Source organism: Aeromicrobium sp. (genome assembly GCF_037719875.1).
GTDB lineage: Bacteria > Actinomycetota > Actinomycetes > Propionibacteriales > Nocardioidaceae > Aeromicrobium.
The window spans coordinates 167,960-221,295 of sequence record NZ_JBBJMJ010000002.1 but is presented as its reverse complement, the minus strand read 5'-3'; the positions used below and the strand labels follow the sequence as shown (position 1 = coordinate 221,295).

Genomic DNA, 53,336 nt, shown 5'->3' with positions numbered 1-53,336 from the left:
CAGCTGCCCGACGGCACCGTCATCACCTCGGTCGGCCAGGTCGATGCCGAGGCCGAGTTCACGGTCCGGGTGTCCGACGGCCTCATCGGCGTACGCACCCTGACCACCGAGACCATCCGATCCGCAAGCAAAGAAGGCGACCATGGCTGAGGCACCCACCGACCAGGCGGCGCAGACTCCCGACCTCCCCTACGAGCAGGCCCGCGACGAGCTTATCTCCGTCGTGCAGCGGCTCGAGGTCGGAGGCACGACCCTTGAGGAGTCACTCGCGCTGTGGGAGCGCGGCGAGGTGCTCGCCGGCATCTGCCAGCAGTGGCTGGACGGGGCCCGCAGCCGGCTGGCAGCCGCGGCCGGTCAGGACGCGGAGAGCGACGACACGTAGTCCTCGATCACGGCACGCGGCGCGGTGCCGTTGACCAGCGTCGTGAGCCCATCCTCCCGCCGGACCAAGGTGAGCCGGTTGTTCGGCCCCTTGCGGACGGTCCAGGTCTCGCCCGCTATGTCCGCGGTGCCGCCGGCCTTGCTGTCGTCGGCGAATCGGTCGACCGCCCGTTCGACACCGACCTTGACCTGTTCGAGCCCGACGTAGTCCTGGTCGTCGGTCAGCACGCCGAGATGCCACGAGTTGGGCTCGAGGCGTGCGGAGGTCGCCTTCCAGCCCGGCGGCAGGGTCGCAGGGGCGAGCAGCTCGAAATCGGCGGCCGGGCGAGCCTGTCCGACGATCGTGGCGTAGTCGATCGCCTCGACCGGGTCATCTGGCGTCGTCGTGAAGAATTTGCCGAAACCCCACACCGCGAGGACTATCGCCGCGATCACGACCACCGACCGCACGATGTCGCCCATGGCCGGATTGCCACGGCTCGAACGGGGGGTGCTCATGGTTGGTCACTTTACGTGGCGCGGATGCGTACGAACGCGGCCGGTCGCGGCACAGGCCGCCCGCTAGGATGACCGCGTGGACAGCCTCCAGCCCGCCGCACAGGCCCCCGACCGCAACCTCGCCCTCGACCTGGTCCGCGTGACCGAGGCAGGAGCCATGGCCGCCGGACGATGGGTGGGCCGCGGCGACAAGAACGGTGCCGACGGTGTCGCGGTCAACGCGATGCGCACCCTGATCAACACCGTGCAGATGAATGGTGTCGTCGTGATCGGTGAGGGCGAGAAGGACGAAGCGCCCATGCTGTTCAACGGCGAGAAGGTCGGCGACGGGACCGGCCCGGAATGCGATGTCGCAGTCGACCCGATCGACGGCACGACGCTGACCGCCAAGAGCCTGCCCAATGCCGTGTCGGTCATGGCCGTCGCTCCGCGAGGCTCGATGTATGACCCGTCGGCGGTGTTCTACATGGAAAAACTGATCGCCGGACCCGAGGCGGCCGATGTCGTCGACATCCGCCTGTCGGTCGCCGAGAACATCGCGCTGGTCGCCAAGGCCAAGGGCATCTCCAACAGTGACGTGACGGTCTGCGTGCTCGACCGGGAGCGTCACCAGAACCTGGTCGACGAGATCCGGGCGGCCGGGGCCCGCATCAAGTTCATCATCGACGGCGACGTCGCCGGTGGCATCACGGCGGCGCGACCCGACACCGGCGTCGACCTGCTCGTCGGCATCGGCGGCACGCCTGAAGGCATCATCACCGCATGCGCCATCAAGGCGATCGGTGGCACGATCCAGGGCAGGCTCTGGCCGAGTGACGACGACGAGCGTCAGCGCGCGATCGATGCCGGACATGACCTCGACCGGGTGCTCTACACCGACGACCTGGTCCGCGCCGACGACTGCTTCTTCGTCGCGACCGGCATCACCGACGGCGAGCTGATGGCCGGCGTGCGCTACGGCGCCGGCAAGGCATACACCGAGTCGATCGTGATGCGCTCGCGCAGCGGCACGATCCGCAAGATCACCAGCGAGCACCAGCTCGGCAAGCTCAAGGCATACTCCTCGATCGACTACGAGCACTGACGCGGTCATGACTGGCTCCGGGGAAGAGTTCGCGTCGCTGCCCTCTGGCATCGACATCTGTTTCGAGACCTTCGGCGATGACGACGATCCGGCGATCCTGCTGGTCATGGGACTCGGTGGGCCGATGGGCTGGTGGTCGACGGACTTCTGCGAGCGTCTTGCCGCGCGCGGCTATCTCGTCATCCGCTATGACAACCGCGACACCGGTCGCTCGACCAAGCTGCGTCAGCACAAAGTCAGCAAGGTCGACGTCATCCGCGCCTTTGCCGGCCTCGCCAAGGCGCCGTACGGCATCGGCGAGATGGCCGAGGATGCCTTCGGCCTGCTGGACCACCTGGACATCGACCGCGTCCACCTGGTCGGGGTCTCGATGGGCGGCATGATCGCCCAGACCATGGCCATCTCTGACCCGCATCGCGCGCTGTCGATGACCTCGATCATGTCGACGACCGGCAGCCGCAAGGTCGGCTGGCAGCACCCGAGGGTCATCCCCGCGATGCTCGCGTCGGCCGGCCGGACCCGTGACTCCTATGTCGCCCGCTCGGTCCGAACCTCGACGATCATCGGCTCACCGGCGTTCCCCAGTGACGAGGAGACTTCACGGGCCCGCGCCTATGAGACGTATGACCGTGGCTGGATCGCCAGCGGCGTCGCCAGACACATGCTGGCAGTCCTGACCCAGACCGACCGCACCAAGGAGCTGGCCGACCTCGACCTCCCGGTCACCGTGATCCACGGCCTCAGCGATCCGCTCGTGCACCGATCCGGCGGCAAGGCCGTGGCCAATGCTGTGCCCGGCGCCGAGCACATCGAGATCGCCGGCATGGCCCACGACCTGCCGGTGCAGCTCTATGACACCTACGTCGACGCGATCGTGCGAACGGCCGAGAGATCCGTCTCCGCTGACTGATCCGTATCTGCGGCGCGACCAAGGAGCCAGGCTCCGCAGATGATGATCTAGAGTGCTGCGTATGTCGCACATACGGATCTCTGATGCGGCCCGCTTCCTCGGGGTCAGCGACGACACCGTCCGTCGATGGGTCAGCAGCGGCGCACTGGCGTCGGCCAATGACGCCTCGGGCCGGATGGCGATCGACGGACGGGAGCTCGCCGAGTTCGCCAAGGCGCAGGCCGGCACGCCGCTGGAGTCGGGTTCGCCGACCTCGGCCCGCAACCGACTCGTCGGGCTGGTCACCGGCGTCAAGGCCGACCACGTCATGGCGCAGGTCGACCTGCAGTGCGGACCGTTCCGCATCGTCTCGCTGATGAGCAGCGAGGCGGTCCAGGAGCTGGGTCTTGAACCCGGCTCGGTCGCCGTGGCGGTCATCAAGTCCACGACCGTCATCATCGAGGCCCTGGAAGGCAAACCATGAACCGCACGCTCGCCACCCTCGCAGCTGGATTAGTGCTCACCACCGTCGCCGCATGCGGCTCGTCGGACTCCGACAGCGCCTCGGGCGACGCGACGAAGGCACCCGAGACGACGACCATCACGGTCTTCGCTGCCGCGTCGCTCAAGGACACCTTCACCGAGATCGGCAAGCAGTTCGAGGCAGCCAACGACGGGGTGACGGTGACGTTCAACTTCGCCGGATCCTCCGATCTGGTGGCCCAGATCCAGCAGGGCGCACCAGCAGACGTGTTCGCCTCCGCGGACACCAAGAACATGGACAAGGCAACCGGCGACGATCTCGTCGAGGGCACTCCGCGCGATTTCGCCAAGAACACGCTGCAGATCGCCACGCCTCCGGACAACCCGGCCAGGATCGCCTCGATCGACGACCTCGCCGACTCCGGCGTCAAGGTCGTGCTGTGCGCCGCCGAGGTGCCGTGTGGAGCGGCCGCGGCCGGCGTCGAGAAGGCCGCCGGCGTCGACATCAAGCCGGTCAGTGAGGAGCAATCGGTGACCGATGTGCTGGGCAAGGTCGTCTCGGGTGAGGCCGATGCGGGCCTGGTCTACGTCACGGACGTCAAGGCAGCCGGTGACACGGTCAAGGGCGTGACGTTCCCAGAGTCGGCCGAGGTCATCAACACCTATCCCATTGCGGCGCTGTCGGGCAGCAAGAACGCCGGCGTCGCCCAGGCGTTCGCCGACCATGTCGTGGGCGCCAAGGGCCAGGCCGTGCTTGCCACGGCAGGATTTGCCAAGCCGTAGCGTGACGACCAGGCAGCAACCCTCCGGCGTACCGCGCTGGGTGTTCATCCCCGCGGCACTCGGGGCATTGCTGATTGTCCTCCCGCTCGCGGCGATGGCGTCACGGGTCGAGTGGGGCGAGTTCTTCTCGCTGATCAGTTCGGACTCCTCCCGTGCTGCGCTGTGGCTGAGCCTGCGTACGTCCGCCGTGAGCACACTGCTGTGTGTCGTCCTGGGCATACCCATGGCGCTGGTCCTGGCGCGTACGTCCTTCCGCGGGCAGACCCTGCTCAGGTCGCTGGTGCTGCTGCCGTTGGTCTTGCCGCCGGTCGTCGGCGGCATCGCGCTGCTCTACACGTTCGGGCGCAGAGGCCTGCTCGGCGAGACGATCGAGGTGCTCGGCCTGCAGATCGCGTTCTCCACGACGGCGGTGATCATCGCGCAGACCTTTGTCGCGCTGCCGTTCATGGTCGTGAGCCTGGAGGGTGCGTTGCGCACGGCCGGCCACCGCTACGAGACAGTCGCGGCGACGCTCGGCGCCCGGCCCACGACGGTCCTGAGACGGGTGACGCTGCCCCTCGTGCTGCCCGGGTTGGCGGCCGGCGCTGTGCTCTCATTTGCGCGAGCGCTGGGTGAGTTCGGTGCCACCATCACCTTTGCCGGGAGCCTCGAAGGTGTGACCCGCACGCTCCCGCTCGAGATCTATCTGCAGCGCGAGAGTGACCCCGACGCCGCCGTGGCTCTGTCGTTGGTCCTCGTGGTCATCGCGGTTCTGGTCATTGGGCTCGTACGCGGTTCGCGGAGCAGTGCGCTGTGACGCTCCACCTCGATGCGGTGATGGCCGACCGCGACCTGGACGTCTCGCTGCAGATCGCCACGGGTGAGATCGTTGCGATCCTCGGGCCCAACGGTGCCGGCAAGTCGTCTGTGCTTGAGGTCATCGCCGGGATCCTGCGGCCGGACTCCGGGCGGGCGACCCTCGACGACGATGTGCTGTTCGACCTCGACCTCGACATCTGGCGGCCAGCCCACGCACGCGGCACCGCGCTGTTGGCGCAGGACCCGCTGCTGTTCCCTCACCTCAGCGTGGTCGACAACGTGGCGTTCGGACCGCGTAGCGCCGGGCATACGCGATCGGATGCGCGCGCCACTGCCTCGAGCTGGCTCGCGGAGGTCGACGCGAATGAGCTCGCCGACCGTCGGCCGGCCGCGCTCTCGGGGGGCCAGGCCCAGCGCATCGCGGTCGCCCGCGCGCTGGCCGCCGACCCCCGGGTGCTACTGCTCGACGAGCCGATGGCGGCGCTCGACATCACGGTGGTCCCCGCGATGCGAAACATGCTCAAACGCGTCCTCACCGACCGCACTGCGGTCATCGTCACCCACGAGGTGCTGGACGCGCTGCTGCTCGCCGACCGCGTGATCGTGATGGAGGGCGGCCGCATCGTCGAGGAAGGTCCGACCCGCGAGGTGCTGACCCGTCCGCGGAGCACGTTCGGGGCAGGCATCGCCGGGCTCAACCTGATGCGAGGTAGTGCTGTCGGCGGGTCTGTGCGTACGGCCGACGGTTCCGTGGTCGCCGGCATGACCGAGGAGCCGGTGCCCGACGGCAGCGCGGCAGTCGCGGTCTTCAGCCCCAGCGCCGTCGGCGTCTATGTCGCTGCGCCGGCCGGCAGCCCTCGAAATGCATTCGCCGCGACGGTCCGCGAGCTCGAGCCGCGCGGCGCCCAGGTCCGGGTGCGCACCGACGAGCTGAGCGCCGACGTCACGCTTCCTGCCGTCGCCGAGCTCGACCTCGCGCCGGGCACGCAGGTCTTCCTCGTTGTGAAGGCGAGCGAAGTCGCGATCTATCCCGTATGAAGGGGGGAAACCTAAAACAAAACGGGACGGTGTGTAAGGTAACTGTCATGACCAGCGCCCTCGGCCGCCCACGGGACGCCCGCACGCATACCGCCATCCTTGCGGCCACCGTCGAGCTCGTCGTCGAAACCGGCTACGGCTCGCTCGCGATCGGCAACATCGCCACCCGGGCGGGAGTGGGCAAGGACGCAATCTATCGGAGGTGGCCGGGCAAGCCCGAGCTCGTCTACGAGGCGGTCTTCACCTCGGTCGACGCGAGTCCCATTCCGGACACCGGCACGTTGATCGGCGACGTCACGGTTCTCGTGGCCGGCCTGCTGGATGAGTTCGCTGCGCCGGCGGCGGCCGCCGCTCTGCCCGGCCTGCTGGCCGACTTCGCCGCCCAGCCCGCCTTGCGGGCGCGCATCAGGGAGGACTTCCTCGCCCCGGCCAAGTCGCGATTGATCGAGCTGTTCGACCGCGCAGCCGCGCGCGGTGAGCTCTCCACGGACATACCCGTCGATCTCATCCTCGACAGCCTCGCGGGCACCGTGCTCTTCCACGTGGGGTTGGTCGGCGCGCCTGTGCCTCCCGGGCTCGCCGACCGGCTCGCCGAGATGATCGTGCTCGGGATCCAGACCCGATGAACCTCTGGTTGCTCAGCGCGGGTGTCCTGACAGCGGCCGTGGCCGCAATCCACGTCATCCTCGGTCACGTCGATCCCGTTCGACCGCTCCTGGGCTCGGCCATCGCCGAGATCCCGAAGCGGACTCTGCACGCGGTCTGGCACCTGGTCAGCGTCGATCTGGTCCTCGGCTCGGCAGCGCTGATCTATCTGGGCATCTCCCAGCCAGCCGGCAGCGGGCTCCTCGCCACTGCCCTGGCGGCCCACTTCGGTGCATACGCAGCAGTCTTCCTCCTGCTCACACTCCGCCTCGACCGCCCACAACGCGCAGTCGCCCTGCCGCAGTGGCTGCTGTTGCTCCCCATCGCCGTCCTCAGCGGCTTCGGAGCGGCGGCATGAGTCACGCCAACCGAGCTGCCGGACTGCGCCCAGATGGCATCGCTTCCGCCGCTGGCCTCGCTGCTGCGGCAGCGATCCATGCCGTCTGGGCGAGCGGGTCGTCGTGGCCCGCGAGCGACCGCGACGAGCTCGCCGATCTCGTCGTGGGGACGCGTCCCATGCCCGGCCAATCGCTGATCTGGGCGGTCACCGGTCTCATTGCCGGCGCTGCGGCCGTCGTGGCGGCAGACGCCGGGCTCATCCCACCGCTTGCCCGGCGCTTTCCGCGACAGGTCCGCAGGGGGGCCAGAACCGTCGCCGTAGTGCTGACAGCTCGCGGCGCAGGCGGCCTGGTGATGTCCGGCCTCGCGGTCGGCAACACCACCGAGCTCTTCCGCCGCTCGGATGTTCGCCTCTACTCGCCGCTGTGCATCGCGCTGGCCGCCGGGATCGTCACTGGTCGGCGGAGATATCTCACGCCGGAGCGATGAAGCGGATCGGGCTAACGTACGGGATATGACGCCCATCGATCGCACAGAGTTCATCACCGCCTGCCACACGACCTTCACGCTGGCGAGCTCCCCGGAGGTCGCCGAGGCCTGGGCTCTCGAGAGCGCCTGCGCCGGTATGACCGTGGGCGGCCTGACCCACCACGTCCTCGCCCAGGTCAGACACGCCGTCGGCTTCCTGTCTGAGCCCCCCGCGGCTGAGGCGCCCATCCCACTGCTGGAGCACTACGCGCAAGCCGCGTGGGTGGAGGCAGCACCCGAGGACGAGGCCAACACCTCGATCCGCGACGAAGCAGACGTGGCCGCCGCCATCGGGCCGCAGGCCGTGCTGTCCAACGCCGAGCCGCTGCTGCCCCGCCTGCCTGATGTGCTGGGCGCGCCTCGCGACCCGGACACCGCACACATCCCATGGCAGGGCTGGTCGCTGGCCACCGACGACTTCCTCGTGACCCGTGCGATGGAGCTGGTCGTGCATTCCGACGACCTCGCAGCCAGCGTGGGTCTGCCGACGCCACAGTTCCCCGACGGACTTGTCGCACATGTCGTGGACCTGCTTGCCGGCGTCGCCATGCGGCGCCACGGTCAGGTTGCCGTGGTTCGCGCGCTGAGCCGTCCCCAACGCGCTCCGGCCTCGATCTCGGCCTTCTGACCCAGGCCTGCGCCGTCCTGCCGCCGCGAGGTCCCGACCGCAGCGATATCGTGCCAAGCATGACCGAATACCGCATCGAGCACGACACCATGGGCGAGGTCCGCGTCCCCGCCGACGCCCTCTGGCGAGCCCAGACCCAGCGAGCCGTCGAGAACTTCCCGATCTCCGGCACGCCGATCGAGTCCGCGCAGATCCGCGCCCTCGCCCAGATCAAGGCGGCCTGCGCCCAGGCCAATGCCGAGCTGGGCATCCTCGACCAAGACATCGCCGACTCGATCGTCGCCGCTGCCGAAGAGGTCGCCTCGGGAGCGCATGATGCGCATTTCCCGATCGACGTGTTCCAGACCGGATCCGGCACGTCGAGCAACATGAACACCAACGAAGTGCTCGCGACCATCGCGACCGCCTCCCTCGGCAAGGACGTGCATCCCAACGACCATGTCAACGCCAGCCAGTCCTCCAACGACGTCTTCCCGACCTCGATCCACGTCGCAGCCACGGCCTCGGCAATCAACGAGCTGATCCCTTCGCTCGATCACCTCGCGACGTCGCTGGAGGCCAAGTCCAAGGAGTTCGCGAGCGTCGTCAAGTCCGGGCGTACGCACCTCATGGACGCAACACCGGTCACGCTGGGCCAGGAGTTCGGCGGCTACGCACACCAGATCCGTCGCGGCATCGCGCGCGTCGAGGCGTCGCTCCCGCGTACGGCTGAGGTCCCGCTCGGCGGCACCGCGGTCGGCACCGGGATCAACACGCCGATCGGCTTCCCGCAGCGCGTCATCGAGATTCTCGCCGACAACACCGGCCTGCCGATCACCGAGGCCACGGACCACTTCGAGGCGCAGAGCGCGCGCGACGGCCTGGTCGAGATGTCGGGTCAGCTTCGCACGATCGCGGTCAGTCTCACCAAGATCTGCAATGACCTGCGCTGGATGGGATCGGGTCCGCGTACGGGCCTCGGCGAGATCGCCCTGCCCGACCTGCAGCCCGGCTCGAGCATCATGCCCGGCAAGGTCAACCCCGTGCTTCCCGAGGCCACGCTGATGGTCGCTGCCCAGGTCATCGGCAACGACGCCACGATCGCCACGGCGGGTGCTTCCGGATCGTTCGAGCTCAACGTCATGCTGCCGGTCATCGGCCGCAACATCCTTGAGTCGATGCGTCTGCTGGGCAACTCCTCGCGCGTGCTGGCGGACCGGTGCATCGACGGGATCACCGCCAACGAGGAGCGATGCCTCGAGCTTGCCGAGTCGTCGCCATCGGTTGTCACACCCCTCAACCGGTTCATCGGCTACGAGAACGCCGCGAAGATCGCCAAGCAGTCGGTCAAGGAGAAGAAGACCATTCGGCAGGTCGTCATCGAGCTCGGCTTCGTCGAACGCGGTGAGATCAGCGAGGAAGACCTGGACAAGGCGCTCGACGTCATGTCCATGACCCACCCCTAACCCCACCCCCCACCCCCACGCTGACGGGTCACTTTTCGTCCGCTGACGGGTCACCTTTCGTTCCCTGACGGGTCAGTAGTTGTCCGCCGTAGAGCAGCAGTCGCAACCACATCTGACCCGTCAGCAGGCAGAAAGTGACCCGTCAGCGGGCAATAAGTGACCCGTCAGCGGGCAATAAGTGACCCGTCAGCGGCGGTGGGCCAGGAGGTAGCCGTCGGCGTCGTGGATCAGCTCGTATGTCCCCCCATGCGCCTCCTCGGCGTAGGCAACGACGTCGACCGGTGAACCGATTCCGCCCGCAGCATCGAACAGGACATATGTCGGTGTGACGCCATCGCCGATCGAGCCCCACCAGTAGACCGTGTGATCGGTGACCAGATGACTCATCATCGCGATATCGGTCTCGACGCTCGCGCCCGCGGGCACCTTCGCGATGACCTCGCGAGCGGCACCGGCCCGCGGCGCATCACGGTATGTCTCGGAGTCGAGCAAGGTCGCCAGCGGCGAGTTGACCAGCGTGAACCCGGTGACGACCACCGCGACCGCCGTCGCCCACCTCAACCGTGGCCACCGCCGCATCGTATCGATCATCGCGACGAACACGATCGGCATCAACAGGAGCGAGTAGTGCCACTCCGTGCCCCAGTAGTAGGCGTTGTCGCCGGCAAATCGCCACGCGAACGTCGGCAGCACCAGCAGGACCCACGGCGACGCCAGCGCAGCCAGCCCGGTGACTCCCACCGTCAGGGCGACGGTCGCGAGCTTGCGCCCCGGCTCGTCGAACAGGGTCGCGACGATCCCGCGATCGCCGCCCAGCGACGACGTATAGGCGTACGCATCACCGGGGTTGAATGCCGGCACGATGACCAGCAGGATCACTGCCATCGCGGCCAGGCCGACCCCCGCAAGCACGACGCCGCGGCGCCGCTCCCCTGCCCACCACAGCAACCCGCCGATCACCGCGACTGTCAGCCCGAGATCCTCCTTGACCAGCAGCAGCGGCAGGGACCACAACACGACAGCGCCGAAGCGCCGCTCCACGTATGCCGCGCCAGCAAGCGCCAGCAGCGGCGCAGCGAAGGCCACCTCGTGGAACTCTGCCTCGACGGCGGACTGGAGTCCGAACGACACCCCGTACGCCACTGCGATCACCGCCCCCGTCAACGTGCCGAGGTGCCTCATCGCCAGCGCCGCGATGACCGCGACCGAGACCGCGATCAGCACGACCTGGGCCAGGGCAATCGTCTGCGCCGACGGGATCAGGCGATAGACCGGAGCGATGAGCACGTTGACCGGCGAGAAGTGGTCGCCGAGGATGTTGAAGCCCGGACCCTTGACGTCGACGATCGGCGCGCCCGAGCGCGCATAGCCCTTGACCGCCTGCTCGAAGATCGCGTGGTCCCACGACGAGATCGTGAAGCGGCGATAGCGGACCAGCGCCAACACGGCATACGCCGCGCCGACCGACAGGGCGATCAGCGCGGCGACGAGTCGCTGGCCGCGGGTCAACGGGCTCATGGGCCGAGCGTGAGGTTCTCACCGGTCTCGGGGTCGAAGACGTGAACCTTGAGCCTCGGGATGACGACGCGGATCGACATGCCGGGCCGCAGGGGACTATCGGCGGCGAGCTCGGCGACCAGGAAGTTCTGAAACAGGTCGAACTCGAGCAGATCCTCCACCTCGCTGAGCAGCTCCTCGACCTCGGGCGCGATCTCATAGCCGAGGTAGGCGAACTGGCTGCTGCCGCGCCACTCGACGTCGTCGATGCGCGTCGTGAACTCCACCCGGTCGGTCACGGCCTGGCCGCCCTGGCCCGTCGCGTCGTAGCAGTGCTCGGGGCGGATGCCGGCCACCACGACACCTCGCCCGCCGATGCGCTCGAGCAGGTTGTCGTCGAGCAGCATCGTGGCCAGCGGCGTGACGAGCTGACGACCCATCGGGAACGCCGGGACGAGGTTCATGGGCGGCGATCCGAGATAGCCGGCAACGAACATGTCGGCCGGCCGCTCGTAGAGATCGCGCGGCGTGCCGACCTGGTGAATGAAGCCCTGGTGCATGACTGCCACCCGGTCGGCGATGCTCAGCGCCTCCTCGACGTCGCTGGTGGTGAAGATCGACGTGCGTTCAGAGTCGTTCTGCCACTGAGTCGTGACCGAGCGCACATTCGTACGGACCCGCTCCGACTGCTGGGAGAAGGGGGTATCGAGCAGGTATGCCTTGGCGTCGCGCACCAGCGAGCGTCCCAGCGCGACCCGCTGGCGCTGGGCATCGTCGAGATCGTTCGGCTTGAGCTCGAGCAGCTCGCTGAGGGCCAGGAAGTCGGCGACCTCGTGGATGCGCTCGGACAGCTCGGCGCGGTCGTAGCCGCGGCGGAGGGTCGCGGCAAATGCGAGATTGTCGAACACATCGAGGTGTGGATGCAGTGCGAAGTCCTGAAACACCATCGCGAGGTCGCGCCCCCGCGGGCCCACCCCGTTGACGACGGCGTCATCGATCAGCACATCCCCGGAGGTCTGCTCCTGCAACCCCGCCAGGGTGCGCAGCAGCAAGCTCTTGCCCGCACCAGATGGACCCGTGATGGCCAGGGTCTCCCCCGCCGGCACGGTGAGGTTGATGTCGTCGAGCAACGGACGGTCGCCCGTGCCCTTCATCGTGAGGTTGCGGACTTCGATCGAGGTCATCGGTAGGACCTTCCCAGGAGTTGGTTGATCCGTCGGGGGAACACCAGGAGCAGGAGGAGCGCGGGCAGGATCCACAGGAGCCCCGCAGCTGCGACCGCCGAGCTCGATCCCTCAAGCTGACCGGTCGCCAGCAACAGCGTCGCCGGGAGCGGCCGGGAGGCGTCGTCGGATGACAGCGCGGCACCCAGCACGAAGTCGTTGCAGCCGGCCAGGAACACCAGAAGTGTCGCCACGAGGACGCCGGGCGCGATGTGGGGCACCCCGAAGCGGCGCAGCGCCTGCACCCACGTTGCCCCATCCGCACGCACAGCTTCGCGCAGCGACCACGGGACGTCGCGGAAGATCGTGACGCACAGCCAGATCGCGAGCGGCAATGTCACCGTCAGCGCGGGCGGCACGAGCGCGAGCCGCGAGCCGAAACGATCGAAGGCGATGATCTGGTCGGCGAACGGCCCGGCCAGCGCGACAAGAGGCACCAGCAGAGCCGCCAGCACCAAGCCGTACGCAAGGCGGCGACCGCGAACGGGCTGGCGCACCAACGCGTAGGCAGCACCGATCGCCAGCGGCATCGCCACCAGCGTGGCGATGCCCGCCACCAGCACCGAGGTCACGGCTGCTCGCTGGAGTATGTCGGAGTGCAGCGCACCATCGAAGGCGCTCCACGAGATGCTCTGGGGCAGCACCGTGCGTGAGGTCTCGCCGACAGGTGCTGTGGCGACGGAGAATGTCCAGAGCAGGGGCACCAGCGTGAAGACGGCGAACAGCTCGATGCCGATGATCGACCAGATTGACAGCGCGCGCCGGGTGTCGGCGAACAAGATGCCCGCGGCACTGGTCAGGATGAGGGCGATCGCGACGGCGACCCAGATCCACAGATCGGGTCTCGAGATCCGGATGATGCCGTAGTTGGCCACCGCGAACCCGAGGACGAAGGCGAAGCCGGAGGCCCAGAGGCGCGAGCGCAAGGAGGGTGTCACACGAGCCTCCTCACCCGGAACAGCTGCACCATGACCAGGCCGAGCAGTCCCACGATCAGCAGGAGCACGATCGACATCGCCGCACCGAGGCCGAGCTCCAGGGAGGAGAATGTGGTGTCCCAGATCATCAGCGGCGCCGTCCGGATCGTCGCCCCCGGCTCGTCGACCAGCAATGGTCCCTCCAGGATCCGGAACGTGTCGAGCGCCCGATACGTCGCCGCGACGGCGATGGCCGGCCCCATCGCGGGCAGGACCACCCGCTGGAACCGCTGCCATCCCGTCGCCCCGTCGGCGACCGCGGCGGCCACCAACGAGCTCGGCACCCGCAGGAGCCCGGCCAGCAGGATCACGGCCGTGATGCCGGTGCCGCGCCACAGCTCGCCGATCGTCACGCCGACCAGCGATCCGAACTGGCCGACCTCACCGAGCCGGAACCACTCGGCAGCGAACCCGGTCGTGACCGCGTCGCGCCACACGACCGCCGACACAACAGCCAAAAGCGCGAAGGGAATGAGGACCAGGACGCGGGTCACCGGCCAGAGCACCGTCAGCCGGCGCAAGGATGCTGCGAACGCAAGACCGATCAGCAGCTGCAGAAGCACCACCACGATCACGATGGCGAACGTCGTGGCCACCGCGGCCCACCACGGCCGGTTGGTCAGCACGTCGACGTAGTTGTCGAGGCCCACGAACGTACGGTCGTCAGGGCTGGTCAGCGAGTAGGAGTGCAGAGAGTTCCAGACGCCCCGTCCGATGGGCCAGCCGGTCACGACCAGCAGGACCACCACGGCCGGCGCGAGCCAGCGCCAGCCCCTCACGGGAGCTTCCCGGAGATCGCTGCGCGTACGGCCTTCTGGGACTGCGTGATCGCCCGGTCGGGCGCGAAGTCATCCAGCGGTAGCCAGGTGTCGGATATCGCCGCCTGGGCCACGTGCCAGTAGGGCGTCGCGGGCAGAGCCGCCCCCGTCATCACCGCCGGCTTCGTGACCGCGGCCATCGGATAGGCCCCCTTGACCCCCGGGTCGTCGTAGGTCGTGAGTCGACTCGCACTGTGACCGGCGCCGACCATGATCGAGCTGAGGTTGCCGGCGGACGTCAGGCAGCTGATCGCCGCGAATGACAGGTCGGACCGCGGCGCATACAGCGGCACCGCGAGCCCCACACCCGACAGCGGCGCGACCTTGGTGATGCCGACCACCGGGTATGCCGTCCAGCCCATGTCCGCGGCCACCGCGGCGACCGCTGGGTCGGAGATGACCGAGCTCGCTGCGAGCAGGAACCCGCCCTCTGGCGCGGAGAACGCCTTGAGCGCATCGCTCGACGGGCCCGGTCCGACCTTCGCGTCGAGATACAGCTCCACGATCGATGCGGCCGTGCGGCCGGATTCGGAGTCGAGGCCGACCTTCGCCTCGCGCCCGGTGCCGTCCACCAGGTCGCCGCCCGCCCCGACGACCAGCGCGTTGATCCACTGGGTCAGGCCGTTGCCGTCCGGGTCGTCGATCTGGATCGTCACGCCGAGACGTTCGGCTCCGGAGACGAGCTCGTCCCAGCTGATCGGCTCTTTGGTGTTGAGGCCCGCCCGCTCAGCGACGTTGCCTCGAAACCACAGCAGCTGAGGGTCGAACCACCAAGGCACCGCAACCAGCTGATCGTCGTAGGTTGCCGCGGCCAGCGCAGCCGGGGCGATGTCCTTGCCGAAGGCCGGGGCAAGCTCCTCGGGCAGCGGCGCAAGGAAGCGCGCGGCGGAGAACTCGGCTGTGAACTCCGAGTCGAGGCTGAGCAGGTCGATCGAGGTGTCCTCGGCCAGGAACCGGCGCACCAGCATCTCGTGGCGCGCGTCGACATCCTTGGGGAGCTGCTTGACCTCGATCTTGTAGGCGCCCCCGGCCGATGAGGTGCAGGTCCTCGCAAGGGCGGCCGTGTCGGCACGGTCAGGACCGACGTACCACGTCAGGGTCGGCGAAGCATCCGGCTTGGTCCCGGCCGATCCGCAGGCGGCGAGCGCACAGAGTACGAGTGCGGCCGCCGCGCGTGCACATACCCTCCCTGGTGCGCTCACGTGCGCAACTTTGCCACAGAGAAGGGCCCTTCCCGGGGCGTACCCGGAAAGGGCCCTCCTGTCACAGGAGTGTTCTCACGTCACAAGCTGACGTCCTCCAGCATTTCGGTGACCAATGCGGCGACCGGTGAGCGCTCCGAACGGGTCAGTGTCACGTGGGCGAACAGTGGGTGCCCCTTGAGCTTCTCGACCACTGCGACGACCCCGTCGTGGCGTCCGACCCGCAGATTGTCGCGCTGGGCGACATCGTGCGTGAGGACGACCTTGGAGTTGGCGCCGATGCGCGAGAGCACCGTCAGCAGGACGTTGCGCTCGAGCGACTGGGCCTCGTCGACGATGACGTAGGAGTCGTGGAGCGACCGCCCGCGGATGTGCGTCAGCGGCAACACCTCGAGCATCCCGCGATCCAGGATCTCCTCGATCACCGCAGGTGATGCCACGGCGCCGAGCGTGTCGAAGACCGCCTGCCCCCATGGCCCCATCTTCTCGGACTCGCTGCCGGGAAGGTAGCCGAGCTCCTGACCGCCGACCGCGTAGAGCGGACGGAAGATCACGACCTTCTTGTGCTGCCCGCGCTCCATCGTTGCCTCGAGACCTGCACACAGCGCGAGCGCTGACTTGCCGGTGCCGGCTCGCCCGCCGAGCGACACGATGCCGATCTCGGGATCCAGCAGCAGATCCAGCGCGATCCGCTGCTCTGCGGAACGCCCATGGATGCCGAATGCATCACGGTCGCCGCGTACGAGCTGGACCTCCTTGTCGGCCGTGACCCGGCCGAGCCCGCTGCCCTTGTCGGACACCAGCACCAGGCCGGTGTGGCAGGGCAGATCACGTGCCTCGGGCAGATCGAGGGTGCCGGCCTCGTAGAGCGTGTCGAGGTCGAGGCTCTCGAGCTCGAGCTCCCGCATGCCGGTCCAGCCCGAATCCAGAGCCAGCTCGGCGCGATATTCCTCGGCGACGAGGCCGACCGCCGAGGCCTTGACCCGCATCGGGAGATCCTTGGAGACGATCGTGACGTCATTGCCCTCGTTGGCCAGGTTGCGGGCGACCGAGAGGATCCTGGTGTCGTTGTCGCCGAGCCGGAAGCCGGACGGGAGCGACGACGAGTCGGTGTGGTTGAGCTCGACCCGGATCGTCCCGCCTTCGTCGCCGATCGGGAGGGGCACGTCCAGAGTTCCGTGCAAGACGCGGAGATCGTCGAGGAAGCGCAGGGCGCTGCGGGCGAAGTAGCCGAGCTCCGGGTCGTGCCGCTTGCCCTCGAGCTCGGTGATCACCACGACCGGCAGAACCACCTCGTGCTCATGGAAGCGGTTGACCGCGTTGGGATCCGCGAGCAGGACACTCGTGTCCAGGACGTACGTGCGGCGGACTGGACTCGAGCTCTGCTTCTCGATGCCCTTGGCTGATGCGCGTGATGCGGCCACAACTGTCTCCTCAACGAGCCAGCGCGCCACCCTGCGCCGGCCCTACTCGTGGGCGGGGAATCCGGGCTCAGGGGCGAGCGTCAACACTCTTCGAACGTACGACCGTGAATCGTCGATTCCGGGGACGACACGCTGATCTCCGAGTCACATCACGGTGATCAGTGCGGATGAGGAATGTGTCGGACCGGACGTGTCGGACCATCGTTGGGTCGGCACGCCCAGAGCATCGAGCGGTGGACCAGCCACCTATCCGGAGTGCCGAAAGGTCGCCAGGTCACCGCGGACAAGGTGCCAGGAGATCATTGGCCGAAGCGGCGTTCGCGCGCGGCGTACGACCGCATCGCCCGCAGGAAGTCGACGTGCCGGAACGCCGGCCACAGGGCGTCACTGAAGTAGAACTCCGAGTGCACGCTCTGCCACAGCAGGAAGCCCGAGAGCCGCTGCTCTCCGGACGTGCGGATCACGAGGTCGGGATCCGGCTGTCCCTTGGTGTAGAGGTGCTCCGCGATGTCATCGACCTCGAGAGTCCCGGCCACATCGGCCAGGCTCCGACCTTTTGCGGCCTGGTCGAGCAGCAGCGACCTCATCGCGTCGGTGAGCTCCTGACGGCCGCCATAGCCGACACAGATGTTGACCCGCATGCCCTTGACGCCGGCGGTGGAGTCAGCCAACCGCTTCATCCGTCCGGCGGACTCCGCAGGCAGCAGGTCAAGGTTGCCGATCACCGCGAGCGACCACCGACCCTCGCCGGAAAGCCGCTCCATCAACCCCTCGACCGCGGCCAGGATGCTGCCCACCTCTTCGGGCGAGCGCTGCAGATTGTCGGTCGACAAGAGCCACAGTGTGACGATCTCGACGCCCAGCTCATCACACCACTGCGCGAACTCCGAGATCTTGTCGGCGCCGGCCTGATAGCCATGCTCGAAGCGCGTCCCGGCGCCCTTGGCCCAGCGCCGGTTGCCGTCGACGATCGCGCCGACATGGTGCGGGAGCCGGGTCGGATCGAGTCGTTGGACGAGCCGGCGCTCATAGACTCCGTACGCGAGGTGGCTGACTCCCATCCCCAGATCGTAACGCTCGCCACAGCCCACGCGGGGCGGCCTCATCCTGGGTCAACTCCCTGAGTCAGGTGCCATACCCTGAGGCCATGACTGAACGCGACTCCGAGGGCATCGTCTCCGAGGTCGGCGACCGCCTGCGCGACACGGTCGAGGAGATCAAGCCCAAGCTACGCGGCTGGCTGCATGCCGCGACGTGGCCGCTGGCGTTCTTCGGATTCCTCGTGCTGCTCGTCGTGGCGGACGACATCAAGGTACGAGTGGGCGTCGCAGTCTTCATGGTCAGCGCGCTCCTGCTGTTCGGAACCAGCGCGGTCTACCACGCGGGCCGGTGGTCCGATGCTGCGAAGGCACGCCTCAAGCGGCTGGACCACGCCAACATCTTCGTCCTGATCGCCGGGTCCTACACGCCGTTCAGCCTCCTGCTCCTCGACACCCAGGACGCCGCCGTCCTGCTGTCGATCGTGTGGGGAGGCACCATCCTCGGCGTCCTGTTCCGGGTCTTTTGGATCGGTGCTCCGCGCTGGCTCTACGTCCCGATCTACATCGGCCTGGGCTGGGCCGCAGTCTTCTGGCTCGATGAGTTCAAGGAGAACGGCTCGACCGCCGTGCTGGTGCTTCTCGCCACCGGCGGTGGGTTGTACACGATCGGCGCGATCGTCTACGGCTTCAAGAAGCCGAATCCCTGGCCGACGTGGTTCGGATTCCACGAGGTCTTCCACACGCTGACGATCGCGGCGTTCATCGTGCACTACATCGGCGTCAGTCTGCTGGCCTACCAGCGCTACTGACCGCCCGCAGGTCGTCCGGCGCCGTGACGGGCCGCCTGCACACAAAACCCTCGCAGACGTATGCCGCCGCATGCCCGTCGACCAGTTCACGCTGATCGAACAGCGCAATCTCCAGACCGACCTCACCCGCGACGACGACCGCACCGGGCGAGCTCAGGCCGAGCGCGGCTCGGTGCAGCTCGATACGTTCGCCGGCTCCACCCACGATCGCGACCTCCAGTGGCCCCGCCACGACCGCTTCAGCGGCGGCAAGAGTCCAGCCCGCGAACCGCGGCACCTGCGTGGCAATGTTGGCCGCTGACGCGATGCCCGACTCGGCCGCCGCTCGATAGCGGTGCTCGCCGGTGATCGCCGCGAACGAGATCAACCCCGCGACGGCGGCGGAGGTGCCCGAAGGGTAGGCGTTGTCGGAGGCGTCCTTGGGGCGTACGACCAGGGCCTCGGCGTCGTCGGCGGTGTCGAAGAAGCCGCCGGCCGGGTCCACGAACCGCTCGATGACCCGGTCGAGCAGCAACCGCGCCCGGTCGAGCCATACCGCTTCGCCGGTGATGCCGAGCACCGCGAGGAACGCCTCGGCGACTGCCCCATGGTCCTCGAGCACTCCGGTGTTGGTGCCGGCAACGCCATCGCGTGAGGTGCGTGCGAACCCGTCGGCCAGGTGCACGTCGACCAGGAGCTGAGCCGCTGTGACCGCCGCTTCGCCGAACTCGGGCTCGTCGAGCAGCACCCCCGCCTCAGCCAGGGCCGTGATCGCGAGCCCGTTCCACGACGCCACGACCTTGTCGTCGCGCGCCGGCCGGGTGCGCTCGGCCCTCGCGGCGAGGAGCCTGATCCGTACGCTCTCCCATCGCGCCGGATCGTCCGGGTCGGCACGGAGCTGCAGCGTCGAGTAGCCGTCCTCGAAGGTTCCCGGGCCGGTCACACCGAGCAGCTGAGCTGCCCAGGCGCCGTCCTGCGCACCGAGGACTCGCGCGAGCTGGTTGGGGTTCCACACGTAGAACGTCCCCTCGCGGCCGTCGCTGTCAGCATCGAGGGCCGAGGCGAAACCGCCCTCCGGCGTCATCAGCTCGGCCAGGATGAATCTCCCGGTCTCGCGGGCGACCCGCTCGGCCAGTGGCGACCCGGTCTGACGCCACCAGTGCAGATAGACGCGGAGCAGCAACGCGTTGTCATAGAGCATCTTCTCGAAGTGCGGCACCCGCCAGAACCGGTCGACGCTGTAGCGGGCGAAGCCCCCGGACAGCTGGTCATACAGGCCGCCGCGGGCCATCGCCTCGCAGGTTCCGGTGACCATGTCGAGCGCCGGTTGCGATCCCGTACGCGCGGCGTTGCGGAGCAGGAACTCCAGAACCATCGACGGAGGGAACTTCGGGCTCGCGCCGAAACCGGCCGCCTCGGCGTCGTACTGCTTGGCCAGAGCCTCGACGCCGGCATCCAGCTGGGCCGGGCCGACCGCGCCGCCGACCGGGTCGACATTGGCCTGCAGGTGCGCGAGGACATCGTTGCTGACCTGCAGCACCTCGCCGCGTCGGTCGCGCCAGGCCTCGGCGAGCGCTTGCAGCACCTGGGTGAAGGCAGGAGTGCCCTGCCGCGGCTCGGGCGGGAAGTAGGTGCCGGCGAAGAACGGCTCACCGGTCGGTGTCAGAACGCAGGTCATCGGCCAGCCGCCCTGACCCGTCATGGCCTGGGTCGCCGACATGTAGACCGCGTCGATGTCGGGGCGCTCCTCGCGATCGACCTTGATGTTGACGAAGTTGTCGTTCATGTATGCCGCGGTCGTTGCGTCCTCGAACGACTCGTGAGCCATGACGTGGCACCAGTGACACGCGGCATAGCCGACACTCAGCAGGATCGGCCTGTCCAGCTCCTGGGCCGCCGCCAGGGCCTCGTCACTCCACTCCCACCAGTCGACCGGGTTGTCGGCGTGCTGCTGGAGATAGGGGCTCGTGGCAACAGCGAGGCGATTCGGCATGCTCTCAGCTAGGCGTGGTTGTGGGGAGTCGGGTGGCTGGCGTCGCCGTCCTCGCCCTCCCAGGGCTGCTGGGCCTTCTTGGAGTGGCTGAGGAACGAGCGCGCCAGGAAGAAGGTCGCGATGCACAGCAGCACGACGATGCCAAGGGCGACCCAGCCGGGCTTGACGTCCTCCTTGGTGAAGGCCGGTTCGGCCGTGACGAAGGCGGCGATCTCGTACGCGTTCATGCCCCTAGCCTAGTCGGCCGTATCCCCCAAGATTTGGCGGGTTGTCAACCGGATGTCGCCCGGAATCGCCGCAAAACGGCTGCCAAGCCGCCAAATCTTGGAGCGGGGCGGGTCACGCGTCGCGCTCGTACGTCGCGGGCGGTGTCCCCACCACGGCGGTGAAGGCCCGGGTCAGGTGGGCCTGGTCGCTGAAGCCGAGCTCCGCTGCGAGCCCTGCCCAGTCGGTCGGGGCACCCTCGTGGGCCGCTGCCGCCGCGTCGAGCAGGCGGAACCGCTGCACGACCCATTTGGGCCCGATTCCGAGGTACGCCGTGAACTGCCGCTGCAGGGTTCGTAGGCTGAGGCCCGCGAGATCGGCGAGCTGCTCCGCTCGGATCAGGCTGCGATCCGCCTCCGCCGCCGCGACGAGCGAATTGATGGCATCGGCGTCGGGGTCGGCCACCACCGGGATGAGGTCGAGATGCGACTCCATCACGGCGACCATCTCCTCGTCCGTCACGTCGACACGCAAGATCTTGGCAGCCGCGCCCGAGTCGTCGGGACCGACCACGTCGCCCAGCGGCACGACTCGGCCCGACACCGAGCTCAGGTCGGCGCCGAGGACCGCGCGAAAACTTGCCGGCCTGAATGTCACCCCCAGGACGTGACCCGTGCCGGCGAGCGTACGGATGAACGGCTCACGGGTGATGCCGTTGACGAGCAGACGCGGCTGGCCGTCATAAAGCTCTGCCGACACGTGCACGCAGGGCTGCGGGATGATCTGCTGCTCGTAGGGCTCGGGGCACTCCCAGCGGACGATCCAGTGGTAGTCGATCAGCGGGCGCCAACGCTCCGACGGCACGATCCGGCGCACGCCGATGTGCTGCGCCGCGGCGGAGGGCCGCAAGATCGCAGACTCTCCCCTGCCCACCGGTTCGTCCATGCCTCCAGTGTCGCGTTTGTCCAAGACCGTGACCACAGCGCTGGCCTAACGTCGGTCCCATGACCAGGACACACGCGACATCAGGCACATTCAACGTCGCATCGTGGGAGGAGAACGTCATCATCGACATCGACGGTGACGGCACCGAGATCAACGGCGTCACCTATCCCACCCGCGGCTTCTCCCGCGCCGACACGGCCTACACCTACGCAGGCGACATCGAGGGCAACGGCACCGTGGCCTACCTCATCTCGTACAACAAGGGATTCGCGCCGGTGGCGGGCTTCGAGCTGTTCGAGGGATCGATCGACGGTCACGACGGCTCGCTGGTGTTCCAGCACGTCGGTGACCATGACGCCGAGGCCGTCCGCGCCACACTCCACATCGTGGAGGGCATGGGCACGGGCGGCCTCGCGGGCATGAAAGGCGAGGCGACGATCGAGCTGGCCGGGCACAGCGACAACGGCTACGACATCGCGCTGTCGTACGACCTGTGACGCCGTAAACGACAGAAACGAGGAGACCGAGTCACATGAGCAACCAGACCACAGGGCGATTCATGCCGACCGGGTGGGACGAGTCGGTCATCGAGGACATCGACGGTGAGGGCGAGACCAAGAACGGCACCTACTACCCCAGCCGCGGGGTCACGACCGCCAAGGTCATCTTCGACTACACCGGGGACATCGCGGGCACGGGCGTGGCAACGTATCTGTTCGCCTATCGCGACAGCAAGGCCGGCCACGCCGACATCATTGGCTACGAGCGATTCACCGGCACGATCGACGGCCAGGAGGGCTCGAGCGTCTTCCGGCACACCGGCTCGTACGCCGACGGGGCGGTCAGCGCGCACGTGGAGGTGCTGCCGGGGCTCGGCACGGACGGCCTCGCGGACCTGACCGGAGCCGCCGATGTGTCGATGGCCGGGGCACCGCCGGAGGGCGGCTATGAGTTCACCCTGACGCGCGACTAGGCCGCGTCAAGACCGGCAGGATCTGACTGCCCAGGTCTGGCGCAGACCCGCGCTCTACCCGTCGCTTCGCGGGCTCTGCTGGCGCAGACCCGCGCTCTACCCGTCGCTTCGCGGGCTCTGCTGGCGCAGACCCGCGAAGAGATCATCTTCGGGGAGAGTGGTCTCGACCTTGGAGTCCACGAGCTGGTAGTCCTCGGTCGGCCAAGCCTCGGCCTGCACCTGGTGCGGGACGGCGAACCAGAAGCCATTGGGATCGATCTGCGTCGCGTGGGCGAGCAGGGCCGCGTCGCGTACGCCGAAGAATTCCGCGCTCTCGACACGAGTCGTGAGGCGCGCCTCGTCCTCGGGCTTGCGCTCCCACGACGAGAGCCGCTCCGCGAACGGATTGTCGAGGCCGTGCTTGGTCATCTCGTCGTCGATCGCCTTCATCCGGGCATAGCTCCAGCTCAGGTGGTAATAGAGCTTGGACACCTGCCACGGCTCGCCAGCATCGGGATAGCGGTCCGGATCGGCCGCCGCCTCGTAGGCGTGGACGCTGATCTCGTGGCACTTGATGTGGTCGGGGTGCGGGTAGCCACCGTTCTCGTCGTACGTCGTGAGGACATGCGGCTTGAACGAGCGGATCAGGCGGACGAGGGGCTCGGCGGCCTCCTCGATCGGCACCAGCGCGAAGCAGCCCTCGGGCAACGGCGGCTTGGGATCGCCCTCGGGCCAGCCCGAGTCGACGAAACCCAGCCAGTCCTGCGTCACGCCGAGGATCTCGCGGGCGCGGTCCATCTCCTCGCGGCGGATCTCCGCGATCAGCTCGGGGTTGTCGAGGATCGCGGGATGCTCGAAGCCGGGATTGAGGATCGACCCACGCTCGCCGCCGGTGCAGGTCGCGACATGGACGTCAACGCCCTCGGCGACATACCTCGCCGTGGATGCGGCACCCTTGCTCGACTCGTCGTCGGGGTGCGCGTGCACGTGCATGAGACGCAGTTGTTCTGCCACGGTTCTCCTTCGGGGCTCGAGGCAAAATCCTCGCACTGTACGCAACGCCGCCTGCGGGCTGGGTGTTCCGTGGGGCTTGCGCGGCGATGACCATCGTGCGCCCGACCTCGCCGTGTCGACCGTTCGCGGCCGCCTGAGACAATGGGCGGTGTGACCGACCTCAGCTCCCGCTATGGGACCCGCCGCCGACCGCGTTGGTTCTGGCCTGCGATCGCGGCAGTCGGCATCGCCCTCGGCATCTCGTTCGCAGCGTGGGTCGGCTTCCAGGACGAGCCCGTCAAGGGTCAACTGTGGGGCTACGACGTCAAGAGCGATCGCCTCGTGATGGTCAAGGTCGATGTCATCCGCCCCGAACCGATCGCCGTGCGCTGCACGGTCTACGCCCAGGCCGAGGACCACTCGATCATCGGTGAGAAGACCGTCGACGTACCGGCATCTGAGGAAGAAAAGGTCCGCATCGAGATCGACATCGAGACCGAGCGGCGTGCCGTCACAGGCGTGCTGAGGACGTGTGAAGCGCAAGGTTGAGTGCTAACGTGGGAGGTTCACCCCGGGCGTATGCCTGGGGTGCAGCGCGTAAAGGAGTGGCCACATGACTCAGCCGCCAGAGACCGACACCATCTGGGTGACCCAGGAGGCGTACGACCGTCTGCAGCAGGAGCTCGACCACCTGCGTGGCGACGTGCGCGCCGACATCACCGCCAAGATCGCTGCCGCTCGCGACGAGGGTGACCTCAAGGAGAACGGCGGCTACCACGCCGCGCGCGAGGAGCAGGGCAAGACCGAGGCCCGCATCCGCCAGCTCGAGGAGATGCTGCGGCGTGCAGAGGTCGGCGACAAGCCGGCCGACGACGGCACCGTCGAGGCAGGCATGATCGTCACGATCCGCTTCGCAGGCGACACCGACACCGAGCGATTCCTGCTCGGGTCGCGTGAGCTGCTGAGCATGGACTCCAGCGTCGAGATCGACGTCTACTCACCCACCTCGCCCCTCGGTGCGGCGATTCTCGGCAAGAAGATCGGTGACCAGGCGTCCTACGAGGCGCCCAACGGCAAGAGCATCACAGTCGAGGTCGTCGACGCCAAGCCGTTCTGACACTGCGGCTTGCTCGGCGGCACGTCAGACGAGCTCGTAGCCGAGTTCGACCAGGCGGGCCCTGACCTCGGCGCAATGCGCTGAGCCACGAGTTGCGACCTGCACATCGACGTCGACCTGGCGTACGCCCAACGTCTCGGAGGCGCGGTCATGGTTGACGTTGAGGACATTGACCTGCATCTCGGCCAGATCCGTCAGGAGCCGCATCAGCTCGCCCGGCCGGTCGGAGATGCGGGCGCGGAACAGTAGGAAACGCCCGCCCGCGGCGAGGCCGTGCCGGATCACGTCAAGGAGCACCAGCGCATCGATGTTGCCGCCGGACAACACCGCGACGATGGGCCCCTCGAATGCCTGGGGCCGCTCAAGGATTGCCGCGACCGCCGCCGCACCGGCAGGTTCCACGAGGAGCTTGGAGCGTTCGAGCAGCGAGATCAGGGCGCTGCTCATCGAGTCCTCGCTGACCGTGATGACCTCATCGCACAGGGACTCGAGGATCCCGTAAGGAAGGTCACCGGGCTGGGCGACCGAGATGCCGTCGGCCATCGTGACGCCCATCGGTGCAGCAACGGGGTGACCGGCGGCCAGCGAGCCGGGATAAGCCGCCGCATCCTTGGCCTGCACACCCACGATGCGCAGATCGGGTCGCTCGGTGCGCAACAACGCGATCCCGGCGGCCAGCCCACCACCGCCGAGCGGCACCAGGATCGTCCTGACGTCGGGGCACTGCTCGAGGATCTCGAGGCCCACCGTCCCCTGCCCGGCGATGATGTCCTCGTGGTCGAACGGGTGGATCAGCACGGCACCCGTACGCGCGGCAAACTCCACCGCCGGCACGAGCGCCTCGGTCACCCCGGTCCCCTGGAACTTGATGTCGGCGCCATAGCCCTCCGTCGCCGCCACCTTGGGAAGCGCCGCACCGACCGGCATGAAGATCGTCGCCTTGATCCCGAGCAGCGAGGCAGCCAGTGCGACACCTTGCGCGTGGTTGCCGGCGCTGGCTGCGACGACCCCCCTCGCGCGCTCCTCCTCGCTGAGGCGGGAGATGCGTACGTAGGCTCCGCGGATCTTGAACGATCCCGTGCGCTGCAGGTTCTCGGCCTTGAGGAACACCTGCGTCGAGGTGCGCGAGCTGAGCCAGCGCGAGTGCGCCATGGGCGTCACCTCTGTGACACCCTCGAGCAACTCACGGGCGGCCCTCACATCGCTCAGATCCACACCAACAACCTAGTGTCTGGACCGCCGCAGGCGAACTCTGGTCACGGTCGGTCCCGCGCCGGGAGCCCGTCGACGACGAGGTCGTAGGAGTCCTCGACCAGCTCCTCGAGGAGTCCCTCCGGCAGTGAGCCGTCGACCTGCACCGTGATCCAGTGCTTCTTGTTCATGTGATAGCCGCGCTCGACCGCGGCATATGTCTCGACGAGTCCGGTCACATCGGCCGGTTCGGCCTTGAGCGTGACGTGTGTCGGTGAGTCCGCTCCGGTCAGCGCGAACACCTTGCCTCCGACCTTGAACACCGCTGTCTCCTCGCCGAACGGGAAGGTCAGCAGCGCGCCGGGGAGCGCCTGGCATACGGCATGTATGCCGGTGACCTGCCCGGCTCCACTCACGATGCACACCTCATCCGCCGACCCTATCTGGGGACGGGGACGGAACCCCCCGCTCGTCATGCGCGTTGAATCAGGGTGAGCAAAGCCCGCCTCGCCGCGCTGCTGGCGGTCGCCGCCGTCGTTGCCGTCGTTGCCGCCTGTTCGTCCCCACCCGCGGCAACACCGGCTCCGAGTCCGACAGAACCGGCTCCGGAGCAGACGACCGAGCCGCCCAATCCTTATACTTCGCTGTCATCGGCTGAGAAGAACAGGCGCCTGATCGCGGCCGCGACCCGCGGGCGTACGACCGAGGTCGGCCAGCTCCTCGATGCGGGCGCGGACACCGAGGCTCGTGACTCTCGCGAGCGCACCTGCCTGCTGCTCGCCGTCACACACGACCGCGTCGAGGCTGCCCGCCTGCTGGTCGATGCCGGCGCTGACCCGGATGCGCTCGACGATCGCCACGACACGCCGACTACGTGGAGTATGTCCTCGACCACACCGACATCGCCGTCGACCACGTCAACGACCTCGGGTGGACCCGCGCTCCTGGAGGCGGTCATCCTCGGCAGGGGGACTGAGCCTTGGGAACGCATCGTGAAGTCGCTGGTTGATCACGGCGCTGACGTCACCATCGCCGACCGGGCCGGGGTGACGCCCCTGCAGCATGCCCGGCGTCACGGCTTCGTCACGATCGCTCGCCTGCTCCAACGTGCGTGACTCCGTAAACTCGACGTGAGAGGTGGAAACCATGATCTTTGGTCGCAACAAGTCCGAGCTCCCCGCTGCTGATGCGGCACTCCCCGGTCGCGAGGGCCGGCCCTTCCAGGTCGGTGGCACGCACCTGACACTCGGCAACCCGGTCGAGACCCAGGCGCCCGAAGGCTTCGGCGTCGCGGTGTTCGGCCTCGGCTGCTTCTGGGGCGAGGAGAAGACCTTCTGGGAGGTGCCGGGGGTCTGGTCGACCTCGGTCGGCTACGCCGGCGGCGTCACTCCCCACCCGACCTATGACGAGGTCTGCAGCGGCCGCACTGGTCACGCCGAGGTCGTCCGCGTCATCTTCGACCCGGCCAATCTGACATACCAGCGGCTCCTCGAGGTGTTCTGGGAGAACCACGACCCGACTCAGGGCATGCGGCAGGGCAATGACCGCGGCACGCAGTATCGCTCGATCATCCTCACCACGACGCCGGAGCAGCAGGAGCAGGCCGAAGCGTCCCGCAAGGCCTACCAGGACAAGATGACCGCGGCCGGCTTCGGTGAGATCACGACCTCGATCGTGCAGCTCGACACGTACTACTACGCCGAAGACATGCACCAGCAATACCTCGTCAAGAACCCCTACGGCTACTGCCCGCTGCACGCCACGGGCGTCTCCTACGCGTGACCCCGGGACGGCTCGCTCGAGGCGCGCCCCGACGGGCCGGCGGATAGATTGAAGGGATGCCTGAGAGCCGCGATACCGACCTGAACGGCACTCCACTCCCGAAGGGATCGTCCGGGTGGGTCCGCGTGCGTGGCGCCCGTGAGCACAACCTGCGCGAGATCGATGTCGACCTGCCACGCGACTGCTTCGTGGTCTTCACCGGCATCTCCGGCTCAGGCAAGTCCTCACTCGCCTTCGGCACCGTGTTTGCGGAGTCGCAGCGACGCTACTTCGAGTCCGTGGCGCCCTATGCGCGCCGGCTCATGGCGCAGGTCGGCGCGCCCGACATCGACACGATCGACGGGCTGCCGCCGGCGGTCGCGCTGCAGCAGGCCCGCGGCGCCGCGAGCTCGCGCTCCTCGCGCGGCACCCTGAGCTCACTGTCGGACGTGCTCCGTCTCCTCTACAGCCGGGCGGGCACCTACCCTGACGGCGCCGAGCACCTGCCGGCCTCCGCATTCTCACCCAACACGGCGATCGGCGCGTGTCCCACGTGTCACGGCAGCGGCGTCGCGCGGAGCACCACCGAGACCCTGCTCGTCCCCGACCCCACCCTGTCGATCGACGACGGCGCGATCGGCGTCTGGGCGAGCCGCGCATGGGTGGGCCAGAACGTACGCCGCATGGTCACCAAGCTCGGCATCGACGTCCACGCCCCGTGGCACACCCTCGCGCAGGCCGACCGTGACTGGATCCTCTTCACCGACGAAGAGCCGCGGATGCTGCTGACCGGCAACAAGGGCGGCGACCAGAGCCAGTACCACGGGCACTGGTCCTCGGCCGAGCGCTACCTGATGCGCAACCTCTCCAACACCCAGTCGCCGGCACAACGCGAGAAGCTCGAGGCATTCATCGCCGACGGACCCTGCCCGACGTGCCACGGCAAGCGACTGCGGCCCGCGGCGCTCGCCGTCACGTTCGCCGGCGTGGACATCGCCGAGCTGGCAGCGATGCCGCTGTCAGAGGTGTGCGCCCTGCTCGACACGGGGTTGAAGCAGCAGGCTCTCGGCACCGACCGCCACGGCGCCGCCGCATCCTCCGCGGCACGCTCGCTCGTCAAGGACTTCGGCGCCCGGGTCGAGGCCATCATCAGCCTCGGGCTCGGCTACCTCTCGATGGACCGGTCCAGCACCGCGCTCTCACCCGGCGAGCTCCAACGCGTACGCCTGGCCGGCCAGCTCCGGGCCGGACTGTTCGGCGTCGTGTATGTGCTCGACGAGCCGTCGGCGGGGCTGCACCCGGCCGACACCGAGGCGCTCTACACAGCGCTTCGTGAGCTCGTTGCCAGTGGCAACTCGCTGTTCGTCGTCGAGCACGATCTCGCGATCGCTCGCCACGCCGACTGGGTCGTCGACGTCGGTCCGAGCGCCGGAGTCCTCGGCGGACACATCGTGCACAGCGGTCCGCCAGATGCGCTGGCCGACGTCGCCGAATCAGCCACCGCAGAGTTCATGTTCTCCCGCACCGTGCTGCCCGCTCTCGCTGCGCGCAAGCCCACCGCCTGGCGCGAGCTGACGCATCTCACGCTGCACAACCTTCAGGACGTCAGCGTGCGCCTGCCGATGGGCGTGATGACGGCCATCACCGGCGTCTCGGGCTCTGGCAAGTCCTCGCTGCTGATCGCCATGACCGAGCAGCTCGAGGCCGCCAACGAGGCCGCCGAGCAACCGCAGCGGATCATCTCGATCGACCAGCGGCCGATCGGGCGATCCCCACGTTCGAACCTCGCGACCTATACCGGGCTGTTCGACCAGGTCCGCCGCCTCTTTGCCGCCACGCCAGAGGCCAAGGAACGTGGATGGGCCGCGGGCCGGTTCTCGTTCAACGTCGAGGCTGGTCGTTGCCCGACCTGTCAGGGCGAGGGCTTCATCGCCATCGAGCTGGTCTTCCTGCCGACCAGCTATTCCTCGTGCCCGACATGCCGCGGGTCGCGCTACAACCCCGAGACACTGCAAGTGCCCTATCGCCAACGTGACATCGGCCAGGTCCTGGCGATGACGGTTCTCGAGGTGTCCGAGCTCTTCGACGACATCCCGGGCGTGCATCGTGCCCTCACGACGCTGCTCGACGTGGGACTCGGCTACCTCACCCTCGGGCAGCCGGCTACCGAGCTTTCAGGCGGCGAGGCGCAGCGCATCAAGCTCGCCACCGAGCTGCAGCGTCCACGCCGCGAGGGCACCGTGTTCGTGCTCGACGAGCCGACCGGCGGACTCCACCCCGTCAATGTGCGCGATCTCGTCCGCGTGCTGGGCCGCCTCACCGCCGCCGGCGACACCGTCGTCACGGTCGAGCACGACATGCAGGTCATCGCAGCGGCCGACTGGGTCATCGAGCTCGGGCCCGGAGGTGGCGACCGAGGTGGCAACGTGGTCGCCGCGGCCACTCCGTCGGATCTCCTCCGCATCGACGCGAGCATCACAGCGCCCTACCTGCGCCGTGCGCTGGAGGGCTGAGCGGATGGGGTTCACCCGCGCCGAGCTCGAGTCGTATGCGGGCCGGACGATCCCTGACCTCATCGGCGATGACGTGCGACTTCTGTTCGTCGGTATCAACCCGGGTCTGGTCAGCGCCGCCACCGGACTGCACTTCGCCAGGGCGGGCAACCGGTTCTACCCGGCACTGAGGCTCGCAGGGATCATCCCGGCCGAGGTGATGACCCCCGAGGACGCCCGCCCGGCGCTCTTGAGCCGCGGCATCGGCATCACCAACATCGTGGAGCGGGCGTCAGCGCGGGCCGACGAGCTCGACCCGGCCGAATTGGTCGAGGGCCGCCGGCGGCTCGAGGCGCTCGTCGCCGAGCACCGCCCACGGGTCGTGGCGATCGCCGGCATCACCTCCTACCGCACCGCATTCGACCGCAGAAAGGCCCGGGCCGGCCGGCAGGAGGAGCCCATGGGGGATGCGCAGGTGTGGGTCGTGCCCAATCCGAGCGGACTCAACGCCCACGAGACGGTCGAGTCGCTGAGCGCGGCCTATGCCGAGGCGGCCGTCGCCGCCGGAATCGTCTGAATGCGCTCTCCCGGCCACTGCGGATCCCGGCCGGCAAGCCCGATCGCCCGATCGAACAGCGGCGCCTCGTCGGGCACCGGGACGGCCGGCCCGAAGATGTCCGAGGGAGTGCCATCGGCACGGAACTGTGCGAGGAACTCGTGCACCGCCGCGACCGCCTCGGTACCGGGATCGAATGACTGCCCTGTTGATCGGGCCAGGTCCCAGCCGTGCACGACGATCTCGTCGAGCGCCACGAGTCCGGCGACCTCGCCGGGCAGGTCGACTCCACCGGCAGCGGTCATGCCGGTCCAGGCCGCCGGGTCGCGCCACGCCTGGCCCAGCGCGTGCAGGTGCTCGGGCAACGAGTCGCGCCAGTCGTCGGGAAGCGCCTGCACCCTCTCGGTCGGCGGGGTCGAGGTGAGCGGCCCCAAGTCCTTGGCGGCAGCCGCGACAAATGCCTGCGACAGCCCGTGGACATGCCCGAGCATCTCCGCGACTGTGTAGTCAGGACATGGGGTGGGCGCATCCAGGTGTTCATCGCGTACTCCGTGAAGGAGGGCAGCGACGGACGAGGCCACGGGTGCCAGGTCGGGATGGGGCATCTTCGTCATCTCCCTAGATATTCCTAATAGGAATATAGTCGAAGATGAAGACAAACCTACAGCTACCGCTTGGCGCGCTGCCCCTTCGACCATCGACCTGGAGCCTTTACAGATCGTGCTGTTATGCCGGCTGCTCCCTGACCCGCATGACATCGGGCATCACACCGTAGAGCGAGAGGATCAGCGCCTTCACGGCATCGGCGACCTGCTCCCCGGTGGGCGTCAGCCGGTAGTCGACGTGCGGGGGCAGCGTCGACTGCACCCTGCGGGCGACGAGTCCGTCACGCTCGAGCGACTTGAGTGTCTGGGACAGCATCTTGTCGCTGATGCCGTCGACGCACCGGCGCAGCTCGCCGAAACGCGCCGGCTCGGGACTGAGGGCAGCCAGCGTCAGGGCACCCCACCGGCTGGTGACGTGCTCGAGCACCTCACGCGACGGGCAGCCGCCGTCGAACACGTCGAACGGTCGTCTCGGATCCTGGGCCATGTCCACCACCTCTGGTACATCATGCTAGCACTTCGTTAGTGCTTACGTTTGGTTGGCACTTTCACTTCGTTAGCGTATGGTGAGTGGCTCATCCCCGAAAGGACATTCCCCATGACCATTGCCGTCACCGCCGCCGCCGGACAGCTGGGCACGCTCGTCGTCGACGCGCTGCTCGCCCGCACCTCCCCCGACCAGATCGTCGCGATCATCCGCGACGCCACCAAGGCCGAGCCGCTGACCACCAAGGGCGTCGACGTACGCCTCGCCAGCTACGACGACCCGGCAGCGCTCAACGACGCGCTAGCCGGAGTCGACAAGGTGCTGCTCATCTCGGGCAACGAGATGGGCAAACGCGCCGCACAGCACCAGAACGTCATTGACGCAGCGATCGCCCAGGGCGTCGACCTGCTCGCGTACACCAGCGCGCCCGCCGTCGACACCTCCACTCTGCCCGTCGCACCGGAGCACCTGGCGACCGAGCAGTATCTCGCCACGACGACTCTCCCGCACACGCTGCTCCGCAACGGCTGGTACCACGAAAACTACGTACCGGCGATCGACGGGGCGCGCCAGAGCGGGACGGTCCTCACCAGCGCCGGCGACGGACGCGTCTCCAGTGCCGCACGCGCCGACTTCGCCGAGGCGGCGGCGGTCGTGCTGACGACCGACGGTCCGGTCAAGCCTGTGTACGAGCTCGGTGGCGACGCCGCGTGGACGCAGGCCGACCTGGCCGCAACCGTGTCCGAGGTCATCGGTGCGCCCGTCACGGTCGCTGAGGTCCCACCTGCCGAGCAGGGCGCGATCCTCAAGGGCGCCGGCGTCCCGGACGTGTGGGCCGACTTCGCGGTCGACACTGACGCCTCGATCAAGAACGGCGAGCTCGAGGTCACCAGCGGCGACCTGCCCGCATTGCTCGGCCGACCGACGACCCCGCTCGTCGACACGCTCCGCGCGAGCGTCTAGATCGTGTCAGTGGCGGCCTCTAGCGTGGCCGCATGGAGCAACGACTCAGCCTGATCACGCTCGGTGTCGCAGACCTGGCCCGGGCCCGCCGGTTCTACGAGGAGGGCCTGGGCTGGGCCAAGAACAACCCCGAGGACGAGGTCGCGTTCTACCAGCTCAATGGCCTGGTGCTCGCGATCTGGAGCCGCGAGGACCTGGCCGGCGATGCCAGGCTCGACGACACCGGCGCCACATTCGGCGGCATGACCTTGGCATTCAACACCCGGAGCCATGACGAGGTCGATGAGGTCCTCGCGGTGGCCGGGCGCGCCGGCGGCACGGTTCTCAAGCCGGCCGAAGAACAGCCCTGGGGCGGCTATTCAGGCTATTTCGCAGACCCCGACGGGCACCCGTGGGAAGTCGCCTGGAATCCTGCCTGGTCGATCGACGAGGCCGGGCACACCTCGCTCGCCCCAGCCTGATCCGCACCGACCTGATCCGCATCAACCACGACCGGCGCCGGAGCCCGAGGGGTCATGGTCAGTTCGAAGCCCTTGGGCATCAGCGTCAGGCGCTCGGCGATCTCGAGCTCATAGTCCGGATCACCTGCGATGTCATAGCGATGCAGGATCCGCGCAAGCACCAGGATCGCCTCGTGCAATGCGAACTGCCTGCCGATGCACGAGCGCTCCCCCGTGCCGAACGGCTTGTAGGAGTGCGGCAATCTGCCCCGCGCATTGTCCGGCAGGAATCGATCGGGATCGAACCGGTCGGCATCCTCACCCCACACCCGGGTGTCCCGGTGCATCATCGGCAGGATCACGATGGCCCAGTCCTCGGGGCGCATCGTGTGGCCCGTGCTCAGCACGGTCGTCTCGCGGGGACTGCGGGCGAATGCGGGCGCAGTCGGCCACAGCCGCAGCCCCTCGTCGAGCACCCGGCGCAGATAGCGGAACTTCGCCACCTGCTCGAACGTCGGCTCGGTGTCGCGGTCGGGTCCGAGGATCTGGTCGACCTCGGCCTGCGCCTTGGCAAGGATCGCGTGATCGCGCGCAAGATAGTGGAGCGCGAATGACAATGCTCCCGACGTCGTCTCGTGGCCGGCCACGAGGAAGGTCAGGATCTGGTGGCGAATGTTGAGGTCGTCGAGCCGAGCCCCGGTCTCGGGGTGAGGAGTGTGCAGCATGATGCCGAGCAGGTCGCTCTCGTCGGCCTCGTCGGCATTGCGCCGCTCGGCGATGATGCCGTCGAGCAGCGAGTCGACGTATGCCTGGTGGTGCGCGTTCCGCTTGTCGATCCGCCTGGCCATGATCGACGCGCCCGGCATCGCGTTGAGCGACCCCTTTCGCTGACCGGCCTTGAGGGCGGCGATCATCGCCGGGATGAACGGGTGCGGCTCGGACCGGGTGAATGATCCGAAGTCAGTGCTGAATGCCGTGCGGCTGATGGTCTCCATCGTCAGCTTGGTCATGTCGGCAGAGACATCGATCGGCTCCTCGTGAGCGTCCCAAGAGTCGAACAGTTCCTGGGCCGCTGCGAGCATGACCGGGTGATAGCGCTGCATCGCCGCTTTGGTGAACGCCGGACGCAACAGGTCGTGGGCCAGCGCCCAGTTGGTGTCGTCGTTGTAGGCCGTGAACAGGCCCTCACCGGCGAACTCCCGCAGGGCGACGAGTGCTGGCGACAGCCCCTTGACGAAGCGCGACTCGTCGGCGAGCTCAGCGGCCAGCTCGGCCCCGATGACGAAGACGAACTTCTGGTCGAAGACCTTGAGCTCAAAGATGGGTCCGAGCCCGGCAGCCCGGCGCATCGTGCTCTGCAGCGGAGCCTGCACATCCGCCCCGAGGGCGTCTCCGACGATCGGCTTGCGACCAGTCGGGTGCGGGAAAGTCTGACCTGACCAGTCGTTGCGCACGATGACTCCTTATTGGACGGGAATTCAGTAATGCCAGACTAACCCGTGCTGAATCGATGTCAAGTAGTGTGGATGCATGGCCACCCGCACCAGGATGAGTCGCGAGGCTCGTCAGGACCAGCTCCTCGACCTCGGCGCCGAGCTGTTCGCCGATCGCTCCTACGAGGATGTCCACATCGAGGAGCTCTCGGAGGTCGCAGGAGTCTCCCGAGGCCTGCTCTACCACTACTTTCCGACCAAGCGGGCGTTCTTCGCGGCCATGGTCCGGCGCGAGTCCGGACGCATGTCCGACCTGACCGTCACCGATGACACCCTGCCGATCCTCGACCAGCTGCGGCAGGGCATCGAGTCCTACCTCGACTACTGCCAGGACCACAAGATGGGGGTCAAGGCGATCTTCCATGGAGCGGCCTCGGCCGATCCGGAGATCCAGGCCATCATCGAGGAGGACATCGGCCTGCAGCAGGCCCGCATCACCTCGGCCGTCGAGCCAGTCGGTCAGCCGACCGAGCTGATGCAGATCGCCGTGCGCAGCTGGCTGCACTTCATGCGCAATGCCTGCCACCAGTGGCTCGACGCCAAGGAGACGACGCGCGACGAGGTGCGCGACCTGTGCGCACAGGCACTCCTGGGGATGCTTCTGGCGCTCCCGGAGGACTCTCGGCCGTCTGCCTTGGCAGATCTGTCAGATCTGGCCGAGTCCTAGAGGCCGTTGCGCCTGCTGAATGCCGCGATGATCCGCTGATAGCCGGGACCACTCACGCGTACGAACTTGTCGAGCACCCACGCATCGCCGCCGATGAGCACCCGCGCCTTGTTCTTCTCGACTCCCTTGAGGATGACCTGGGCAGCCTTCTCCGGAGATGTGCGAGCCATCTTGTCAAAGGAGCTGGCCAGCTTGTCGTGGTCCCGCCCCTCGACCTGCTCGCCGTTGCGGGCGATGTTGGTCTTGATGCCGCCGGGATGCACACAGGTGACCTTGACCGGCCGCTTGTTGTTGACCATCTCCTGGCGGAGGGCCTCGGTGAAGCCTCGCACCGCGAACTTGGCTGCGTTGTAGGCGCTCTGTGTCGGCACGGCGAACAGCCCGAAGACGCTCGAGATGTTGACGATGTGCCCGTCGCCGGAGGCCACGAGATGCGGCAGGAACGCCTTGGTGCCGCTCACGACGCCCCAGAAGTCGACGTCCATGACACGGTCGATGTCCTTGAACGACATCTCCTCGACATTGCCGGTGAAGGCGATGCCGGCGTTGTTGAAGACCATGTTGACCTTGCCGAAGTGCGCCGCGACGTCATCGGCGTAGGCCAGCACGAGCTCGCGCTGCGAGACATCGAGGTGATCGGCCTTGGCGTCTCCCCCGATCCCCCTGACGAGGGCTTCGGTCTCAGCCAGTCCGTGCATGTCGACATCGCAGATCGCGAGCTTTGCGCCGCGGCGGGCGAGCTCGACGGACAGGGCGCGGCCGATGCCGGAGCCTGCGCCGGTCACGACGGCGACCTTGTCGGTGAAGTGGGTGGTCATGGAGTTCCTCTCGCATTTCAGATACCGAAGGTATCCGACTAGAGGCTAGCAGATAACCGCATTAGCCGGATGTCGGCGCAACCGTCTCATCGATCGCACCTTGATCGAACTGGGTGCGATGCAGCTCCTCATAGCGGCCGCCCTGCGCGAGCAGCTCGTGGTGGGTGCCCTGCTCGACGACGCGCCCGTCCTCGATCACCAGGATGCGATCGGCCGCGCGTACGGTCGACAGCCGGTGGGCGATGACGACCGACGTCCGGCCCTCGAGGGCCGCCGCCAACGCCTCCTGCACCGCTGACTCCGATGTCGAGTCGAGGTGGGCCGTGGCCTCGTCGAGGATCACGACCCGGGGGTGCGCCAGCAGCAGCCGCGCTATCGTGAGTCGCTGGCGCTCTCCCCCGGAGAGCCGGTAGCCGCGCTCGCCGACGATCGTGTCGAGTCCATCGGACAACGAGCGCACCAGATCGTCGAGGCGAGCGTCCCGCAACGAGACCCAGAGCTCGTCATCGGTCGCTCCGGGGCGGGCCAGCAAGAGGTTGTCGCGGATCGACTCGTGGAACAGGTGACCATCCTGGGTCGCCATGCCGAGGGTGTCGCGCAGCGAGGCCATCGTGAGATCCCTGACATCGACGCCACCCAGCCGGACCGTGCCGCTGTCGACGTCGTAGAGGCGTGGGATCAGGCTCGCGATCGTCGACTTGCCGGCACCGGACGTGCCGACGAGCGCGACCATCTGACCGGGTTCGACGCGGAACGAGACGTCGTGCAGGACGTCGACCCCGCCGCGGCTGTCGAGCATCGCGACCTCCTCGAGCGAAGCCAGCGAGACCTTGTCGGCCGAGGGATAGCCGAATGTCACGTGGGAGAACTCGACCGAGACCGGGCCATCTGGCAGGGGGGCGGCACCGGACCGCTCACGGATCAGCGGCTGGAGATCGAGTACCTCGAAGACCCGCTCAAAGCTCACAACCGCACTCATGATCTCGACCCGCGCGCTCGCGAGCGCGGTCAGTGGCGCGTAGAGGCGGGTCAACAGCAGCGCGAGCGCCACCACGGCACCGGGGTCGAGCGACCCCTTGAGCGCATAGAAGCCGCCCAAGCCGTAGACGACGGCCAGAGCGAGCGCGGAGACCGTGGTCAGCGCCGTCACGAAGACCGACTGGAGCATCGCGGATCGCACCCCGATGTCACGGACGCGTCGTGCCCGCGCGGCGAACTCGACGGACTCGTCGTCGGGATGGCCGTAGAGCTTGACGAGCGTGGCACCCGGCGCCGAGAAACGCTCGGTCATCCGCGTGCTCATGACCGCGTTGTGATTGGCCGCCTCACGAGACAGGGCAGCCAGCCTGCTGCCCATCCGCCGGGCCGGCACGACGAAGACCGGCAGCAGGACCAGTGCGACCGCGGTGATCTGCCACGAGATGCTGAGCATCACGACAAGCGTCAGGGTCAAGGTCACGAGGTTGCTGACGACTCCGGACAGGGTGCCGCTGAACGCCCGCTGGGCACCGAGCACATCGCTGTTGAGGCGGCTGACCAGCGCGCCGGTCCGGGTGCGAGTGAAGAACGCGATCGGCATCCGCTGCACATGATCGAAGACCGTCGTTCTGAGATCGAGGATCAGACCCTCGCCGATCGTTGCGGACAACCACCTGGTCCAGATGCCGAGGCCGGCGTCCGCCAGGGCGATGATCGCGATCAGGCCCGCGATGCCGAACACCGTGCTCCGTGACTCGCCATCGACGATCGCGTTGACGACGCGACCGGCCAGCACCGGAGTGGCCACGGCCAGGAAGGCAGTGACGACGCTCAGGATCAAGAACTGGACCAGCTGCCGCTTGTGAGGTTTTGCGAACGCGCCGATGCGTCGCAGCGTCTCCTTCGTCAGCTTCTGCGACCCACTCTCGGTGGTCATCACCCGATGCAGCGAGTTCCACGCTGTGACGTCCATGCTCATGGTGTTCTCCTGATCGAGGTAGCCCTGCTCAGTGTCCACCAGGGCCATGACAAACCTAGAACCTCAATCAAAGTTGAGGTCAACCGGGCGTCTGGAGGTCACGGTCTGCAGTCCCGTGTGCGGATGTGGCAGCACGGCCATGTGTTCGGTCGTTGGCCCGAAGTGATCCACGAAGCACCACGGTCCCACCGTCGGAAGGCCCCGGTGCGGAAGCGTGCGATGCACCGAGATGCCTCGAACCCCGCCCAACGGGACCTCGCGGGCATCGAGCGAGCGGTCGCGCGCGATCATGCGAGAAGCGTACGTCTCAGCTGTTCGACGAGGTCTGCGCTGCCGCCGATGCCGACGAACCACCCGTGTGCACCGCCCTCGTGCTGGTCCCACACGTCGAGGACACCGTCGATCGCCTCGACCGGCACCGTGAGAAACTCCGGCGGGAGTGCCGCCCGGTGTTGCCGGCCGGGCATCTTGCGGAGCCGTGAGGAGATCGCCTGCTCGGCGTGAATCGTCGCCAGGTAGTCGGCCACGATGTCCTCGCGCGAGACACCCACGAGCCTCAGCAGCAGCGCGACCGACACACCGGTCCGGTCCTTGCCGGCAGCACAATGGATCAATGTCGGGCCGCGGGCCAGTGCGACCTCGCGCACGAGCTCGACGAGGTACATCGAGGCGTGGTCGAGCAACAACAGGTAGAGGCCGGCCAAGCTCTCTGAGGGCGCCGTGTCGGGGCGCAGGGCGCTCAGCAGCGGCAGGTTGACGACACGCACCCCTGCCCTGGCCAGAGGGTGGACCTGCTCGGACTCGTTGGCCGACCGCAGATCGATCACGAGTGCCGGAGGCCACGAGATGCCATCGGGAGCATGATCCTCGTGAGAAGGCATCGCGCTGCGCAGGACCCGATCACGCTGCACCAGACGGCCGTCGTGGGCCTGCACTCCACCCACGTCGCGGAGGTTGGGGACGAATTCGCGCACGGCTTCACGATAGGGGCAATGAAGGACACATCCTCTGGACGGCCAGTTCGGGGGATCCTGTCGCCAACACCCGGTAAAGTGGGCTAGTGCCTCGCTCCCGCAAGATCGCCGCCGCGACCCTGATCGGCGGCAGTGCCACCGTCTCCGGGTTCTACGGCTTCCTGGTCGGCGAGGCGATGCTGGCCCGCCGGGCGATCGGCACGAGCGATGAGCGGCCGCCCTCAGCCGATGGCATCTACGGCGACGACCTGCCGGGGAGGGTCATCCGCGTCCTCCTGCTGGGCGACTCGGCCTCGGTCGGCTATGGCATGACCCGCGCCGACGCGACTCCCGCTGCGATGATCGGACTCGGCCTGGCACACGTCATGGACGCCCCGGTCGAGGTGCAGTGCCGCGCGGTTGTGGGCGCCCAGACCTCCCACGTCATGGGCCAGATCGACCTGGATCCGGGATGGCAGCCCGATGTCGCCGTGATCGTCGTGGGCACCAACGACGTCACGCACCAGGTGACCCCCCGTACGTCTGCACGACTGCTCGGCGAAGCCGTCCGCCGACTCGCCGCCGAGGACTGCGCGGTCGTGGTCGGCACGTGCCCCGACCTCGGGACCGTCCGGCCGATCCTCCAGCCGCTGCGCACTGTGGCGCGCCGGGCCAGTCGCGTCCTGGCGCGCAAACAGACCATCGCCGTCGTCGAGGCCGGCGGTCGGGCCGTGTCACTCGGTGACCTGTTGGGCACACTGTTCACCGAGAAGCGTGACCTGATGTTCGGCGTCGACCAGTTCCACCCGTCCGAGGCCGGCTACGCCAACATGGTCTCGGTGCTGATCCCCGCCGTCGCCGCCTCGCTGCGGCAGAAGCAGCGCACATACGACTATGCGGGGCACCCGAGCGGCCTCACGTCGGTGGCCGATGCCGCGGCCGTCTCGGTCGAGCATCCTGGCACCGAGGTTGCGCCCGACATCGGCCCCGGCGGCCGCTTCGCTGCGGTCATGCGCCGCCGCCGCGCCTCCTGACCCGCTGCAACGCAAACGGCCGGCCCCCGAAGGGACCGGCCGTTCGTGGTGCAGCTCTGCGATCAGTCGCTGTTGATGATCGCGAGGATGCGCAGGATGTTGGTGTAGATCCAGACGATCGTCACGGTCAGACCAAGCGCGGCCTGCCAAGACTCACGCTCCGGGAGACCGGCCGCGATGCCCTTCTCGACGAAGTCGAAGTCGAGGATCAGCATGAACACGCCGAGCACCAGACCGAGGCACGCGAACACGAAGCCGACCGGCCCGAAGCCGTTGACGCCGAGTCCGCTGCCGAAGAACGACATCACCATCGACAGCAGCGAGACGGCCACGAAGCCGAACACCGAGGCGATGACGATCTTGCGGAACTTCGCGCCGACCTGGATGTTGAAGAACTTGTAGGCAGCCAGGGTGCCGGCCACGGCGGCGAACGTGCCGAGGACTGCGCCGAAGATGATCGACGAGTCGGCGCTGATGAACGTCGTGATGAGCTTGGAGAAAGCTCCGACGAACAGTCCCTCGAGCACGGCATAGCCGATGACCAGGGCTGGGCTCGTGACCTTCTTGAAGGCGTTGATCATCACGAGGGCGAATCCGCCGAGGCCACCGATCAGGGTCAGCGCGTAGGCCTTGGCCACGGCGCCGTCATCAACGGCACTGCCGTCGGCGACGATGTTGCCGATGAAGACCCAGGCGACCGCAGCCGCAGCGACCACGAGGGCCAGCGTGATGGCGGTCTTCTCGACGACCGAGTCGATCGTCATGCGACCCGAGCCGGTCTCGGTGTGGGTCGGTGTGCCGTTGTCGTTGAGGTCGATCTGCCACTGCGAGGGGTCGGTCTGACCCTGCGCACCTGCACGACCGTTGAACTCAGCGTTGCGGGTGAAGATCGGGTTGTTGCTCTGCATGATTCCCTCCGTGGGATCGGCTCCGAGATGGAGTCGTTGTCTCTACCCTATCCAACGCTGCAGCCTGTTCGTTTGATCCCGACTCATTGGTTGGACTTGGCAACCTTTTCGGGCACCAGAACCGCCGGAACCTTGAGGAATGGGGCCTTGGGCGGTGTCGCCGTCGCGCCTGCCACCGGCGCGGTCTCGCCCGTCTCTGTGCCGTCCGTCACCGGGACGAGGCTCAGCGGAAAGACGTTGAACGCTTCGACGCCGGTCTCGAGCTTGGTCCCGACCACGGCAAGGCGTCGATCGCACATGTCGTCGCCGCACATCGTGTCGGAGCCGCTGACCGGCATCATGGGCCGCCCATCCTGGTCGAACAGCTGGATGTTGCTGAGCGGCTTGCCCTGCGCGTCGTACGCGAAGATGTTCGTGACCTCCGTGCCGGCGAGCGAGATGCCCGAGCTCTCGTCGAAGGGAGCTTCGGCGTATCCCGCCTCGCTGCTGCCGCCCCAGCCGTCCGATGCTGCCAGCACGGGCAGAAGCGCGACAATCGCCACGACATTGCCTATCAGGATCAGCCCGGGCAGGCCGCTGAAGTGCCACAACCCTCGTCCCCATTGGACGCTGACGATCGTGAACCCCAACAACACCAGCCACCAGAAGCCACCCTGGACCCCGTAGCCCTGCTCGCTGCCGAAGAATGCGGCCACGAGCCACGTCGCCAACCAGGCGCGGATCACCCACCACACCGGACTCAGGCTGACGACGAACTCCATCGCCGCTGCGAGGGTGGGGTTGCGGCGGACCGCGATCACCAGGTCCTTCTGGGTGTCCCTCCAGCCCTGCGCAAGACCGGCGAGGACACCGCGCTTGACCACCTGGGTGCGCATCGGCAAGCCCGCGGCAGCGCGCAGCTCCGTCGCGTATGCCGCGGCGTCCGGCAGCTCGCGTTGGAGATCCTCGGCATACGCCTCGGCGAGATCGGCCTCGAGTCCCTCGGTGAGCTCCTCCACCTCATCCGGTGGGAGGTCGGCCAGCGCCGCGCGAACTCCCCGCGCGAAGGCCGCAATCTCGGGGGTGACGGTCGACGTGCTCATGATGCCTCCAGAAGGTTGGTCATGGTGGTGGAGAACTCGTTCCAGACCTTGCGCTGGAGATCGAGCGTCGCCCGGCCTTGGGCATTGATGCCGTAGTACTTGCGGTGCGGCCCCTCCTCGGACGGCACGACGTATGAGGTCAGGGCGCCGGCGGTGTAGAGCCGCCTCAGCGTCCCGTAGACGGAGGCGTCTCCGACTTCCTCGAGGCCAGCGGCGCGGAGCCTGCGCACGACGTCGTAGCCGTATCCGTCCTCGTCCTCGACCACGGCGAGCACCGCTACGTCGAGCACTCCCTTGAGCAGCTGGGTTGCATCCATGGATCGGACAGTACCACGCAATACGCACTAGCGTGGGAGGCGTAGGACAGCAACCCGCCACCTGCTCAGGAGATGCGGTCGGCGCCGGCGTAGGCGTTGAAACCGCCGCCCCGGCTGAAACCGATGAGCGTCATGCCCGAGGACTCGGCATGCTCGACCGCGAGCGACGACGGTGCCGAGACCGCGGCAAGCACGGAGATGCCGGCCATGTGCGCCTTCTGGACCAGCTCGAACGACGTACGACCCGAGACCTGCAGCGCGGTACCGGCCAGCGGAAGCCGACCCTCGCGGAGCGCCCAGCCGACGACCTTGTCGACAGCGTTGTGCCGCCCGACGTCCTCGCGCAGGCACAACAACTCACCGGAGGTGTCGAACAGCCCGGCAGCGTGGACGCCGCCAGTGCGCTCGAAGACCTTCTGGCCGTCCCGCAGCCGATCGGGCAGGGTGCCCAGCAGTGCGTGGTCCCAGCCCGTTGCGTCGTCGAGGCGCCCGAAGTGCGCTGACTTGTGCACCGCCTCGATCGAGGCCGTGCCGCAGATGCCGCACGAGCTCGAGGTGAGGACGTGGCGCCGGAGCGAGACGTCGACGGGCGGGGTCTCGGCGCTGAGCGCGGCATCGACGACGTTGAAGGTCTGCATCCCGCTGTCGTCGGTGCCGGCGCAATAGCGCATCGAGACCAGCTGGTCAGCAGACCAGATGACCCCCTCGGCGACCAGGAAGCCGGCCACGAGGTCGAAGTCGTCGCCGGGCGAGCGCATCGTCACCGAGATCGAGGTGCCGTCGACGCGGATCTCCAGCGGCTCCTCGACGGCGAGCGCGTCCTCTCGGAGCATCGCGGAGGCGCCGGGCGAGAATCGCGTCACCTTGGCGCGTCGGATGAGTCGGCCGGCCACTAGGAGTCCTCGGCAACCCGCTCGCACAGGGCGGTCAAGGATTCGATCGCCTCGCGCACATCTGCCTCGGATCCTCCGGCCAGCCCGGCCGCGAGCCCGGCCAGGAATGTCGTGACCGGGGCAGCAGGGCGTACGACCGAGTGAGCGGCCACCGCCGCGAGGTCGAGCACGGCCTCGGTGTCGAGCTCCACCCCCTTGAGGCCCAGCTCGGCCGCAACCGTGGCTGCCCATGTGTCGAGGGAGACCTCAGCCATCATTCGCCCCTTCCGCGAGTGCCTGCTGCCGATCGTGCCACGTGTCGATGTCGAGCGCCGCCCGAGCCGAGACCCTGACTTCCGTCAGGTCCAACGGCGTCAGCAAGGCGTGCACCGACAGGTCCGTCAGCGTCGGTTGGGCCGCGATCGACTCCCTGAGTGCGACGGTGTCGAGCACGCTCATCAGGTGTTGTCGGTGCCCGTCACCGTCCACCACGATGGCCCCGTCCCCTGATGCCGCGGCCAGGAGCACGCCGACTGCCTCGGCGAGGAACGGCTGGTCACACCCGACGACGAGGACATGCCGCGCCCGGACCTCGGCCATCGCGGCGCCGATGGCAGCGGCCGGGCCGGCGAATCGGGGCTCTTCCTGCACGACGATCGCACCGGGAGCGTCGGCGTCACCCACGACCACCACCCGGGCGGCGCCGGTGACCGCCCGGAGCGTACGGGCGAGCAACGTCTCCCCGCCGAGCTCGAGGGAGGCCTTGTCGACACCGCCCAGCCGTGACCCGCGCCCGCCGGCCAGCACGATCGCGTCCCACTCCCCCAGATTTGATGCCTTGTGGTTGCTACTCATGGCGTGAACCGACCACAAGGCTTCACATCTGGGGGCGGGAAGAGCACGTCAGCCGCGTATGTCGTGGAGGTGGTGGACCAGGTCGTGCAGGTAGTACTGGGCGAGGGTCGCGACCGTGAACTCCGAGCCATTGGACCGCAGACCCGCGCGCCCCCAGGCGTCAGCGGGGACGGCTCGCAGAGTCCTGACCATGTCCTCGCTGGCCGCAACGAGCTGTGGCGCGATGGTCACCGGGTCCTGCGACGCATAGTCCTCGGCGATCGCGGTCTCGTCCTGGTCCCAGTTGGCAAATCGCGGAGTGTCCTCATCGAGCATGAGCCGAATGCGTTCGGCGAAAAGCGTGTGGACGTCACGCACGTGGCACGCGTACTCAGCGGGTGACCATGTCGTCGGATCGGGCCGCTTGCCCGCATCTGGCCGCTCCAGTGCCGCGATCCAGCGCGGCAGGTCGGCCTCCACTCGGGGCGCGACGTCGAACGGAGCAACGCGCGCCGATGTCAGTCCGCACTCGGGGCACGGCTCGTCGAGGACCCAGGTCCAGTCCTTGGTGTCGGGTTCGATGTCCACACGTCTACGCTAGCGCGCGTGGAACCCAGGCCGTACCGGACCGAGCCGGTTTCGTTCACCCGCCGCGGTGGGCGCTTGACCGAGCGCCAACAGGGTGCGTGGGACACGATGTCGACGACCTACGTCCTCGAGGTTCCGCGGCACGGCACCAACACCTCGATCGACCCCTCGTACGTCCTCGACATCCCAGCGACGTATGCCCGGACCGCTCCGCTGGTCCTGGAGATCGGCAGTGGACGGGGCGAGGCTCTCGTGCATGCCGCGGCGGCGCATCCCGAGCTCGACTTCCTGGGCCTCGAGGTCTACGTCCCGGGCGTTGCCCAGACCCTGGTCACGATGCGCCACACGGGTGTCACGAACGTACGGCTCATGATCGTCAACGCCGCCGAGGCGCTGAGCACGATGCTGCCGCCCGGCTCGGTGCGCGAGCTGCGCGTCTGGTTTCCCGACCCGTGGCACAAGACGCGGCATCACAAGCGGCGACTCGTCACCCCCGAGTTCGCCGCGCTTGCCGCCCGCGTCCTCGAGCCCGGTGGCACGTGGCGACTGGCGACCGACTGGGAGGATTATGCCGAGCAGATCAGGTCGGTCGTGGCCGCATCCCCGGACTTCGACGGAGGCGACTGGTCGCCGCGCTTCGAGGGCCGCCCGCAGACCCGATTCGAGGGCAAGGGCCTCGACGTCGGACGGACGATTCGGGACGTCGCAGCGGTGCGGCGCGCACCCTAGGATGTGGGAATGACCGAGACCACCATGGCCGAGAAGCTCCGGATCACCGACGGCTTCGTCGTGTGGGTCATCGGCGCGACGGTCGAGGAGACGTCCCTGCTCGACCCGCTGCCCGAGGGTGCCGAGACGATCGAGACGCGCGACGAGGACGATCCCGAGCACGTTGACGCGGCGGTCATGGTCACCGACAGCCGCACGGCCCTGGCCGACGACTTCGACGAGATCCTGCCGCAGCTCGGATCGATCCCGGTCGTGTGGATCACCTATCCGCACAGCGGCCGCTCGGACCTCAGCGAGGACAACCTGCAGGAACTGCTCGCTGACTACGGTTGGGGGGCGATCGAGAGCATCGCCCTCGACGAGACGTGGGCGGCACTGCGGATCCGCCAGTCCTGACCCTCAGGCGACGCGTCGCAGTCGGGTGATCCAGATGCCGGGCGGCACCTGCTCGTCGCCGACGGCATGGAACCCGTGCTTGGCGTAGAGCGCGACGGCCGGGGCATTCGAGCGACCCGTCGCGGCCGCGACTTCCCGCCCACCCGCGTGCTGGAGCACCTGGCCCAACAGATCACTGGCGATGCCACGGCGCAGCGCCGAAGGGCTGACCATGATCTTCTCGATCTCGACGGCGTCGTCACCGGTCGACCAGGCGATCGCCCCGACCAGGTCGACGCCTTCCCAAGCGGTCACCCAGTGGCCACGCCAGGCCGTCAGGCCGACCTCGTCCTCCTGCAGCGGCGGGATGCGGTCATCGTCGATCAGGTCGGCCTCGAGGGCATACGAGGTCCGCTGCAGCGTGAGGAGGGCAACCGCGAAGTAGGGGTCACTCGCGGGATCCGGGGATGAGAAGATCATGCCCGCTCGACCATCGCCGCGAGGCCCGCCGCGGCCAGGCGGGGCCACTCCTGCTCCTGCGAAGCGGGCACCAAGACCCATTCCTTGAGCGGGCGTCCCTTGCCCGACGGATCGAAGGGCTCAGCGCCTTCGAGTGCGAGTGTCTCGCTGTGCTCTGGCGAGCCGCCGACCAGCTTGATCGCCAGGCGGCCGTGCCCGAAGCTGGCGAACGCCTTGCCCTCGTAGGTCAGCGAGCGCGAACCGAACAGGGCGCCGGGCAGGACACCACGCGGTGCCAGATCATCGACGATCTCGTCGAACCGCTCCTCTGCGTCCATCCTCACCTCGCTCGGTGCCAGCCTAGTGCTGATCAGGTCCCGTGCGGGTTACCAGCGGGGATGAATCGCTTCGCGCAGATGGCGGTCATAGACGTCGTGGACCGTGGCGTCGAAGCCCTCGGGCAGCACGACCGCAGCCGCCTCGGCGTTGGACCGCGCCTGCGCAACGTTGCGGGCTCCGGGGATCGCCGCCGTGACACCGTCCTGCGCGAGGATCCAGGCAATCGCGGCCTGGGCGGGGCGTACGCCCTCGGGCACGGCTGCGGCAAACTCTTGCGCGGCCAGGAGTCCGGTCTCGAAATCCACGCCCGAGAACGTCTCGCCCACGTCGAAGGCCTCTCCGCCCCGGTTGTAGGTGCGGTGGTCATCGGCCGCGAATGTCGTGGTGGACGTGTAGCGGCCGGACAGCAGCCCAGATGCGAGTGGAACCCGCGCGATGATGCCCGCGCCGGCCTCCTTGGCCGCCGGAAGCACCTCCTCGAGAGGCTTGAGCCGGAAGGCATTGAAGATAATCTGGACGCTCGCGACGTGGGGGCGGGCGATCGCAGCCAGCGCCTCGTCGACCGTCTCGACGCTGACGCCGTATGCCGCCATGACGCCCTCCTGCACCAGGAGGTCGAGCGCCTCGAAGACCTGATCGCTGGCGAAGACCGGTGTGGGCGGGCAGTGGAGCTGGACCAGGTCGAGGGTCTCGACGCCAAGATTGGTCCGCGATCGATCGGTCCAGGCGCGGAAGTTGTCGAGCGTGAAGTGCTCAGGCTCCTGCTCGGCTCGCCGGCCCATCTTGGTCGCCACGAAGATGTCGAGCTCCGGGCGGTCCCGGAGAAATTCGCCGATCAGCTGCTCGCTGCGGCCGTCGCCATAAACGTCGGCGGTGTCGAAGAACGTCACCCCTCCGTCGACGGCTGTGTCCAGCACGGCCATCGCGTCCTCGTGCCCGACATCGCCCCAGTCGGCGCCGAGCTGCCACGTGCCGAGTCCCACGACGGAGACGTCCCGTCCGGTGCGGCCCAGTGTGCGTGCGTCCATGGTGTCTCCCTCTCGATCTGCCTCTACCCTCAATCTATGGCCAGCCCGGGACATACGTGAGGTCAACCTCGGCGTCGGCGGCGGAGGTCGCAGCGACGCTGCCGGGCGACGACATCGTGCCGACCGCCGAGGTAGTGATGGATCGTGCATTCACTCTCGCCGCGACCCCTCAGCTCGTGTGGCCGTGGTTCGTCCAGCTCGGCAAGCAGCGTGCCGGGTGGTATCTGCCGCGCAGCATCGAGCGGCTCGTCCCGTCGGGTCGCCGAGCCCTTCGTCATGTCGACAGCGAGCTGCAGTCCCTGTCCGTCGGCGACGTGATCCCCGACTGGGGCGGCAAGGATGCGACGTTCGAGGTCGCGATCCTCGCGCCCCAGCACGCGCTGGTCCACATCAGCTCGCGTGGCAAGGTCCGACTCTCGTGGGCCATCACCCTCGCACCGGTCGCGGGCGGCCGGACGCGAGTCCACCTGCGGCTGCGGCTCGGCGGCATCAAGCACACCCGCCTCGCTGAGATCGGCGGTGGATTCTTCGATGAGCTGACCATCGTCGGTCTCGCTGCCGGGCTCCGCGAACGGCTTCGTGACGCGGCCCGGCACCGGCCCGGCGCCTGAACCTAGACGTCGATCGGGGTCAGCGGGTGGATCGCCGGCGGCTCGGCGAGCTCGCTGCCAAGCACCGACAGCGCTGACTGGATGTGCGGGGTCTGCATGTGGGCATCAAGATCGTCCGGGCCGTCCCACTCCTCGATCGTGACGAACGTGCCGGGCGCGGCCGACGACTCCGAGAGTGCATACGCACGGCAGCCCGGCTCCTCGCGGGTGGGTGCGACGAGCCCGGCCATGGCCTCGCGGACGGCATCCTCCGAGCCCGGCTTGGCGGTGATCAGGGCGACGACGTTGATGCTCATGGTTCCTCCTGGCTGACGGACTCGTCACGATAGGCCAGTACGGGCGCGGAAGCATGCCGGCTGGACGGCGCGTCGGTCGAGCGACCCTTCGCAGTGCCTGCGCCTTCACGCCGGTGGCCCGGGCCTGGTGCTCCCGGTGGGGGTCGAACACCGATCATCTCCGTAGCCCCCGGTGCCTCTGCGACGCTTCACACCTCCAATTGCGGCGATCAACCCTCCCTTACGAATGGGCTCCGTACCCCGCGATCCCCCTCGGTATCCCGCACTCTGTGACCAACCCCGTGACCGTTCGACTGTCCGTAGGCTCGCGGACAATCGGCCGCATGACTAGACCTACAGACGAGCACTGGCTCACGACATCCGAGGTTGCTGCGGTCATCCGCGAGACCCGGGCGAACGTCTCTCGTCGCTGCAAGCGGGGTGAGTTCCCGGGTGTTGTTCAGGTCGGCCGGAACTGGCGGATCCCGCAGACGGGCTTGGATACCTTCCTCACCCCGGATGCTGCGCCAGAGTCACCACCAGCTCCCGTGTGGCTCACGGCAGGCCACAAACGAGAAGTCCTGGGACACGCATCTCGAGGCGGCTTCCGATCGCCGCGGCAGAGGCGTCTAGCAATTAATCCGGATCAGAAGGACAGCCGATCATGAACGGCCGTCCCTCGCCTGAGGCGATCGAGCGAGCAGCCCGCACCCTCGTCCTCGGACGCCAAGCCGCCGCGCAGATGACACCCCGCGAACAAGCCGAAGCCGCCCACGAACCCGGCGGCCCGTCCGTCGACGAGCTCGAAGCACGAATCCGCCGACGCCGCGGGCTCCCCCCGATCGCGCACGAGGAGGTGGTCGACGACTAGATGCAAGACGGCCTCGCCGGGTGTTGGAGCACCGTGGCGAGGCCTTGAACCGAAACCCCTTAGATGGAGAGGAATCAGAACCATGAACGAACGTACTGCAACACCCCGACAGGGAGACTCAACGGAAACCCCGGACCGCTACAGCACTTTCACCCCTGAGCAGTTCGACGTGGGGATCCAGTGGCTCAGAAACCAGGGAACGACGCCGTGGATGGCGCGTCTCCAGATCGTTGGTGATGAGGTCCGGGCGGACCTGCGCGGCATGCCGCCGGTCGTGCGGCACATGCTGCGGGACCAATTCGCGGCTCTTGAGCTGATGACTGCCGAGCAGATTCGGGACTACCTCAGCCGGGACACCGTCGGCCGCATCGAGCGAGTCGAGACGGTGCTGACGGAGGCCGGCCGATGAGCGCGGCGGCTGATGCGACCGTCCGCGTTGTCGAGCGGTTCCGTGCACACGGCCTACCGTCGTGCGCATCACTGGGCTTCGAGCAGAGTGATATGGCGTTCGGTCTGGAAGCGATCACCGACGAGACTGCCTGGGACTGGAGGGAGGGCCAGGTTCTGGTTCGACACAATGTCGACGGCGAGGATTTGGCAATCGTCTACGTCGACGGACCCACTGGCCCGCCAGACGACCTGGCCCTCTTGGACGCGGTGATCGCCGTCCTGCAGGACGCCCGGCGCGAGCTGGGCCAGTTCATGGGGGCCGACCGATGAGCCTCGAGTGGTACCGACCGCTGCCGCTCCGAGTCCTCGACCTCGACGCCCTTGGCGTACGTATCTGCCCGGCAGAGGGGACACCCATGTCCTACGTGGACCCGGGGACCGGCAGGGTCGTCTGTGAGGTCGGCCATGTCACCGTGTTCGACACTGGGTCGGTGCAGGTTGTGCCGCGCTGCGGCGTATCCCCGAGCCGCGCCATCCCAGACCTGCTGACCAGCGCCGAGGAGGGCGCCCTGGGCCGTGTCAGCACTGCTGAAGGTTGGTTCCGCGGCGAAGGCCCTGACGGGTCCTACTGGTTCTGCTGTGTGCTCGTGACAGTCCCGCCGAAGGCCGAAGTCAGCGTCGCGCTCCGCCGGATGATGTCGACGACAGAGGAACGCACACAGAGCCTGCCGGGCAGGAGGCACGCGTCATGAGCGCCGGGATTGTGCGCCTCGAGGTACCCGTGTTGCCGCCGGCTGAGCTCGAACGGATCCGACGGGCCTGCATCGAGGAAGGCCTGCTCGATGAGGGTGACTTGCTCGATCTTGACGATTGGAGGATGTTCACGCCGTAGAGGTCCGGCACGGGAAGCACGCGCCTCCTTGACCGCCGGCCGGTCAAGGGGGTGCGCCTCGAAGCGGGCCGGCAGAGGTAGCTAGAGGTCGTCGCGAACGCCCGTGGGCGATGAATGTTTGGTCTGTGGAAAACCTGTGGAAAAGGTGGTGGACAACAGACTCGACGCGGTGGAAAAACTAGCACGACACGCGCACTCAAATGAGCTGACGAAGGTTAGTCATACGACACGATTGGTCGCGTAGGTCATTTGGTCTTGCTGGGTGTGGCAATCCGTCAAGAACCTCTAGGGCCCCGGGCGAAGCCCGGGGCCCTGTTCTGCGTTCCCGGATGTCACAGCCTCCCGGGCGTGTCGCCCCCGTATCGAGCCCCAGCGGGAATACGTTGGGCCTTGCCACACCAACTAACAGCTCGATCACAAGGAGATGTCCATGAACGTCCCATTGACATTCCGCGACCGTGAGGTGCTTGACGATGGATACACGCTCGACCGGTAGGTCGATCTGCTGCAGGTCAGCTCTGCCCCACTCCGGCGGTGGGGCGTGATCGCGCGCGCCGACAGGAAGAAGCCGGTTCGTAAGAAGCCGCCAAACAAGCTGACCGGCGATCAGCTTTACGAGCTTGAACTCGAGGACCGCCGGGTGACAGCGATGAAGGTACGCGCCGTCACGACCTTCGTCATGTTCCTTGGGGCGGCTCTGTTTGTGCTCGCACTGACCCCCGTCGCTGCGCAGTTCGCCGGAGAGGAGACCGTTCTCAATGTGACGGTGAGCTTGGCGATCGGGGTCAGCCTGGTCGGAGTCGCCGCAGCGATCGGCGCCTGGGGCCGGTGGGAGCGCAAGCGGGCGAACGTCCTGGACGCACGCAACGGCGCCCTGTGCGAGGGAGTTCATGACCTGCAGAAGAGGTTGAAAGATGCTGGAAAGCCCCACCACGTCTCTGCTGCCGTACAGGCCGCCCTCGCGGCCTCAAAGTGACGATTCAGCGTGCTTAGGCTTCCCTTACCACCTAAACTGTGGGTCTAGGTCCACAATGATGGTAGGCGCAGGGCCGTTCGGCCAGCCCGAGGAGAGACATGAGCAACTCGTTCGCCACGTTTAGCTTCCTTCTTGGAAGCTTTGCTGTCGCGTCCTGGGTCGTTCTCTATGGGCGCCCACTTGTCGCGACCTCACGCTTCCGCTACGAGCTCACAACGCTCCGCGACGGTGTCGAAAACGATGTGTTCTCAGGCCGGCTCCCTGATGAGGAACCAGTCGAGTTCTTCTGGGTGAAGTGCAACGCAATGCTTGCTCAGCCAGGCATGATCTCGTTCTCATCTCTCGTGGCACATGACGTTGTTGGCACCTACGTAAAACGCCCTCCGGTGCCTCATCTCGGAAGCCTCAAGGTTGAAGATCGCAACCGTATGGAGCAGTACGAGACCAAGTTGATCGACGCCATGGCCGGCTACATTGCCAACGGATCCCGCGCTTGGGCGCTCATCTGGCTCGTGAACAGGGTGAATCGCACGGCACAGACGAAACCGCGCGCTGCGACTGCCGACCCCGTAAAGCTCGCCAGGGAGTACAACGAGTCAATGGAGAGCGCTCGTACTCGCACACCGAATGGCAAACTGGGACTGGCCCCAAAGCTTCAGCCGGTCTGCTGAAATCCGGGCCGGCTGCCATGATCACGCCGTTGACGATGTCGTACGCGGAGTTCGACACAGCTTCCGATGAGGAGCTCGTGGACGCCTACGTGCGCGACGGCCGAACGAAGGCCGAGGCCGAGGCCTATGTCGCTGCAGTGCGCGGCGACGGCATCGTCGACTGACTTAGTGCTGTTTGGGCCGTGCCGGCCGCAGCCCGTTCGTGTCCGGGAACTTGTCGACGTTCATCGGGGGCGTCCTCCCTGGTGGTTGCGGCCGCTCTGGTAGTTGCCGTGGCTGGCGATGCGGGACTCGATACGGCCGTCGACGAAGCGGAAGATCCCGTCCTTGTCGACGCCCACACGTGCGCCGACGAGCTCGGAGGACACGACGTACGGGCCTGACGGGGCGGCGCTGGGGGCGGCGGCCACGGACAGGGCCGGGGAGCCATAGGTGGCTGCTGCGGACCGGAACGACTGGTCCCATGCGTCGCTGACTCCGCCGCCGTCGGCGAATCGGGGTCGGTTCCCGGCGCGGACGGCCGCACGCATGGCGTACATGGCGCCTTGGCCGCCTACAGCGGCGACTTCGGCCGCGGTCCACATGTGTTCGCCGACCGATGCGGCGATGAGGATGTTGTCCTCACGGGGGCCGCCGACCCCGTTGATCTCGCCACCGTCAGCTCTGCGTCCGCCGAAGGCCCTGTCGACGGCCGGGTTGTTGCCCCCAGTCCCCGGATCGGTGTACGACCGCTTGATGGTCTCCTGGATCGTGGTCAGGGTCACCGTGGCGGAGTCGCCATCGACGTCTTGAAGCGCCTTCTTAACGGCACGGATCACCGGCTTCGCGAGGTCGAGCGCTTTCATGATCGTCTTGACCTGGTTGGGAGTCAGCTCGTATTGCTCGGCGAGCGCGAGCACATCGTCTTTAGATTCCACTGCCCCGGGGGTGAGGATCGTGGTGACGGCCTCCGTAGGAAGCCCTTGTAGTTCTTGGACGTACTCCCCGAAA

General features: G+C 67.7%; 70 protein-coding genes (2 of these 70 running past the window's edge). 37 read left to right on the top strand and 33 right to left on the bottom strand.

What is annotated here, in order from left to right; translation table 11 throughout:
• Both xseA and WKF39_RS03860 read left to right on the top strand, forming a co-directional pair.
• Positions 1-150 carry the end of an exodeoxyribonuclease VII large subunit gene (gene xseA / locus WKF39_RS03865; RefSeq protein WP_340385913.1) on the top strand. The gene continues 1,095 nt to the left of window position 1, outside the view, so 150 of the gene's 1,245 nt are visible here — the last part of the coding sequence; the start codon falls outside the window, past its left edge; its stop codon occupies positions 148-150.
• Positions 143-382 carry an exodeoxyribonuclease VII small subunit gene (locus WKF39_RS03860; RefSeq protein ID WP_340385912.1) on the top strand — a complete coding sequence of 80 codons (240 nt, stop codon included), beginning with the start codon at positions 143-145 and terminating at the stop codon, positions 380-382. Before xseA ends, WKF39_RS03860 begins: the two co-directional genes overlap by 8 nt.
• Here WKF39_RS03860 and WKF39_RS03855 read toward each other — a convergent pair.
• Positions 355-879, bottom strand: coding sequence for a DUF4245 domain-containing protein (locus tag WKF39_RS03855; RefSeq protein ID WP_340385911.1), 525 nt, complete (start codon positions 877-879; stop codon positions 355-357). The genes WKF39_RS03860 and WKF39_RS03855 overlap by 28 nt on opposite strands.
• Before the next feature lie 76 nt (positions 880-955).
• Between WKF39_RS03855 and glpX the strand changes: the two genes are divergently transcribed.
• From glpX to WKF39_RS03800, 11 genes are all read left to right on the top strand, one after another.
• The gene (gene glpX / locus WKF39_RS03850; protein ID WP_340385910.1) at positions 956-1,963 is read left to right on the top strand and encodes a class II fructose-bisphosphatase; all 1,008 of its coding nucleotides are present in this window, start codon (positions 956-958) and stop codon (positions 1,961-1,963) included.
• Positions 1,964-1,970: 7 nt separating this feature from the next.
• Positions 1,971-2,873, top strand: a complete 903-nt coding sequence (locus WKF39_RS03845; RefSeq protein ID WP_340385909.1) for an alpha/beta hydrolase — start codon at positions 1,971-1,973, stop codon at positions 2,871-2,873.
• 61 nt (positions 2,874-2,934) lie between these two features.
• The gene (locus WKF39_RS03840; protein WP_340385908.1) at positions 2,935-3,336 is read left to right on the top strand and encodes a TOBE domain-containing protein; all 402 of its coding nucleotides are present in this window, start codon (positions 2,935-2,937) and stop codon (positions 3,334-3,336) included.
• A complete protein-coding gene (modA, locus tag WKF39_RS03835) occupies positions 3,333-4,118 on the top strand; it encodes a molybdate ABC transporter substrate-binding protein (RefSeq protein ID WP_340385907.1) in 786 nt (261 codons plus the stop codon). Before WKF39_RS03840 ends, modA begins: the two co-directional genes overlap by 4 nt.
• Position 4,119: 1 nt before the next feature.
• Positions 4,120-4,914: an ABC transporter permease gene (locus tag WKF39_RS03830; protein WP_340385906.1), complete on the top strand. Its 795-nt coding sequence runs from the start codon at positions 4,120-4,122 to the stop codon at positions 4,912-4,914.
• On the top strand, positions 4,911-5,954 hold the full coding sequence (locus WKF39_RS03825; RefSeq protein WP_340385905.1) for an ATP-binding cassette domain-containing protein: 1,044 nt from the start codon (positions 4,911-4,913) through the stop codon (positions 5,952-5,954). Before WKF39_RS03830 ends, WKF39_RS03825 begins: the two co-directional genes overlap by 4 nt.
• A 47-nt stretch (positions 5,955-6,001) precedes the next feature.
• The gene (locus WKF39_RS03820; RefSeq protein ID WP_340385904.1) at positions 6,002-6,580 is read left to right on the top strand and encodes a TetR/AcrR family transcriptional regulator; all 579 of its coding nucleotides are present in this window, start codon (positions 6,002-6,004) and stop codon (positions 6,578-6,580) included.
• Positions 6,577-6,957, top strand: a complete 381-nt coding sequence (locus tag WKF39_RS03815) for a hypothetical protein (RefSeq protein WP_340385903.1) — start codon at positions 6,577-6,579, stop codon at positions 6,955-6,957. Before WKF39_RS03820 ends, WKF39_RS03815 begins: the two co-directional genes overlap by 4 nt.
• Positions 6,954-7,427 (top strand): DUF3995 domain-containing protein, encoded by a 474-nt coding sequence (locus WKF39_RS03810; RefSeq protein ID WP_340385902.1) that lies wholly within the window; start codon positions 6,954-6,956, stop codon positions 7,425-7,427. Before WKF39_RS03815 ends, WKF39_RS03810 begins: the two co-directional genes overlap by 4 nt.
• A 25-nt stretch (positions 7,428-7,452) precedes the next feature.
• Complete coding sequence (locus tag WKF39_RS03805; protein WP_340385901.1) at positions 7,453-8,094, top strand: maleylpyruvate isomerase N-terminal domain-containing protein; 642 nt, start codon at positions 7,453-7,455, stop codon at positions 8,092-8,094.
• Positions 8,095-8,153: 59 nt separating this feature from the next.
• Positions 8,154-9,539 carry a class II fumarate hydratase gene (locus WKF39_RS03800; RefSeq protein ID WP_340385900.1) on the top strand — a complete coding sequence of 462 codons (1,386 nt, stop codon included), beginning with the start codon at positions 8,154-8,156 and terminating at the stop codon, positions 9,537-9,539.
• A 186-nt stretch (positions 9,540-9,725) separates the two neighbouring features.
• Here WKF39_RS03800 and WKF39_RS03795 read toward each other — a convergent pair whose 3' ends face one another.
• The 7 genes from WKF39_RS03795 to WKF39_RS03765 all read right to left on the bottom strand — a co-directional run bounded on the left by WKF39_RS03795 (position 9,726) and on the right by WKF39_RS03765 (position 17,741).
• Positions 9,726-11,057 (bottom strand): DUF2079 domain-containing protein, encoded by a 1,332-nt coding sequence (locus WKF39_RS03795; RefSeq protein WP_340385899.1) that lies wholly within the window; start codon positions 11,055-11,057, stop codon positions 9,726-9,728.
• Positions 11,054-12,220: an ABC transporter ATP-binding protein gene (locus WKF39_RS03790; protein WP_340385898.1), complete on the bottom strand. Its 1,167-nt coding sequence runs from the start codon at positions 12,218-12,220 to the stop codon at positions 11,054-11,056. Before WKF39_RS03790 ends, WKF39_RS03795 begins: the two co-directional genes overlap by 4 nt.
• Positions 12,217-13,197 carry an ABC transporter permease subunit gene (locus WKF39_RS03785; protein WP_340385897.1) on the bottom strand — a complete coding sequence of 327 codons (981 nt, stop codon included), beginning with the start codon at positions 13,195-13,197 and terminating at the stop codon, positions 12,217-12,219. The genes WKF39_RS03790 and WKF39_RS03785 overlap by 4 nt, the downstream gene beginning before the upstream one ends.
• Positions 13,194-14,015, bottom strand: a complete 822-nt coding sequence (locus WKF39_RS03780; RefSeq protein WP_340385896.1) for a sugar ABC transporter permease — start codon at positions 14,013-14,015, stop codon at positions 13,194-13,196. Before WKF39_RS03780 ends, WKF39_RS03785 begins: the two co-directional genes overlap by 4 nt.
• Complete coding sequence (locus WKF39_RS03775) at positions 14,012-15,256, bottom strand: extracellular solute-binding protein (RefSeq protein ID WP_340385895.1); 1,245 nt, start codon at positions 15,254-15,256, stop codon at positions 14,012-14,014. The genes WKF39_RS03780 and WKF39_RS03775 overlap by 4 nt, the downstream gene beginning before the upstream one ends.
• 80 nt (positions 15,257-15,336) lie before the next feature.
• The gene (locus WKF39_RS03770) at positions 15,337-16,680 is read right to left on the bottom strand and encodes a PhoH family protein (RefSeq protein ID WP_340385894.1); all 1,344 of its coding nucleotides are present in this window, start codon (positions 16,678-16,680) and stop codon (positions 15,337-15,339) included.
• Positions 16,681-16,979: 299 nt separating this feature from the next.
• Positions 16,980-17,741 (bottom strand): isoprenyl transferase, encoded by a 762-nt coding sequence (locus WKF39_RS03765; RefSeq protein WP_340385893.1) that lies wholly within the window; start codon positions 17,739-17,741, stop codon positions 16,980-16,982.
• A gap of 86 nt (positions 17,742-17,827) precedes the next feature.
• Between WKF39_RS03765 and WKF39_RS03760 the strand changes: the two genes are divergently transcribed.
• Complete coding sequence (locus tag WKF39_RS03760) at positions 17,828-18,529, top strand: hemolysin III family protein (protein ID WP_340385892.1); 702 nt, start codon at positions 17,828-17,830, stop codon at positions 18,527-18,529.
• Here the strand turns inward: WKF39_RS03760 and WKF39_RS03755 are convergent.
• From WKF39_RS03755 to WKF39_RS03745, 3 genes are all read right to left on the bottom strand, one after another.
• Positions 18,501-20,501, bottom strand: a complete 2,001-nt coding sequence (locus WKF39_RS03755; protein ID WP_340385891.1) for a thioredoxin domain-containing protein — start codon at positions 20,499-20,501, stop codon at positions 18,501-18,503. The two genes, WKF39_RS03760 and WKF39_RS03755, sit on opposite strands and share 29 nt — an antisense overlap.
• An 8-nt stretch (positions 20,502-20,509) precedes the next feature.
• Complete coding sequence (locus WKF39_RS03750; protein WP_340385890.1) at positions 20,510-20,728, bottom strand: hypothetical protein; 219 nt, start codon at positions 20,726-20,728, stop codon at positions 20,510-20,512.
• A gap of 112 nt (positions 20,729-20,840) precedes the next feature.
• Entirely contained in the window at positions 20,841-21,650 is an 810-nt protein-coding gene (locus WKF39_RS03745; protein WP_340385889.1) for a helix-turn-helix domain-containing protein, read from the bottom strand.
• Between the two features lie 59 nt (positions 21,651-21,709).
• Between WKF39_RS03745 and WKF39_RS03740 the strand changes: the two genes are divergently transcribed.
• Together WKF39_RS03740 and WKF39_RS03735 are read left to right on the top strand one after the other, a co-directional pair.
• Positions 21,710-22,147 carry a DUF3224 domain-containing protein gene (locus tag WKF39_RS03740; RefSeq protein WP_340385888.1) on the top strand — a complete coding sequence of 146 codons (438 nt, stop codon included), beginning with the start codon at positions 21,710-21,712 and terminating at the stop codon, positions 22,145-22,147.
• Positions 22,148-22,182: 35 nt separating this feature from the next.
• The gene (locus WKF39_RS03735; protein ID WP_340385887.1) at positions 22,183-22,623 is read left to right on the top strand and encodes a DUF3224 domain-containing protein; all 441 of its coding nucleotides are present in this window, start codon (positions 22,183-22,185) and stop codon (positions 22,621-22,623) included.
• A gap of 96 nt (positions 22,624-22,719) precedes the next feature.
• On the opposite strand, the gene mca is transcribed toward WKF39_RS03735, so the two are convergent.
• Positions 22,720-23,616, bottom strand: a complete 897-nt coding sequence (mca, locus tag WKF39_RS03730; RefSeq protein WP_340385886.1) for a mycothiol conjugate amidase Mca — start codon at positions 23,614-23,616, stop codon at positions 22,720-22,722.
• Between the two features lie 150 nt (positions 23,617-23,766).
• Here mca and WKF39_RS03725 point away from each other — a divergent pair, with 150 nt between their 5' ends.
• Complete coding sequence (locus WKF39_RS03725) at positions 23,767-24,144, top strand: DUF4307 domain-containing protein (RefSeq protein WP_340385885.1); 378 nt, start codon at positions 23,767-23,769, stop codon at positions 24,142-24,144.
• Positions 24,145-24,208: 64 nt separating this feature from the next.
• On the top strand, positions 24,209-24,712 hold the full coding sequence (gene greA, locus WKF39_RS03720) for a transcription elongation factor GreA (RefSeq protein WP_340385884.1): 504 nt from the start codon (positions 24,209-24,211) through the stop codon (positions 24,710-24,712).
• 24 nt (positions 24,713-24,736) lie between these two features.
• Here the strand turns inward: greA and ilvA are convergent, their stop codons facing one another.
• Both ilvA and WKF39_RS03710 read right to left on the bottom strand, forming a co-directional pair.
• Complete coding sequence (gene ilvA / locus WKF39_RS03715) at positions 24,737-25,864, bottom strand: threonine ammonia-lyase (protein ID WP_340385883.1); 1,128 nt, start codon at positions 25,862-25,864, stop codon at positions 24,737-24,739.
• A gap of 104 nt (positions 25,865-25,968) precedes the next feature.
• Positions 25,969-26,319, bottom strand: coding sequence for an MmcQ/YjbR family DNA-binding protein (locus tag WKF39_RS03710; RefSeq protein ID WP_340385882.1), 351 nt, complete (start codon positions 26,317-26,319; stop codon positions 25,969-25,971).
• 75 nt (positions 26,320-26,394) lie between these two features.
• Here WKF39_RS03710 and WKF39_RS03705 point away from each other — a divergent pair, with 75 nt between their 5' ends.
• Genes WKF39_RS03705 through WKF39_RS03690 form a run of 4 tightly spaced genes read left to right on the top strand, consistent with a single transcriptional unit; the run spans position 26,395 to position 30,733 of the window.
• The gene (locus WKF39_RS03705) at positions 26,395-27,018 is read left to right on the top strand and encodes an ankyrin repeat domain-containing protein (RefSeq protein ID WP_340385881.1); all 624 of its coding nucleotides are present in this window, start codon (positions 26,395-26,397) and stop codon (positions 27,016-27,018) included.
• A gap of 31 nt (positions 27,019-27,049) precedes the next feature.
• Entirely contained in the window at positions 27,050-27,685 is a 636-nt protein-coding gene (gene msrA / locus WKF39_RS03700; protein ID WP_340385880.1) for a peptide-methionine (S)-S-oxide reductase MsrA, read from the top strand.
• A 56-nt stretch (positions 27,686-27,741) separates the two neighbouring features.
• On the top strand, positions 27,742-30,177 hold the full coding sequence (locus WKF39_RS03695) for an excinuclease ABC subunit UvrA (protein WP_340385879.1): 2,436 nt from the start codon (positions 27,742-27,744) through the stop codon (positions 30,175-30,177).
• A 4-nt stretch (positions 30,178-30,181) separates the two neighbouring features.
• Positions 30,182-30,733 carry a mismatch-specific DNA-glycosylase gene (locus WKF39_RS03690; protein ID WP_340385878.1) on the top strand — a complete coding sequence of 184 codons (552 nt, stop codon included), beginning with the start codon at positions 30,182-30,184 and terminating at the stop codon, positions 30,731-30,733.
• On the opposite strand, the gene WKF39_RS03685 is transcribed toward WKF39_RS03690, so the two are convergent.
• Complete coding sequence (locus WKF39_RS03685) at positions 30,697-31,326, bottom strand: TIGR03086 family metal-binding protein (RefSeq protein ID WP_340385877.1); 630 nt, start codon at positions 31,324-31,326, stop codon at positions 30,697-30,699. The two genes, WKF39_RS03690 and WKF39_RS03685, sit on opposite strands and share 37 nt — an antisense overlap.
• A gap of 112 nt (positions 31,327-31,438) precedes the next feature.
• A complete protein-coding gene (locus tag WKF39_RS03680; protein ID WP_340385876.1) occupies positions 31,439-31,804 on the bottom strand; it encodes a helix-turn-helix domain-containing protein in 366 nt (121 codons plus the stop codon).
• Between the two features lie 111 nt (positions 31,805-31,915).
• Between WKF39_RS03680 and WKF39_RS03675 the strand changes: the two genes are divergently transcribed.
• Together WKF39_RS03675 and WKF39_RS03670 are read left to right on the top strand one after the other, a co-directional pair.
• Positions 31,916-32,767, top strand: a complete 852-nt coding sequence (locus WKF39_RS03675; RefSeq protein WP_340385875.1) for an SDR family oxidoreductase — start codon at positions 31,916-31,918, stop codon at positions 32,765-32,767.
• 32 nt (positions 32,768-32,799) lie between these two features.
• The gene (locus WKF39_RS03670) at positions 32,800-33,228 is read left to right on the top strand and encodes a VOC family protein (RefSeq protein WP_340385874.1); all 429 of its coding nucleotides are present in this window, start codon (positions 32,800-32,802) and stop codon (positions 33,226-33,228) included.
• Here WKF39_RS03670 and WKF39_RS03665 read toward each other — a convergent pair.
• The gene (locus WKF39_RS03665) at positions 33,132-34,661 is read right to left on the bottom strand and encodes a cytochrome P450 (protein WP_340385873.1); all 1,530 of its coding nucleotides are present in this window, start codon (positions 34,659-34,661) and stop codon (positions 33,132-33,134) included. The genes WKF39_RS03670 and WKF39_RS03665 overlap by 97 nt on opposite strands.
• Positions 34,662-34,737: 76 nt before the next feature.
• Between WKF39_RS03665 and WKF39_RS03660 the strand changes: the two genes are divergently transcribed.
• A complete protein-coding gene (locus WKF39_RS03660) occupies positions 34,738-35,367 on the top strand; it encodes a TetR/AcrR family transcriptional regulator (RefSeq protein ID WP_340385872.1) in 630 nt (209 codons plus the stop codon).
• On the opposite strand, the gene WKF39_RS03655 is transcribed toward WKF39_RS03660, so the two are convergent.
• From WKF39_RS03655 to WKF39_RS03640, 4 genes are all read right to left on the bottom strand, one after another.
• Complete coding sequence (locus tag WKF39_RS03655; protein WP_340385871.1) at positions 35,364-36,185, bottom strand: SDR family oxidoreductase; 822 nt, start codon at positions 36,183-36,185, stop codon at positions 35,364-35,366. The genes WKF39_RS03660 and WKF39_RS03655 overlap by 4 nt on opposite strands.
• 61 nt (positions 36,186-36,246) lie before the next feature.
• On the bottom strand, positions 36,247-38,190 hold the full coding sequence (locus WKF39_RS03650; protein WP_340385870.1) for an ABC transporter ATP-binding protein: 1,944 nt from the start codon (positions 38,188-38,190) through the stop codon (positions 36,247-36,249).
• A gap of 15 nt (positions 38,191-38,205) precedes the next feature.
• Complete coding sequence (locus tag WKF39_RS03645) at positions 38,206-38,433, bottom strand: hypothetical protein (protein WP_340385869.1); 228 nt, start codon at positions 38,431-38,433, stop codon at positions 38,206-38,208.
• Complete coding sequence (locus WKF39_RS03640) at positions 38,430-39,116, bottom strand: tyrosine-protein phosphatase (RefSeq protein WP_340385868.1); 687 nt, start codon at positions 39,114-39,116, stop codon at positions 38,430-38,432. Before WKF39_RS03640 ends, WKF39_RS03645 begins: the two co-directional genes overlap by 4 nt.
• Before the next feature lie 86 nt (positions 39,117-39,202).
• Here WKF39_RS03640 and WKF39_RS03635 point away from each other — a divergent pair, with 86 nt between their 5' ends.
• On the top strand, positions 39,203-40,129 hold the full coding sequence (locus WKF39_RS03635) for an SGNH/GDSL hydrolase family protein (RefSeq protein ID WP_340385867.1): 927 nt from the start codon (positions 39,203-39,205) through the stop codon (positions 40,127-40,129).
• Positions 40,130-40,191: 62 nt separating this feature from the next.
• On the opposite strand, the gene WKF39_RS03630 is transcribed toward WKF39_RS03635, so the two are convergent.
• From WKF39_RS03630 to WKF39_RS03600, 7 genes are all read right to left on the bottom strand, one after another.
• A complete protein-coding gene (locus WKF39_RS03630; RefSeq protein ID WP_340385866.1) occupies positions 40,192-41,037 on the bottom strand; it encodes a Bax inhibitor-1/YccA family protein in 846 nt (281 codons plus the stop codon).
• Positions 41,038-41,120: 83 nt separating this feature from the next.
• A complete protein-coding gene (locus WKF39_RS03625; protein ID WP_340385865.1) occupies positions 41,121-42,119 on the bottom strand; it encodes a hypothetical protein in 999 nt (332 codons plus the stop codon).
• Positions 42,116-42,436, bottom strand: a complete 321-nt coding sequence (locus WKF39_RS03620) for a PadR family transcriptional regulator (RefSeq protein ID WP_340385864.1) — start codon at positions 42,434-42,436, stop codon at positions 42,116-42,118. The genes WKF39_RS03625 and WKF39_RS03620 overlap by 4 nt, the downstream gene beginning before the upstream one ends.
• Before the next feature lie 65 nt (positions 42,437-42,501).
• A complete protein-coding gene (gene fdhD, locus WKF39_RS03615) occupies positions 42,502-43,329 on the bottom strand; it encodes a formate dehydrogenase accessory sulfurtransferase FdhD (protein WP_340385863.1) in 828 nt (275 codons plus the stop codon).
• Positions 43,329-43,583: a DUF6457 domain-containing protein gene (locus WKF39_RS03610; RefSeq protein ID WP_340385862.1), complete on the bottom strand. Its 255-nt coding sequence runs from the start codon at positions 43,581-43,583 to the stop codon at positions 43,329-43,331. Before WKF39_RS03610 ends, fdhD begins: the two co-directional genes overlap by 1 nt.
• Positions 43,576-44,163 carry an NTP transferase domain-containing protein gene (locus WKF39_RS03605; protein ID WP_340385861.1) on the bottom strand — a complete coding sequence of 196 codons (588 nt, stop codon included), beginning with the start codon at positions 44,161-44,163 and terminating at the stop codon, positions 43,576-43,578. The genes WKF39_RS03610 and WKF39_RS03605 overlap by 8 nt, the downstream gene beginning before the upstream one ends.
• A 48-nt stretch (positions 44,164-44,211) precedes the next feature.
• Positions 44,212-44,730 (bottom strand): DinB family protein, encoded by a 519-nt coding sequence (locus WKF39_RS03600; RefSeq protein WP_340385860.1) that lies wholly within the window; start codon positions 44,728-44,730, stop codon positions 44,212-44,214.
• An 18-nt stretch (positions 44,731-44,748) separates the two neighbouring features.
• On the opposite strand from WKF39_RS03600, the gene trmB reads away from it, so the two are divergent.
• Complete coding sequence (gene trmB / locus WKF39_RS03595; RefSeq protein ID WP_340385859.1) at positions 44,749-45,459, top strand: tRNA (guanosine(46)-N7)-methyltransferase TrmB; 711 nt, start codon at positions 44,749-44,751, stop codon at positions 45,457-45,459.
• A 9-nt stretch (positions 45,460-45,468) separates the two neighbouring features.
• A complete protein-coding gene (locus WKF39_RS03590; protein WP_340385858.1) occupies positions 45,469-45,855 on the top strand; it encodes a hypothetical protein in 387 nt (128 codons plus the stop codon).
• Between the two features lie 3 nt (positions 45,856-45,858).
• Here WKF39_RS03590 and WKF39_RS03585 read toward each other — a convergent pair whose 3' ends face one another.
• From WKF39_RS03585 to WKF39_RS03575, 3 genes are read right to left on the bottom strand one after another with little or no spacing between them, the layout of a single operon-like run.
• Positions 45,859-46,314 (bottom strand): GNAT family N-acetyltransferase, encoded by a 456-nt coding sequence (locus tag WKF39_RS03585; RefSeq protein WP_340385857.1) that lies wholly within the window; start codon positions 46,312-46,314, stop codon positions 45,859-45,861.
• Complete coding sequence (locus WKF39_RS03580) at positions 46,311-46,637, bottom strand: hypothetical protein (protein WP_340385856.1); 327 nt, start codon at positions 46,635-46,637, stop codon at positions 46,311-46,313. Before WKF39_RS03580 ends, WKF39_RS03585 begins: the two co-directional genes overlap by 4 nt.
• 42 nt (positions 46,638-46,679) lie before the next feature.
• Positions 46,680-47,660 (bottom strand): aldo/keto reductase, encoded by a 981-nt coding sequence (locus tag WKF39_RS03575; protein WP_340385855.1) that lies wholly within the window; start codon positions 47,658-47,660, stop codon positions 46,680-46,682.
• Between the two features lie 56 nt (positions 47,661-47,716).
• Here WKF39_RS03575 and WKF39_RS03570 point away from each other — a divergent pair, with 56 nt between their 5' ends.
• Positions 47,717-48,271 carry a hypothetical protein gene (locus tag WKF39_RS03570; protein WP_340385854.1) on the top strand — a complete coding sequence of 185 codons (555 nt, stop codon included), beginning with the start codon at positions 47,717-47,719 and terminating at the stop codon, positions 48,269-48,271.
• 2 nt (positions 48,272-48,273) lie between these two features.
• Here WKF39_RS03570 and WKF39_RS03565 read toward each other — a convergent pair whose 3' ends face one another.
• Positions 48,274-48,567 (bottom strand): putative quinol monooxygenase, encoded by a 294-nt coding sequence (locus WKF39_RS03565; protein ID WP_340385853.1) that lies wholly within the window; start codon positions 48,565-48,567, stop codon positions 48,274-48,276.
• Between the two features lie 643 nt (positions 48,568-49,210).
• On the opposite strand from WKF39_RS03565, the gene WKF39_RS03560 reads away from it, so the two are divergent.
• The 8 genes from WKF39_RS03560 (at position 49,211) to WKF39_RS03525 (ending at position 52,510) form a co-directional block, all read left to right on the top strand.
• Positions 49,211-49,417 (top strand): hypothetical protein, encoded by a 207-nt coding sequence (locus WKF39_RS03560; RefSeq protein WP_340385852.1) that lies wholly within the window; start codon positions 49,211-49,213, stop codon positions 49,415-49,417.
• A 211-nt stretch (positions 49,418-49,628) separates the two neighbouring features.
• Positions 49,629-49,826: a hypothetical protein gene (locus WKF39_RS03555; protein WP_340385851.1), complete on the top strand. Its 198-nt coding sequence runs from the start codon at positions 49,629-49,631 to the stop codon at positions 49,824-49,826.
• Entirely contained in the window at positions 49,823-50,137 is a 315-nt protein-coding gene (locus WKF39_RS03550) for a hypothetical protein (RefSeq protein ID WP_340385850.1), read from the top strand. Before WKF39_RS03555 ends, WKF39_RS03550 begins: the two co-directional genes overlap by 4 nt.
• On the top strand, positions 50,134-50,559 hold the full coding sequence (locus tag WKF39_RS03545; protein ID WP_340385849.1) for a hypothetical protein: 426 nt from the start codon (positions 50,134-50,136) through the stop codon (positions 50,557-50,559). The genes WKF39_RS03550 and WKF39_RS03545 overlap by 4 nt, the downstream gene beginning before the upstream one ends.
• The gene (locus WKF39_RS03540) at positions 50,556-50,699 is read left to right on the top strand and encodes a hypothetical protein (protein ID WP_340385848.1); all 144 of its coding nucleotides are present in this window, start codon (positions 50,556-50,558) and stop codon (positions 50,697-50,699) included. The genes WKF39_RS03545 and WKF39_RS03540 overlap by 4 nt, the downstream gene beginning before the upstream one ends.
• A gap of 541 nt (positions 50,700-51,240) precedes the next feature.
• Positions 51,241-51,675 carry a hypothetical protein gene (locus WKF39_RS03535; RefSeq protein WP_340385847.1) on the top strand — a complete coding sequence of 145 codons (435 nt, stop codon included), beginning with the start codon at positions 51,241-51,243 and terminating at the stop codon, positions 51,673-51,675.
• Positions 51,676-51,773: 98 nt separating this feature from the next.
• Positions 51,774-52,346, top strand: a complete 573-nt coding sequence (locus tag WKF39_RS03530; protein ID WP_340385846.1) for a hypothetical protein — start codon at positions 51,774-51,776, stop codon at positions 52,344-52,346.
• Positions 52,347-52,363: 17 nt separating this feature from the next.
• Positions 52,364-52,510: a hypothetical protein gene (locus WKF39_RS03525; protein WP_340385845.1), complete on the top strand. Its 147-nt coding sequence runs from the start codon at positions 52,364-52,366 to the stop codon at positions 52,508-52,510.
• Positions 52,511-52,570: 60 nt separating this feature from the next.
• Here the strand turns inward: WKF39_RS03525 and WKF39_RS03520 are convergent, their stop codons facing one another.
• On the bottom strand, positions 52,571-53,336 hold the end of the coding sequence (locus WKF39_RS03520; protein WP_340385844.1) for a phage tail tape measure protein. Its footprint extends 2,024 nt past the window's final position; only the last 766 of its 2,790 coding nucleotides appear in the window; its start codon lies beyond the right edge, outside the window — the gene reads right to left on this strand; it ends in the stop codon at positions 52,571-52,573.

Bases quoted from the DNA above. Each gene is read 5' to 3' on its own strand.
- WKF39_RS03860 (WP_340385912.1), top strand. From the start codon at position 143: ATGGCTGAGGCACCCACCGACCAGGCGGCGCAGACTCCCGACCTCCCC.
- WKF39_RS03855 (WP_340385911.1), bottom strand. From the start codon at position 879: ATGAGCACCCCCCGTTCGAGCCGTGGCAATCCGGCCATGGGCGACATC.
- WKF39_RS03845 (WP_340385909.1), top strand. From the start codon at position 1,971: ATGACTGGCTCCGGGGAAGAGTTCGCGTCGCTGCCCTCTGGCATCGAC.
- WKF39_RS03840 (WP_340385908.1), top strand. From the start codon at position 2,935: ATGTCGCACATACGGATCTCTGATGCGGCCCGCTTCCTCGGGGTCAGC.
- modA (WP_340385907.1), top strand. From the start codon at position 3,333: ATGAACCGCACGCTCGCCACCCTCGCAGCTGGATTAGTGCTCACCACC.
- WKF39_RS03820 (WP_340385904.1), top strand. From the start codon at position 6,002: ATGACCAGCGCCCTCGGCCGCCCACGGGACGCCCGCACGCATACCGCC.
- WKF39_RS03815 (WP_340385903.1), top strand. From the start codon at position 6,577: ATGAACCTCTGGTTGCTCAGCGCGGGTGTCCTGACAGCGGCCGTGGCC.
- WKF39_RS03810 (WP_340385902.1), top strand. From the start codon at position 6,954: ATGAGTCACGCCAACCGAGCTGCCGGACTGCGCCCAGATGGCATCGCT.
- WKF39_RS03805 (WP_340385901.1), top strand. From the start codon at position 7,453: ATGACGCCCATCGATCGCACAGAGTTCATCACCGCCTGCCACACGACC.
- WKF39_RS03800 (WP_340385900.1), top strand. From the start codon at position 8,154: ATGACCGAATACCGCATCGAGCACGACACCATGGGCGAGGTCCGCGTC.
- WKF39_RS03795 (WP_340385899.1), bottom strand. From the start codon at position 11,057: ATGAGCCCGTTGACCCGCGGCCAGCGACTCGTCGCCGCGCTGATCGCC.
- WKF39_RS03790 (WP_340385898.1), bottom strand. From the start codon at position 12,220: ATGACCTCGATCGAAGTCCGCAACCTCACGATGAAGGGCACGGGCGAC.
- WKF39_RS03765 (WP_340385893.1), bottom strand. From the start codon at position 17,741: ATGGGAGTCAGCCACCTCGCGTACGGAGTCTATGAGCGCCGGCTCGTC.
- WKF39_RS03760 (WP_340385892.1), top strand. From the start codon at position 17,828: ATGACTGAACGCGACTCCGAGGGCATCGTCTCCGAGGTCGGCGACCGC.
- WKF39_RS03755 (WP_340385891.1), bottom strand. From the start codon at position 20,501: ATGCCGAATCGCCTCGCTGTTGCCACGAGCCCCTATCTCCAGCAGCAC.
- WKF39_RS03750 (WP_340385890.1), bottom strand. From the start codon at position 20,728: ATGAACGCGTACGAGATCGCCGCCTTCGTCACGGCCGAACCGGCCTTC.
- WKF39_RS03745 (WP_340385889.1), bottom strand. From the start codon at position 21,650: ATGGACGAACCGGTGGGCAGGGGAGAGTCTGCGATCTTGCGGCCCTCC.
- WKF39_RS03740 (WP_340385888.1), top strand. From the start codon at position 21,710: ATGACCAGGACACACGCGACATCAGGCACATTCAACGTCGCATCGTGG.
- WKF39_RS03735 (WP_340385887.1), top strand. From the start codon at position 22,183: ATGAGCAACCAGACCACAGGGCGATTCATGCCGACCGGGTGGGACGAG.
- greA (WP_340385884.1), top strand. From the start codon at position 24,209: ATGACTCAGCCGCCAGAGACCGACACCATCTGGGTGACCCAGGAGGCG.
- ilvA (WP_340385883.1), bottom strand. From the start codon at position 25,864: ATGGCGCACTCGCGCTGGCTCAGCTCGCGCACCTCGACGCAGGTGTTC.
- msrA (WP_340385880.1), top strand. From the start codon at position 27,050: ATGATCTTTGGTCGCAACAAGTCCGAGCTCCCCGCTGCTGATGCGGCA.
- WKF39_RS03695 (WP_340385879.1), top strand. From the start codon at position 27,742: ATGCCTGAGAGCCGCGATACCGACCTGAACGGCACTCCACTCCCGAAG.
- WKF39_RS03690 (WP_340385878.1), top strand. From the start codon at position 30,182: ATGGGGTTCACCCGCGCCGAGCTCGAGTCGTATGCGGGCCGGACGATC.
- WKF39_RS03685 (WP_340385877.1), bottom strand. From the start codon at position 31,326: ATGACGAAGATGCCCCATCCCGACCTGGCACCCGTGGCCTCGTCCGTC.
- WKF39_RS03680 (WP_340385876.1), bottom strand. From the start codon at position 31,804: ATGGCCCAGGATCCGAGACGACCGTTCGACGTGTTCGACGGCGGCTGC.
- WKF39_RS03675 (WP_340385875.1), top strand. From the start codon at position 31,916: ATGACCATTGCCGTCACCGCCGCCGCCGGACAGCTGGGCACGCTCGTC.
- WKF39_RS03670 (WP_340385874.1), top strand. From the start codon at position 32,800: ATGGAGCAACGACTCAGCCTGATCACGCTCGGTGTCGCAGACCTGGCC.
- WKF39_RS03660 (WP_340385872.1), top strand. From the start codon at position 34,738: ATGGCCACCCGCACCAGGATGAGTCGCGAGGCTCGTCAGGACCAGCTC.
- WKF39_RS03655 (WP_340385871.1), bottom strand. From the start codon at position 36,185: ATGACCACCCACTTCACCGACAAGGTCGCCGTCGTGACCGGCGCAGGC.
- WKF39_RS03650 (WP_340385870.1), bottom strand. From the start codon at position 38,190: ATGGCCCTGGTGGACACTGAGCAGGGCTACCTCGATCAGGAGAACACC.
- WKF39_RS03645 (WP_340385869.1), bottom strand. From the start codon at position 38,433: ATGATCGCGCGCGACCGCTCGCTCGATGCCCGCGAGGTCCCGTTGGGC.
- WKF39_RS03630 (WP_340385866.1), bottom strand. From the start codon at position 41,037: ATGCAGAGCAACAACCCGATCTTCACCCGCAACGCTGAGTTCAACGGT.
- WKF39_RS03625 (WP_340385865.1), bottom strand. From the start codon at position 42,119: ATGAGCACGTCGACCGTCACCCCCGAGATTGCGGCCTTCGCGCGGGGA.
- WKF39_RS03620 (WP_340385864.1), bottom strand. From the start codon at position 42,436: ATGGATGCAACCCAGCTGCTCAAGGGAGTGCTCGACGTAGCGGTGCTC.
- WKF39_RS03610 (WP_340385862.1), bottom strand. From the start codon at position 43,583: ATGGCTGAGGTCTCCCTCGACACATGGGCAGCCACGGTTGCGGCCGAG.
- WKF39_RS03605 (WP_340385861.1), bottom strand. From the start codon at position 44,163: ATGAGTAGCAACCACAAGGCATCAAATCTGGGGGAGTGGGACGCGATC.
- WKF39_RS03590 (WP_340385858.1), top strand. From the start codon at position 45,469: ATGACCGAGACCACCATGGCCGAGAAGCTCCGGATCACCGACGGCTTC.
- WKF39_RS03585 (WP_340385857.1), bottom strand. From the start codon at position 46,314: ATGATCTTCTCATCCCCGGATCCCGCGAGTGACCCCTACTTCGCGGTT.
- WKF39_RS03575 (WP_340385855.1), bottom strand. From the start codon at position 47,660: ATGGACGCACGCACACTGGGCCGCACCGGACGGGACGTCTCCGTCGTG.
- WKF39_RS03565 (WP_340385853.1), bottom strand. From the start codon at position 48,567: ATGAGCATCAACGTCGTCGCCCTGATCACCGCCAAGCCGGGCTCGGAG.
- WKF39_RS03560 (WP_340385852.1), top strand. From the start codon at position 49,211: ATGAACGGCCGTCCCTCGCCTGAGGCGATCGAGCGAGCAGCCCGCACC.
- WKF39_RS03555 (WP_340385851.1), top strand. From the start codon at position 49,629: ATGGCGCGTCTCCAGATCGTTGGTGATGAGGTCCGGGCGGACCTGCGC.
- WKF39_RS03550 (WP_340385850.1), top strand. From the start codon at position 49,823: ATGAGCGCGGCGGCTGATGCGACCGTCCGCGTTGTCGAGCGGTTCCGT.
- WKF39_RS03545 (WP_340385849.1), top strand. From the start codon at position 50,134: ATGAGCCTCGAGTGGTACCGACCGCTGCCGCTCCGAGTCCTCGACCTC.
- WKF39_RS03540 (WP_340385848.1), top strand. From the start codon at position 50,556: ATGAGCGCCGGGATTGTGCGCCTCGAGGTACCCGTGTTGCCGCCGGCT.
- WKF39_RS03530 (WP_340385846.1), top strand. From the start codon at position 51,774: ATGAGCAACTCGTTCGCCACGTTTAGCTTCCTTCTTGGAAGCTTTGCT.
- WKF39_RS03525 (WP_340385845.1), top strand. From the start codon at position 52,364: ATGATCACGCCGTTGACGATGTCGTACGCGGAGTTCGACACAGCTTCC.